The organism is Buchnera aphidicola (Kaburagia rhusicola ensigallis), assembly GCA_039830025.1.
GTDB classification, from domain to species: Bacteria; Pseudomonadota; Gammaproteobacteria; order Enterobacterales; family Enterobacteriaceae; genus Buchnera_B; species Buchnera_B aphidicola_AW.
This window is the reverse complement of record CP140040.1, coordinates 461371-519041: the sequence shown is the minus strand read 5'-3', so window position 1 is coordinate 519041 and position 57671 is coordinate 461371. Positions and strand designations below refer to the sequence as shown.

The following is a 57671-nucleotide window of genomic DNA, read 5'->3' as shown; positions in this document are numbered from 1 at the left end:
CAAAAAATGTAGAATTATCCAAGAAAATAAAATAATGCATGTTTCATATGATATCTTATATTGGAACAAGGATTATTTATTTTTTAATAACAGACGGCGTGGTATGCCGTTTGTGTTTTTAAATAAATAAAATACATAATTAGTTGTTTATAAATATTAATAAGATATTATAGTGTACGTGTTCAAATATCTATATATTTTTATATTATAAATAATAATATTGCATAATTTTGTGCTTAAAATATATTAACAGTATAATACATTCATATTATATGTTAATATATTTTGCTCTGATAAATTTGTATAAAAAACTCTCTAATTTTAGTTAAAATTAGAGAGTTTTTTATACAAATTTTAATAAAAAATTTATATTAATTACTAATTTTTTTAAATTTTAATAAATAGTGTAATTATATTAGCAATATATTTTAGCAATATTATTATATTTTCGCTATGTTACATATTAATTATGAAACTATAATTTACAGTTATAGTACATAATTAGTTAGAAGTAATAGTTTTTTATTTATTTTAATATAATTATATTTGGTTTTTATATTTAAATTAATCGTATATTAGGGGCAAACCAATGATTTTTAGAATTATTTAGGTCATATGCATTTATCACTTTTTTTCCAGGAAGTTGAATGTGCGTAATGTTAAGTATATTTTTTTTAGTTTGTATTTGTAATCCATTCTTATTAATCAATATAATTTCTCCTGCGCAATATAGATTTATATTTTTTTGTATAATAACATTAGCTTTCCATACTTTAATATGTTCTTTTTTTATTTTAAAGAAACTTATTGGCCATGGATTAAAAGCTCTTATACATTGCTCCAATGTTTTTGCGTCTTTCAGCCAATTTAATTGCGCGTCTTGTTTTTTTATTTTATGAGAATAAGTTGTTAATTTACTTTGAACAATAGCATTATATTGTCCTAATTCTAACTTTGTTAGTATAAATAATATTGCTTGACATCCTATTTTGCTTAATTTATTTTGTAAGCTTTGACTTGTGTCAAATTTTTCTATTTTGCAAGACATTGAATATAATATTTTCCCAGTATCAATCCCTTCATCCATTTGTATAATAGTTATTCCAGTCATCAAATCTCCATTTAAAATTGCTGATTGTACTGGTGCTGCGCCTCTCCATCTAGGAAGTAATGAAGCATGGATGTTAATACATCCTAGTGAGAATATGTTTAATATGTTTTTTGGAATAATTAAACCGTATGAAACAACTATCATTAAATTAGCATGAAGTTTATATAATTGATTATACAGTATGGAATTGTTTAAATTTTCTGGCTGAAAAACTGGAATGTTATATTTTTTAGCTGTTTTTTTTACTGGAGATTCAATTATTTTTTTGCCGCGCCCAGAAGGTCGATCTGGTTGTGTGATAACTCCAACAATTTTATATTTGTAATATATTAATTGTTTTAGGTGTTGTTCAGAAAAGTTCGAGGTTCCTGAAAAAACAATTTTTAATTTTTTTTTTTAGAAAATAAAGTATTATTAACAATCATAATTTTTATTATTTTTTAGAATTTGTGTTTGAATTTTAATTTTTTCAATATCAGATAAGTAGTCTATAAGCAATTTTCCGACTAAATGATCTATTTCGTGTTGAATACAAATGGCTAGGAGTGAAGTTGCTTCTATTGTAATTTTTTTCCCGAAGTAATTTAAAGCCGTTACAACAATAGCTGATGATCTAGGTATTAGGGCTTGATAACTTGGAATGGATAAGCATTTCTCTTCTATACTGGTATTACCACTTTTTTTAACTATTTTAGGATTTATTAGTGCTAGTGGTTTTTTTGATTTTGTAATATTACTAATTACTATAATTTGCAATGGAATGTTTACCTGAGTCGCAGCAAGTCCAATTCCATTTTTAAAATACATAGTTTCAAACATGTCGTTAATAGTTTTTTGAATTGATTGATTAATTTTTATGATTGGTTTTGCAATTGTTCGAAGTCGATTATTTGGATATGTTAAAATTTTAAGAATAGACATAGTTATTTTAAATATTTGTATTTTTAATTTAATATTAATTTGTATTATAAACATTTTTTTTTGAATTAAAAGTTAAAGATAGTTTTTTTTATTGTGTTGTTAGTTGGATAAAGTATTACAAAAGAACTATACTAACTAAGTAGTACGGTATATTGCAAAAGCAATAATTCCAAAATAGTAGGAATCGTTTAAATGCATTTTTATTAACATTTTGAGCAATAGGTTTATTAATTTTGAAACAAAATATAATGGTAAATAGTTCATCATTATTGGAATGTATAAAAAGATTAAAAAATAGCGATGTTATAGCTTATCCGACAGAATCAGTCTTCGGATTAGGATGTGATCCAAATAATAAGAATGCAGTAGAAAAGTTACTTCAATTAAAAAATAGAAAGTGGAGTAAAGGATTTATATTAGTCGCGTCTTGTTATAGTCAAATTAAGTCATATATTTCTGAGTACAAATTGTCTTTTTATCATAAAAATATCATGTCAAATAGTTGGCCTGGACCTATTACTTTTTTAGTACCAGCGAAGTCTTCAGTGCCATATTGGTTAACTGGAAAATCTAAATTTTTAGCAGTTCGTATTAGTTCACATATTTCTATTCGAAAGTTGTGCGATACGTTTGGAAGAGCCATAATATCTACTAGTGCTAATCGTTCTGGTTTAGCCCCGTGTAGAACACATGAAGAAGTTATAGAACAATTTGGAAAACATTTTCCAATTTTTTACGGAATGTTAGGTAATAACATTCGTCCTTCTAAAATTATAAATCTTATGAATGGGAAATTGATACGTCGTGCTTAAAAAACATTCAAGTGAATTTTCAGTTTTTGGAAATCCTATTAATCACACAAAATCACCTTATATCCATTGGTTATTTTCTAAACAAACCGGAGTGTTTCACAGTTATGATTATACATTAGTTCCATTGGACAAATTTAGAAAATTTATAGTTCATTTTTTCTTGTTTCAAGGTATTGGAGCTAATGTAACTGTTCCATTTAAAGAAGAAGCATTTTTGATATCAGACGAATTAACTGATCATGCTAAATCTTCGAAATCAGTTAATACTTTAAAAAAACTTTCAAACGGTAGAATTTTAGGGGATAATACTGATGGAAAAGGTATTTTATATGATTTGCAACGTTTAAAATTTATCAACAAGACTGATAATGTTTTAGTAATAGGTGCTGGAGGTGCTGCCCGCGGAGTAATTTTTTCGCTATTATCTTATGGTTGCAATGTTTTTGTTGTGAATAGAACTATAAATCGCGCAATAAAATTAGTAAATGATTTTAAAAAATTTGGATCTATTTTTATCGTTTCACGTAAAAATATAAAATACAGTTCATTTCATTTGATAATTAATGCTACTTCAAATACGCAAATGAATAGTTATTGGAATTCTATTATTCATTTAATAGATAGAAAAGCTTACTTTTATGATATTAATTATTCCGACAATACGCATACTCACTTTTTATCTTGGTGTATAAATTTTGGTGCGCTTATGTTTTCTGATGGGTTAGGGATGTTAGTAAGTCAAGCTGCATATTCTTTTTATTTGTGGCATGGTATTTTCCCAGAAATTGATTCAGTTATTTTTCAATTGCGAAAACGTTAGTTCTAAATGCTTTTTTATTAACAAATCATTTTATCAAAGTTAAAAATTTGTAAAAAACTCTTGACTCTTTTTTTTCGTTATGTAACATAGATATATAGAACGTAAAATTTAAATTATTATATTAATTTAATATTTTATTTTTTTAATTGAAGTCCCCTTCGTCTAGAGGATTAGGACATCGCCCTTTCACGGCGGTAACAGGGGTTCGAATCCCCTAGGGGACAGTTTTTAAAATATTAAAATTATTTGTATACTATATAATTGTAATATGTTATCCTTAATTTTATTTGTACAATATTCGTAAATATTTTATATTAAATAGTAAGTTAAGCTCTTTAAAAATTCGGACGCAAGAAAATTTATATTAAATGATAAAAGTAGACATCTGTGGGTTGTAAGGTTAAGCATAAAAGCGTATATGGTGGATGCCTTGGCAGTCAGAGGCGAAGAAGGACGTGCTAATCTGCGAAAAGTATCGGTAAGTTGATATGACACGTTATAAGCCGGTAATGTCCGAATGGGGAAACCCGACACTATTAAAACAGTGTCATTGTTAATTAAATTCATAGATTAACAAAGCAAACCGAGGGAACTGAAACATCTAAGTACCTCGAGGAAAAGAAATCAAATGAGATTCCCTAAGTAGTGGCGAGCGAAAAGGGAAAAGCCTAGAACATAATTATATATTATCTCTTAGTAGAATTATTTGGAAAAATATACAATATAAGGTGATAGTCCTGTATACGAAAATTGCTATTATATAAGTTCGAGAAGTAGGGCGGGACACGAGAAATCCTGTCTGAATATAGGGGGACCATCCTCTAAGGCTAAATACTCCTGACTGACCGATAGTGAACTAGTACCGTGAGGGAAAGGCGAAAAGAACCCCGGTTAGGGGAGTGAAATAGAACCTGAAACCGTATACGTACAAGCAGTAGGAGCCTTGTTTTTAAGAGGTGACTGCGTACCTTTTGTATAATGGGTCAGCGACTTGTATTCTGTAGCAAGGTTAACCGATTTTAAAATAGGGGAGCCGTAGGGAAACCGAGTCCTAAATAGGCGATTTTAGTTTCAGGATACAGACCCGAAACCCGGTGATCTAGCCATGAGCAGGTTGAAGGTTAGGTAAAACTAACTGGAGGACCGAACCGACTGATGTTGAAAAATCAGCGGATGACTTATGGTTAGGGGTGAAAGGCCAATCAAACCGGGAGATAGCTGGTTCTCCCCGAAAGCTATTTAGGTAGCGCCTCGTGAATTCATCTTCGGGGGTAGAGCACTGTTTCGGTTAGGGGGCCATCCTGGCTTACCAATCCGATGCAAACTCCGAATACCGTAGAATGTTATCACGGGAGACACACAGCGGGTGCTAACGTTCGTTGTGGAAAGGGAAACAACCCAGACCGCCAGCTAAGGTCCCAAAATCATAGTTAAGTGGGAAACGATGTGGGAAGGCATAAACAGCCAGGATGTTGGCTTAGAAGCAGCCATCATTTAAAGAAAGCGTAATAGCTCACTGGTCGAGTCAGCCTGCGCGGAAGATGTAACGGGGCTAAATTATGTACCGAAGCTGCGGCAATAAAGTTATATATTTATTGGGTAGGGGAGCGTTCTGTAAGCCGATGAAGATATATTGTAAAGTATGTTGGAGGTATCAGAAGTGCGAATGCTGACATGAGTAACGATAAAATGGGTGAAAAACCTATTCGCCGAAATACCAAGGTTTCCTGTCCAACGGTAATCGAGGCAGGGTAAGCCGATACCTAAGGTGAGGCCGAAAGGCGTAATCGATGGATAACAGGTTAATATTCCTGTGCTTAGTATTATTGTGAAGGGGGGACGAAGGAGGTTAAGTTAACCAGGCGACGGTTGTCCTGGCTTAAGCGTGTAGGTATGAAAATTAGGCAAATCCGGTTTTCTTTAATCTGAGGCGTAATGACGAACTACTATATTGTAGTGAAGTAACTGATACCATGCTTCCAAGAAAAGCCTCTAAACTATAAAATAATATTAAATCGTACCCAAAACCGACACAGGTGGTTAAGTAGAGCATACTAAGGCGCTTGAGAGAACTCGGGTGAAGGAACTAGGCAAAATAGTGCCGTAACTTCGGGAGAAGGCACACTGATATTAGGTGCATAAAATTTACTTTTATAAGCTGAAATCAGTCTAAGATAACGGCTGGCTGCAACTGTTTATTAAAAACACAGCACTGTGCAAACACGAAAGTGGAAGTATACGGTGTGACGCCTGCCCGGTGCCGGAAGGTTAATCGAAGGAGTTAAGGGAAACCTAAAGCTCTAGACTGAAGCCCCGGTAAACGGCGGCCGTAACTATAACGGTCCTAAGGTAGCGAAATTCCTTGTCGGGTAAGTTCCGACCTGCACGAATGGCGTAATGATGGCCAGGCTGTCTCCACCCGAGACTCAGTGAAATTGAAATTGCTGTGAAGATGCAGTGTACCCGCGGCAAGACGGAAAGACCCCGTGAACCTTTACTATAGCTTGATACTGAATATTAATTTTTAATGTGTAGGATAGGTGGGAGACTGTGAATTTTAGACGCTAGTTTAAGTGGAGTCGACCTTGAAATACCACCCTTTAATAGTTAATCTTCTAATCTAATTCCGTAATCCGGTATAGAGACAGTGTCTGGTGGGTAGTTTGACTGGGGCGGTCTCCTCCTAAAGAGTAACGGAGGAGTACAAAGATTGGCTAATTACGGTTGGACATCGTAAGGTTAGTGCAAAGGCATAAGCCAGTTTAACTGTGAGCGTGATAACGCAAGCAGATGCGAAAGCAGGTCTTAGTGATCCGGTGGTTTCTGTATGGAAAGGCCATCGCTCAACAAATAAAAGGTACTCCGGGGATAACAGGCTGATACCGCCCAAGAGTTCATATCGACGGCGGTGTTTGGCACCTCGATGTCGGCTCATCACATCCTGGGGCTGAAGCAGGTCCCAAGGGTATGGCTGTTCGCCATTTAAAGTGGTACGCGAGCTGGGTTTAGAACGTCGTGAGACAGTTCGGTCCCTATCTGCCGTGGGCGTAGGAAGATTGAGGAGATCTACTTCTAGTACGAGAGGACCGAAGTGGACGCATCTCTGGTGTTCGGGTTGTCATGCCAATGGCATTGCCCGGTAGCTAAATGCGGAAAAGATAAGTGCTGAAAGCATATAAGTACGAAACTTGCTCCAAGATTAGTCTTCCCTGAAACATGTTAATGTTGACTGAAGGGACGTTGAAGATTACGACGTTGATAGGCTGGGTGTGTAAGCATAGTAATATGTTGAGCTAACCAGTACTAATGACCCGAGAGGCTTAATCTTACAACACCAGAGATGTTTAAATAATCTTTTAAATATTTATTTCTTGTAATCCGATTTTGATTATTTAAATATCAATATATTCAATATTCAAATATTTTAAACAACCTGGTAAAAATAGTGTTATGGTACCACCTGAAACCATGTCGAACTCAGAAGTGAAACATTTCAACGCCGATGGTAGTACAGGGATTCCCTGTGTGAGAGTAGGAAATTGCCAGGTTGTAAAAATCCGAATTATTTCGGATTTTTTTTTATATATAATTTTGAAATCAATATAAAATAGTATTATATTGTGTAACATAACACATTAAAAAATAGATTAGTATTTATCTGAAATAGATAATGCTTTGTCTATTTGCTTGAGTTTAATATTTTTATTTTTTTGTATCAATAATGTTTTATTAAAGTTAAAAATAAAATAATCAATCATCGTTGTACTAGCTTGTTACTTAAGTTTAGTGTATATTTTCATTTGAAGGTAATATAGATGTCTAAGATTAAAGGTAATGTGAAGTGGTTTAATGAATCTAAAGGGTTTGGTTTCATTACTCCTGAAGATGGAAGCAAAGATGTTTTCGTTCATTTTTCAGCTATCCAAAGCAACGGATTTAAAACTTTATCAGAAGGTCAAAGTGTTGAATTCGAAATTACCGAAGGAGCAAAAGGGCCATCAGCGGCTAATGTTATTAGTTTATAATATTTGTTAAGATCGTTATAAATATTTTAAATTTTGTAATGCAGCTTATTGCTGCATTACATATTTTAAATATTTATAAAAAATACAGGATGTTTTATTTTTGATATAAACATTTTATTTTATGGAAATATATTGTTTTAAAATTGTATTTATAGTACCATTCGAACTATGTTAATGTTGCTTAGTTCGTGATATAAGTTTTCTATTTGTTCGAAATTACTAGCAAAAATTGTGATAGAAACAGATAGATAATTTCCTTTATTGCTAGATTTTATTTGTGGAGTATAATCACCTGGCAATTTACATTGAATTACTTTTACTATTTGATCGATCAGTTCAGGTTGAGCTAATCCAATCACTTTATAAGTAAATAAACAAGGAAATTGTAACATTTTTTCAAGTTTATTTTTCATATCCGTTCCTATGTTTAGATTTTGTAATATTTTATTTTACTAATAGACAGTAGACAATTTCTATTTTTAGAAACAGTTATATTTATAGCTTTATTACTTTATTAGCATTTTACTATTGTGAAGATAAAATTAATGTATAGATTAGTGTAAAAACTAGTTTATAAACATTTTAGTTATTCTTATAACTACAAAATGTTACATTAATTTAATATTAAATGATAAATTTTTTATATTAAACAACAAAGATGAATAGGTTTTTTGTATACAATAATTTTTAAAAAATGCATAATATCTTATTTTTTTAATAATGTTATTTTAGTTACTTTAATTGTTTTATTATATTACTTTAAAATCCGTAATATTATAGCATGGATGTTTTAATATAAACATGAATTATATATATATAATGTAATTTTTCTCGTTTTAAAAGATAATTATCATGTTGAATATATTTAACTCTTTTACTCAAAAATATGAAACGTTAAAATTGGGTTTAGATAAAAAAATTAAAATGTACGTATGCGGTGTGACTGCATATGATTTTTGTCATGTTGGTCATGGTCGAACTTTTGTTTTTTTTGATGTAGTATCACGTTATTTGCGTTATTGTGGTTATGATTTACAATATGTGCGTAATATTACAGATATTGATGACAAAATTATTTTTCAATCTATGAAAAATAATGAGACTATTTTAGATTTATCTAATCGTATGATCGATCAAATGAATAAGGATTTTTTAGATTTAAATATTATTAGTCCAGACTATGAACCTCGTGCTACAGAGAACATAGATATTATTATTCAGTTTATTATAAAATTATTAAAGAATGACTATGCATATATATCAAATAATGGCGATGTAATATTTTCTATTGATAGATATCCAAGTTATGGGTTACTTTCTCGTCAATGTATAAATAGATTAAAAGTTGGAGTACGTATATCTAAAAATATGAATAAGCGTAATCCACTAGATTTTGTTTTATGGAAAGTCGCGAAAACAAATGACGCATGTTTTTGGAATTCTCCATGGGGTAAAGGACGTCCTGGGTGGCATATTGAATGTTCGTCTATGAGTACATCTATTTTTAAAGATAGAATTGATATTCATGGTGGAGGAAAGGATTTATTGTTTCCTCATCATGAAAATGAATTTGCACAATCAAGTTGTATTAATAGAGAATTTTCTGTGGGTCACTGGATACATACTGAACTGGTTATTACTAAAAATCAAAAAATGTCTAAATCTTTAGGAAATGCTTTTCTTTTAAAAGATCTTTTAGCTCAATATGACTCGGAGAGTATTCGTTTTTTTTTACTGTCAACGCATTATCGTCATCCTTTACATTTTTGCGAAAAAAATTTAAATAAATCTAATCAATTACTGCAAAAGTTATATTTATCTTTAAGAAATATTGATTTTTCTATACCATGTGATATAGATTATTATTTGTTTAAAGTAGAATTTCATGCGGCGTTAGATAATGATTTTAATACTCCTAGCGCTTTATCTATATTATCTAAAATATCTCATAAAATAAATGTTTTAAAGTTAAGATATGATAAAAATGATAATAAAATTTTAATGTTAGCTAATGAATTGAGGGAGTTAGGTAGTATTTTGGGTATTTTGTTAAAAGATCCTGAGGATTTTTTAAAAAAAACTAATCAATTGTGTTCTGATGAAATAAGCAATATTAATTTTTTAATAAAAGAGCGAGAAGAAGCGCGCAAAAGAAAAAACTGGATCAAATCGGATAAAATAAGAAGACATTTATTAAATTTAGGTATTGTTTTAGAAGATTCAAAATGTAACACTTTTTGGAGAAAAGTGAAATAATTTTGATAACGGTACAATTTTGTAGATTTTATTTAATGTTTTAAATGAAATTATATTCTATACAAGCTTTTAAAGTATTTTGTAGTAATGTTGCTACAGTCATAGGTCCAACTCCTCCTGGAACAGGGGTTATGTATGATGCATTTAAAATAGCTGATTCGAAATCTACATCCCCTACTATTGTCCCGTTTCTAAGTCTATTAATTCCTACATCAATTATTATCGCTCCTGGTTTAATCCATTTTCCTTTTAAAAATTTTTCTTGTCCTATTGCAATGACTATTAAGTCCGCTTGTTTAATAAAGTTTTTAAGATTTGTTGTAAATCTATGAGTAATCGTAGTGGTACAACCAGATAACAATAGCTCTAAATTCATTGGTCGACCAACTGTATTAGAAGCTCCTATTATAACAGCATGTAAACCTTTTATATTAATTTTATAATATTTTAACATTGTAATTATCCCTAATGGAGTACAAGGACGTAATCTGGGAATTTTTTGGCATAAACAACCTATATTGTAAGGATGAAATCCATCTACGTCTTTATTTGGATTAATTTTGTTAAATACATTTTTAATATTAATATGCTTAGGGATAGGTAATTGTATTAAAATTCCATCAATATTAGAGTCTTGATTTAAAATGTTTATCAGATTAATTATTTTGTTTTCTTGAACATTTTCAGAAAAGTGCCATATTTTTGAAAAAAATCCTGCTTTTTTACAGGCTATATTTTTTTTATCAACATAAATTTCTGATGCTATATGGTTTCCTATTAATATTACTGCTAGTCCTGGTGGTCTTTTTCCTTCTTTTATTCTTTGATTTACCTGTTTTTTTATTTTTGTTTGTATTTTATTGGAGATTTTTTGTCCGTTTAGAATTTTTTTAAACATTAAATGAACTCGATTTAATTTTTTTATTTATTTTTTTTAGAAATAAAAAAAAGTGTTCTGTTAATAAAATTAATGGTATATAATATTATTATAAGGTATATATTGGAATATGAATATATTTTATTTTTTTAATAATTAATTTTTTATAAAATGAGTAATTGCATTTTTTATAATTTTTAGTGAAAATTGCGCTCTTAGCTCAGTTGGATAGAGCAACGGCCTTCTAAGCCGTAGGTCATAGGTTCAAATCCTATAGAGCGCAAGAAAATATTAAATAAGATATATGTATAAATTATTTTTATAAAAATATTATTAATCTAAGATATTTTTAATTTCTTCATTAATTTCTGATATAGTTTTAGTCCCATCTATAGTATAAAATTTAATTTTTCTTATAATTGAGCTTTTATTAAAGTAATTTATAAGGGGTATTGTAAATTTTTTATACTCTTCTAATCTTGTATTAATAATTAATTCATTGTCGTCATATCTATGAGCAATATTTTTATAATTTGTGCTTTTGAGAGATTGATTTTTGTCTTCTATATTACCATTTATTGTTTCTAATATTGAGTTCATTCTTCTTTTTTGAACGCGTTTTAAAATCATTTCATTTGGTATTTTTAATTCAAAAATATAATTAATAAGTATTTTTTCTTTTTTAATTATTTGTGCTTGAGATATAGTTCGTGGAAATCCGTCGAGCACGAATCCTGAATCACAATTTATTTTAGAAATACTGTTTTTTACTAGTGTTGTGACTATATTGTCTGAAATTAATTTTCCATTATGAATGGTATATTTAATTTTTTTGCTTATTAAAGTGTCATTTTGTATTAATTTTCTTAATATTTCTCCAGTGGATATGATTGGAATACGATATCGTTTTGCAATGAATTTAGCTTGCGTTCCTTTTCCTGATCCTGGCGCTCCAAGTAAAACAATACGCATTTTTATACCTTTAGAGTTTAAAAAATTTGTTTTAATTGTTAATAATTAATATAAATGAATATTATAAGTGTACATTTTGTATTTGGTTGTTAATTGCAATTTATTAAAAAATTATTTATTCTAGTTATAAATTTACTAGGATTTTCTAAAGTGTTTTTTTCTGCAAGAAGCGATTGATCAAATAATATTTTTATCCAGTTTTTCATTTTTTCTTCGTTTTGTTCTTTATTGATTTTTTGAATTAATTCATGTTTTGGGTTGATTTCGAAAATATATTTTATTTTAGGGACAGATTGCCCTGCAGCAGAAAAAAGCTTTGCCATTTGAGTAGTCATATCATGAGAATCTGTAATAACCATGGCAGGAGTATGTGTTAACTTATAAGTAAATCTTACATCTTTTATTTTGTTTTTTAGTATATTTCTTATTTTATCTAATAGAGATTCCATATTGGAATGTAAATTTTTTTGTAGCTCATTAGAATTTTCGTTTAATTTTTCAATAGATTCATCGTGTTTACTAATCGATTGGAATAATTTTCCATCAAATTCAGTTAAATAATTCATCATCCATTCATCAATTTTGTCAACAAGCAATAATACGTCGATGTTTTTTCGTTTAAAAAATTCTAGATGAGGACTATTTATGGCTGAAGAGTAGCTATCTGCTGTAATAAAATAAATTTTTTCTTGCTTTTCACTCATGTTATCAATGTACTTTCTTAAGGAAATCATATTTTCCGAAGAATTTTGTTTCATGGAATAAAATCGTAAAATATTAGCAATTAGATCGCGATTTTTAGGGTCTTCAGCAGGACCTTCTTTTAATATTAGACCAAATTGAGACCAAAATAATTTGTAAGAATCAATATTTTTAGAAAGGTCATGTAGCAGTTTTAGCACTCTTTTTGTTAGTATTGTTTTTAATTTTGAAATAATTTCATGATTTTGTAATATTTCTCGAGAAACATTTAATGGTAAATTGTCTGAATCAATGATACCTTTTACAAATCGTAAATAGTTGGGTAAAAATTGTTCTGCATTATCCATGATGTATATGCGTTTTACATATAGTTTTAAACCATGTTTATTGTCTTTATTCCAGATATCCCAAGCTGATTTTGAAGGAATGAATAGTAAAATTGTATATTCTTGAATACCTTCTACTTTGTTATGAGTCCATATGATTGGGTCATTAGAATCGTTAGTAAGTTGTTTATAAAAATTTTTGTATTCCTCATCTGTTATTTCAGATTTTTTTAAAGTCCATAATGCTTTTGCTTGATTTATTTGTTCCCATTCACTCATTTTTGTCTTTTCGTTGTACACATTAATTTCTATTGGAACAGAAATATGATTGGAATATTTATTAATAATATTTTTTATATTCCATAGTTCTAAAAAACAAGTGTCTTGTGATTTTAAATATAAAGTTATTTTTGTCCCCCTGTGTTTTTTATTGATTTTGCTAACTTCGTATTTTCCTTTTCCTTCAGATTCCCATAACACACCTTCACTTTCATTTAAACCACCAAATCTGCTTTTTACTGTTATTTTTTTAGACACAATGAATGCTGAATAGAATCCTACTCCAAATTGTCCAATAAAATTATTTTTTTCTTGAATAGATTTTTCGCAAGATTTTAAAAATAACTTTGTTCCAGATTTTGCTATCGTGCCTAGATTATCAATTATTTCTTGGTATGTCATTCCTATCCCATTGTCACTAATTGTTAGACTATTGTTTTTTTTATCTATATATAGTCTAATATGTAATTTTGTATCTTTTTCGTATAGTTCTGGTGAAGATATAGATTTAAATTTTAATTTATCAATAGCATCTGATGCATTAGAAATTAGTTCTCTTAAAAATATTTCTTTATTAGAATATAGAGAATGAATCATTAAATGCAGTATTTTATTAGTTTCTGATTGAAATTCATGTATTTCTTTTTTATTTGAATTCATAAAAAATCTCTTGATAAGTATGAATAATGTTTTTTTAATGTAACTTATATTAAGTGTAAATATTGTGATAGATGTGTGTTATAGAAGTTAATAGAAAGTTATTTTTATTATTAATATAAGAATTTTAACTTTGGTTTAATCTTATAAGTTGGGTGTTTTATAGCCTACTTTGCAATTTTATGTTGTAATTTATGATATAAAAATTATTTATTGATATAATTTATATTTTAAAAAGTAACATTTAGTTCGTTGGAAAATGGTATATCTGACGAAATAGAGGACATTTTTTGTTTTTGCAATTCTGATATACGTCTTACTGCGTCATTAAAAGCTGCTACTATTAAATCTTCTAATATATCTTTTTCATGTTGTACTATTAGTGTTGAGTCTATTTCTATTTTTTTACAATTATTTGCGCCAATTAATGTTACTTTTACAACTCCCGCTCCAGACTCTCCAGTGACTTCTATAGTAGATACTTCTTTTTGTATCTGTGCTACTTTTTTTTGCATTTCTTTTGCTTGTTGCATTAAACCATTTAGTCCGTTTTTAGAAAACATTTTTAATTTCCTATTATGATTATAACTATTAAGAATATTTAATGTTAATAACTAATATCATTATATGTCATATATGCTGTGTATTTAATAATTTTATAAAATAAAATTAATATTTGTATAAAATTTTGTAATAGAAAAATAATTATTACATTAATTAATATGCTAAAGCCTTTTAATTTTTTTAAACTACATCAATGTTTATTGGAGTAGTGTTAAGATTCAATACACGTAATAAAATCATTTCTGCTCCAATATTTAAATTAGGAGCCATATTTAGTTCTTTTCTACCTTTTAATATAGTTTGATAATATAATTGGATATCAACGTATTTAGATTTTTTTGAAATATAATATATTTTTTTGTTTTCTATTTCGTCTTCGCAAAATAAATAATTTTTACTTATTTTTGGAAATACTTTAAATATAGCTATTTGATACAATAATTTAAGAATTTCTATTAATATGCATTCCCAGTTTACGTCAATTGTATGAATATACTCTAATGATGACAATATTTTTTTAGAATCTTTTTTTAGTAATGCTAAAGTTATATTTAATATTTGATTGCTGTCTAATCTTCCTAACATATTTTTTACAATTTGAGTTGAGACTTTTTCATTTCCCATAGAAATTGCTTGCTCTGTTAAATTTAATGCATCTCTCAAACTACCCCTAGATTCTATAGATAGTAGTTTTATTGCTTCATATTCAAAAAATATATTTTCTTTAGATAGTATGTATTTAATTTGTTTGATAATGGCAATTGTACTAATAGACTTTAGTTGAAAATGCAAACAACGCGATAAAATAGTTTTTGGTACTTTTTCTAAATTAGTTGTTGCTAGAATAAATTTTATATGTTTTGGTGGTTCTTCAATTATTTTTAAGAGGGAATTAAAACTATGTTTTGATAACATATGAATTTCATCTATCAAATAAATTTTAAATCTTCCTTTTGTTGGTAGGTAATTAACATTATTTAATAGTTCTTTCATATCTTCTATTTTAGTTCGTGATGCTGCATCTACTTCAAATAAGTCAATGAATTTTCCTGTTTCAATTTCTTTACAATTTGAACATGTTCTGCATGGAACGTGTGTAACTCCTGTTTCGCAACTTAAACTTTTAGCTAGTAACCTAGAAATTGTAGTTTTTCCAGTTCCGCGAGTGCCGTAAAATAACCATGTATGATGTATGCGTCCTAATTTTAATCCATTGCATATAGCAGTAATGATATATTTTTGTTCGATAACATCATTAAATTCTTGAGGTCTCCATTTATTAGCTAGAATTTGATAATTCATTATTACAATTTTAATCTAAATAGAATGAATAATATTAACATATATTATATTTATAAAAAAGATTTTAAAAAAGAATAGTTTCAGTTAGTTGTTATAAAATATTTATTTTTTTTATGAAAAATATTTGTTATTAATAAAAAATTCATATATAATTAGTTTAGAGAATTCTCTGTTGGTATCTAGTACTGTAGTCTTAAAAAACTGGTCAGGACTGGAAAGTAGCAGCCATATTAAGTAATGCAGGTACTATGTTATTGCTAACAGAGATTCTAGTTAAGTTCAATGTTACAATTTTTATTTTTTAATTTTGATGTCTGTACATTTTCCAGTAATATTTTTTTTTATTTATTAAATAATCGTGTGATCCTTTTTCAACAATTTTACCTTGATTAAAAACTATTATTTTATCTGCGTTTTTTATTGTTGATAATCTATGTGCAATTACTATCAATGTAGTGTAATGTTTTATAGAAGCCAGTATGGTTTGTATTTTTTTTTCGGTTTCTAGATCTATATTAGCAGTAGCTTCATCTAATATTAATATTTTTGGAATGGATACTAGAATTCTAGCAATAGATAATAGTTGTTTTTGTCCTATAGATATTTTATTTCCATTTTCTCCTAGACATGAGTGTATTCCTTTTGGCATAGATTTTACTAATTTAGTGAGATGTACTTGTTCTAAAATATTCCAAACTTTTGATTCAGAAATATTCTTTCCAAAAGCAATGTTTTTCAAAATTGAATCATCTAATATAATTGGATCTTGTTGAACAATAGATATTCCATTACGTAGAACATTGTTACTTAATGAGTTTATATTTCGTTTATCTAAATAAATGTTTCCATGATGGATAGGATAATATCCCATTAAAAGTTGTGCAAGAGTGCTTTTTCCACTTCCTGTGCGTCCTACCAGTGCTATAAATTGCTTTGAAAAAATATGTAAATTAATATTATTTAATGTATTTTTATTATTACTTTCATATTGAAAATTTAAATCTTTAATATGTATTTCCCCTGTTTTTAAGTTTACAAAATCTGTTCCGTATTTTTGTTTGGGAAAATCAAGTAAGTGAAATATTCTTTTTCCTGCTATAATAGATTGCTGTAAAATAGATTGTTGAGAAGCAATAGTAATCAATGGTTCATTAAGACGTCCTAAGTAGGTAATAAAAGCATATAAAGTTCCAATTTCAAAAAATCCTCTGGGGTATGAACTGAATAGCAAAATTAATCCGCATAATATTATAGCTGAAAACAAATTAAGTAAGGGTCTTAGCAGAAAACCATCTAATTTTAATATTTTCATACGATTTAGGTAATGTAGATTACTAGTGTCTTCTATAGATTTTCTAAATTTTTTTTCTAACCCAAATTGCTGTATTACGTTAATTCCATTAATTACTTCATGAAAAGTGTTATAAACTTTTGTAATATACGTTCTAGTCTTTTTTAGAATTGGTTTGCTATAATATTGATATAACAATGTTATTATTGATACTAATGGAAAAATAATTATTGCTATACTAGCCATTCTCCATTCTAAACTAAACATAGTTATTAGTGTAACACTAATTAATATAATACTACGAAACAATGTGGTAACAAAAGTTTCATATAGTTCTTTAATCACTTCTGTATCGCTTGTTACACATGAAATAAACTGCCCGATGGGTTCTTTTCTAAATTGATTAATGGGTAATGTTAATATTGATTGCATCAAGTGAAATCGTAATGTTTCAATAATTTTTATTGATATATTATTAAAAATAATGTCTTGAAAGTAATTAAATAGGACTGATATGATTTGTAAAAATAGGTAAGCTATTATTGTTTTAAATAATATAGAATAACATATATAATGCATAGTTAAACTAGTTTTTATGAAGTTACTAATTAATACAGGACCCAATACTTCAGATATAGAAGATAATAATAAAAAAGAAAATCCTAATGCCATTTTTTTTTTGTAATTTATTCCATAACGTATTAAACGTTTTAATATAGGCCAAAAGTGTACTAAATTTTTAACTACATAAAATTTTATTTTTATTATCATAATTTTTTAAATTCCTAAGTTTTTCTGATATGAATACATGGTGTTATACCATTTTTTTTGTTCTTGAATTAGTTCATTATGTTTTCCTTTTTGTATTATAGTTCCATTTTTTAGAACTATAATATTATTAGCATTGATTAGAGACGATAATCGATGTGTACAAATAATTATTGTACGTTTTTGTTTTATAAAACTATTAAAATTTTTTAATATTTTTGATTCTGTATCACCATCTATTGCTGATAAAGCATTATCTAATATTAATATTTCTGATTTTGCTAATAAAGCACGGGCAATTGAAATTCGTTGTTTTTGTCCACCAGATAACATCATTCCACGTTCTCCTACTTGAGTATTATAACCACAGGGAAAGTTAATGATATCATTATGCAAATGCGCAAGATGAATGACTTGTTCTATTTCTTGTTGAGATGCGTGCATTTTTCCTATCAAAATATTATTATAAATAGTATCTGAAAATAAAAAGGTAGTTTGATCTATTACTGATATTTTTTTTCTCCATTTTCGTATGTTAAAACGAGAAATTGGAATAGAATTATATGATATTTTTCCATTAGATATTGGAAATTGCTGTTGAATTAGTTTTAATAAAGTACTTTTTCCAGATCCAGTTGGTCCACAAATTCCAATTGTTTGACCTGGATAAAGTGAGAAATTAATATTTTTTAAGATCTTTGTTGTACATTTGTAATAGTAAAAACTTTTTATGTTAATGTTTAGTTTTTCCAAGTATGCTGGAATTTTTGCATATTTTTTTTCTTTTAATTTATTTTGATTGAGAATAGATTGTATTCGTTTCCATGCTACACTTCCTCTTTCTACTATATTAAACATCCATGCTAAAGCAAGCATTGGCCAAATCATTAGTCCGAGATATATTATGAAACTAGTTAATTGTCCTATACTAATTATTTTTTTCCAAAACAACCATCCTCCTATAACGATGGCTAGTAAGTTAGATAATGAAATAGATAGATGTATAATTGGATCGAACATAGCGTCAATTTTTGCAACTTTAGTATTTCTTTTTCTTAAATGTTTTAGAATTTTAAAAAATTTTTTTATTCGATATTCTTCTAGACCGAATGATTTAATTAAATCAATACTGCTTAAACTTTCTTGCGTATGGTTAGTTAAGTATGAAAATGCTGTTTGAGCTTCTTGAAAACTATAGTGTATTTTTGTACCTATTTTATTTATTGCTATAACCATAATAGGCATTGGAAGTAGGGAACAAATAGTCAGTTTCCAATTAATGTATATTATCATGGTGGTTAAAATAGATAATCCCATTACTAAAGAATCAATAAGTGTTAAAACCCCTTCTCCTGCTGCGAATACTACTTTATCTACATCGCTAGTAATTCGCGTTATTAAGTCTCCAGTTTTATATTTTAAATAAAATGTTTGATTTTCTTTACTGATGCAATCATAAATTTTTATCCTTAGTTCAGTGGCAAGTCTATAAGCTGCTCCGAATAAAAATATTCTCCACATATATCGAAGCATATAAACTACTATTGCAATAAATAAAATTATTGCAGTCCAAGATAACGTTTGTGTACTATTAATTTCTTTTTTTGTAATAGAATCTATTAGTAATCCTACTAGTTTTGGTGGGAATAATTGTAAAATAGAGATACAAATTAGTAAAAATAGAGCTATTAAATATTGTTTCCATTCTCTTAAAAAATACCAACCTAATTGTTTGAATAAATCCACAAAGAATTCCTAATATTTGAATTAAAATGTTAATCATACATAATGATAAAGCATTTATATTTTATGCATTTTTATTTTTTTTAGTTGATGATTTACAAGATTAATTTTTATGAAATGTGTTTAATACGCATTGATTTTTCATACAATATAAAACGTTTACGTCAAATACAATTTATTTAGTTATATGTAAACTTTTAAATCTTACAGATATTTTTTAAAGGTAGTTAATTTGTCGTATGAAATATTGGCGTTAGTATATAAATTATTGAGAATAGAGTTTAGTGTCATTTTTAAGCGATGTTTAAGTATTTGAGATACAATAATGTTTTTTTGTTTTTTTGAGAAAATTGTATGTTGCGTTTTATAAAATTGAATTAATAATAAATTTCCATTATTTTTAAAAATGCTAAAATATACATTATTATTTTTTTTAGGGAGTGGAAGGTTAAATATTAGTTTTTCTAATTTGCTCATTCCGAATTTAGACAATTTTTGTGGATTGTTAAACTTTAATTTTATTTTTTTTAATAATTCATTAGATCCTGTATTCAGTTCATTAATTATTTTTTTAGCAACTAGAAAATAATTGATGGTATTGTTTTTGTAAAGACAATTTTTAAAGTATTTTTGGTTAATGTATAAACGTTTAAAAGTTTTGGGAATATTTATAGTAGCTTGTTTTATAACTCTGATTTGTGATAATAGTTCAATGAAATTATTAATTTCATGTTTCAAAATAAATTCTGAGTTAGAAATCAAAGAAATAAATTTATTTATTTTTAAATCGATTTTAATCTTTTTTTTATATTCATAAGAATTAATATTGGCTGAATTAAGAAAAGAGTAATATTTCTGAATATTAAAAATATTGTGTATTTTAAAAATAGATTGGTTATGTATATAATTTTTTACGTCAGAATCATTTATGGATATATTTAGCTTTTTTACATATTGTTGTAATAAAGTTTTATAAATGATATTTGATAGTACTTGTTGAAATATATTTTTTGTATAATTTTTGTTATATAATGAATTTAAATCATTTTTATGTGATGTTTTTTTGTTTTTTAATAATGCAAAGGTATATAGTTTTGTAAATTCTTCTAAACTAATTTTGTCATTGTTAATTGTTATAACATAATTTTTTTTATTTATTATCGGATCATAGTTTATTTTTGTAATAATTAATGAAAAACAAATTATTATTACAAATATTAACATAATTATGTTAGACAATATTAATTGTATTTTTTTTTTAATCATTATGGGTGATTTCGTATGATGTTTATTTTAATATTTTTTAAAATATAGTTTTTGGTGTAAACTGGCAATAACATTTTTAATGTTTTGCCAGTCATTTATATATTATGTAGTGTTTTTATAAGTGAAATATTTTATCTTATTGGTTCGCATGGTGCACGTTCTAATGATAAGTTTAATACTTCTTCAATGTATTTTACTGGATGAATGCAAAGACCTAAAATGATATTTTTTGGAATTTCTTCTAAATCGCGTTTGTTTTCATAAGGAATTAATACCTTTTTAATTCCACCTCTATGAGCAGCTAGTAATTTTTCTTTTAGCCCTCCTATAGTTAAAATTTGGCCTCTTAAGGTAATTTCTCCGGTCATTGCAACATCCGATCGAACTGGATTATTGGTTAAGCAAGAAACTATTGCTGTGCACATAGCAATTCCAGCACTAGGTCCGTCTTTGGGCGTAGCTCCTTCTGGAACATGGACATGAATATCATGTTTTTCGTGAAAATTTTGTTTTATTCCTAATTTATGCGCACGAGATCTTACTACTGTGAGTGCAGCTTGAATAGATTCTTGCATAACTTCTCCTAAAGACCCTGTATAAATTAATTTACCTTTTCCTGATATGCAAGCAGTTTCAATTGTTAGTAATTCACCTCCAACTTCAGTCCAAGCTAAACCAATGACTTGTCCAATTTGGTTTTTGTTAATTATTTTCCCATAATCAAATCGTTTAACTCCAAGATAATAGTGTAAATTTTTATCATTAATATGTATCTTTTTTAAAGATCGATTTAAAATTAAAGTTTTAACACATTTTCTGCATATTTTTGATAGTTCTCGCTCAAGATTTCTTACCCCGGCTTCGCGTGTATAATATCGGATGATATTGATAATAGCAGAATCTTCTAATGTTAACTCATGTTTTTTTAAAGCATTTCTTTGAATTTGTTTTGGTTTTAAATAGGATTTAGCTATATTTAATTTTTCATTTTCAGTATAACCAGAAATTCTTATGATTTCCATTCGGTCAAGTAATGGTGCAGGAATATTAGTAGAATTAGAAGTAGCAATGAACATAACTTCAGAAAGATCATAATCTACTTCTAAATAATGATCGTTAAAAGTTGTATTTTGTTCTGGATCTAATACTTCTAATAAAGCAGATGCGGGATCTATTCGAACATCATAAGACATTTTGTCTATTTCATCTAATAAAAAAAGCGGATTTTTTACTCCTGACTTTGTAATTTTTTGAATCAATTTTCCAGGCATAGATCCTATATACGTTCTTCTATGACCTCGAATTTCTGCTTCATCTCTAATACCACCTAAAGCCATTCTAATATATTTTCTTCCTGTTGCTCTTGCTATAGATTGTCCTAATGATGTTTTTCCTACTCCAGGTGGTCCTACCAAGCATAATATAGGTCCTTTTATCTTACTGATTCTACTTTGAACAGCTAGGTATTCTAAAATTCGTTCTTTTACTTTTTCTAAACCAAAATGATCTAAATCGAGAATAGTTTGTGCTTCTTGAAGATCTTTTTTTATTTTACTTTTTTTGTTCCAAGGGATTTGTATCATCCAGTCTATATAACTTCTCACTACTGTAGCTTCGGCAGACATGGATGACATCATTTTTAATTTTTTAAGTTCAGATTCTGTTTTTATTTTCGCTTCTTTTGGCATTTTAGCGGAATAGATTTTTCTTTTTAAAAGTTCATTATCATCCAGAGTATCATCCATTTCGCCTAACTCTTTTTGAATAGCTTTCATTTGTTCATTTAAATAATATTCTCTTTGACTCTTTTCCATTTGTTTCTTAACTCGATTTCGAATGCGTTTTTCTACGTTTAGTAAATCGATTTCAGATTCCATTATTGCCATTAAACGTTCTAGTCGATCATTAACACGATGTGTTTCTAGGATAGATTGTTTTTCATATAATTTTAATGGCATATGTGTTGCAATTGTATCTGATAATTTTTCTGCATTATCTATGTTTGACAAAGAATTAAATATTTCAGGTGGAATTTTTTTATTTAATTCGATATATGTCTTAAACTGGTTTAATACGGTTCTAATTAATGCAGTTTGTTCTTTGTCTGAAATTTTAGGAGTAATAATTGGTTCTATTTGCGCAATAAAATAATTTCCATTATTTTTTAATACTTTTATATTTGCGCGTTGTAATCCCTCTACTAATACTTTAACTGTTCCATCAGGTAATTTTAGCATTTGTAATATAGAAGCTGTTGTTCCAATAGTAAATAAATCGTCGTTAGTAGGATCATCTATTTCTGCTTCTTTTTGTGCGACTAGCATAATTTTTTTGTTATTTATCATCGAAGCTTCAATGCATTTTATAGATTTTTTTCTTCCTATAAATAATGGAATAACCATATATGGATAAACAACTACGTCTCGCAGTGGTAAAACAGGAATTTCAACGTATTCAGAACGTTTTAGATTCATAAAAAATCTCTCTTAGTTTCAACAATATTTTAATGTTTTAAAAATTATGTTGAATGACCAATATTTAGTTTAAAGCTATAACAAGCTTAAGTATTTGGAAATAACAATTCAATATTCAATACTAATAAGTCAAGATCATAAAAAAATGTTATTTTCATAGAAATCAGATAGTTTTTTAAATTATTTGGGTGTTTCTTTAGGATAACACTTGTTATAAATTATTTTTGGAATCGACTTACCATTAACTACTGATTTGTTAATTAATATTTGTTTAACATTTATCATAGAAGGTAAGTTATACATCGTATCTAAAAGAATAGCTTCTATGATTGCACGTAGTCCGCGTGCACCAGATTTTCTAGTTATCGCTTTTTCTGCTATACATGCAATTGCTTCGTTATAAAATTTTAGCTCTACTCCTTCAAGATCAAATAATTTTTGATATTGTTTAATTAATGCATTTTTGGGTTTACATAGAATTTCCATTAATGCTGTTTTGTTTAGTTCGCATAATGTAGTGAGTATAGGTAATCTTCCAATAAATTCTGGAATTAATCCAAATTTGATTAAATCTTTGGGTTCAACTTTTTCTAGTATTTTATTTTTTGCATGTTTTTTTTGGTTTTTTTTAATTTTAGCGTTAAATCCTATTCCCATGCCTATTTCAATTCTTTTAGAAATTATTTTTTCTAATCCAGAAAATGTTCCTCCACATATAAATAAAATTTTAGAAGTATTTATTTTAAGACATTCTTGTTGTGGGTGTTTTCTTCCACCTTGCATAGGAACTGAAGCTACAGTTCCTTCTATTAATTTTAATAAAGCTTGTTGAACCCCTTCTCCAGATACGTCTCGAGTTATAGATGGATTATCTGATTTACGAGAAAGTTTGTCTATTTCATCTATATAAATAATTCCTTCTTCTACTTTTTTTATATTATATTCGCAAGTGGTTAGTAATTTTTGAATGATATTTTCTACGTCCTCTCCTACGTATCCTGCTTCTGTTAAAGTAGTAGCATCGGTTATAGCAAATGGAACATCAAGAAACTTTGCTAATGTTTCTGCTAGTAATGTTTTTCCGCTTCCTGTAGGACCGATAAGTAAAATGTTACTTTTTCCTAATTCAATATCACAACTGGAGTTTTGAATACGTTTATAATGATTATATACTGCTACTGAAAGAATTTTTTTTGTATGATTGTGTCCTATAACGTAGTTATCAAGATGTTTTTTGATTTTATTGGGAGTTGGTATTTCATATTTATCTTTTTTTAATGTTTTTGAATTTTTATTTTCTGTGTAAATAATGTTATTACATAATTTTATACATTCATCACAAATATAAACTGATGGTCCTGCTATAAGTTTTTTGATTTCTTTTTGGTTTTTTCCACAAAAAGAACAATATAATGGTTTTTTATTATTATTTTGAATATTATCTGTCATTATTTTTCCTTACATGATTGTAATGACATACAATAAAGATATTGTAAGTTATGTTTTTATTTCGTATTTTTAATTTTTTTAGAATCAAATATTATTTTTTTGATACTTTTAAATATTACTTTCGATGATATAAAATGGAATCTATTAATCCATATTCGATTGCTTCTGTAGCAGAAAGAAAATAATCTCGTTCAGTGTCTTTTTTGACATCGCTTATATTTTTTCCGGTATGCATAGACATTATTTTGTTAATTGTTTCTTTTATTATCATAATTTCTCGAGCATGAATTTCTATGTCTGAAGCTTGCCCATTACATCCTCCTAATGGTTGATGAATCATAACACGTGAATTTGGTAAACAAAATCGCTTTCCTTTTTCTCCTGAAGTAAGGATTAAGGCTGCCATAGAACATGCTTGTCCTATACAAATTGTATTAATTTGAGGTGTTACAAACTGCATAGTGTCATAAATAGACATACCTGCTGAAATTGTTCCTCCTGGTGAATTAATATATATAAAAATGTCTTGAGTAGGGTTTTCAGATTCTAAGAACAAAATTTGAGCTACTATAGAATTAGCTATAACGTCCTCGATAGTTCCAGTTAGAAAAATAATTCTTTCTTTTAATAATTTAGAATATATGTCATATGATCTTTCTCCATGAGATGTTTTTTCTATTACCATAGGAATTAGCAAGGTATTGTTATCCTTTTGTTTACTTGTTTTTCTATATAGCATTATTATTTCCAATATGTATAAGATGAAAAGTATTGTTTTGTTAATTTTAGAATAGTATAATTCAGGGTATTTTAAAGTATTAGTTATATTAGTTAATAAACGTACATTTATTTTTTATAGGTAATTTTTAAACAGTTGTTTTAATAAACGTATAAGATTGTAGGACTCAGTATAAATTGAATGTAATTTTATTACTTATAGTTAACTTTTGAGTTATATCAGTTTACATAATTAAATTTTGCATTGCTTCGTGAAAATCATATTTTTTTACATATTTAATAGATTTTTCTAAAATTTTAGTAATAGCTTGTTGTTCTAGGTCCACATTATTAAAGTATTGTTTAATGTTTGCATTGTTTTTGTATAATAGAATTAGTTTTTTAGCATGATGGTGTGATGTGGCATACTTTTGTATCAAATTTTGTATATTATTAATATTAGGTTCTAATAAGTAGTCTTGTATAAGTTTATTCAAAAGAATTGTAGTTGTAACTTGGTTACGTGCTTCTATGGTCAAGTCTTTTGTATTTATAGTTGAGAATATATTATTTACATTTTTTTTATATACATTTATTTGTTTTTCTCTTAATTCAACAAAAGTACTTTTTATTAAAGTAGATGGAATATCTATAGGGTTAGATTCGATCAAATGATGTATTATTTTTGATTTTATATAATGTTCAATTATTACTTGTGATTGATTTTTAAGTATATTTTTAATATTTTTATGTTGTTTTTGACTTAAGTTGAATTTATTTTTTTCTTTTTTTTCTAATATTTTTTCTTTGAGTTCTTCTACTTTTTTAATAATTATTTCTATTTCGCATATTTTGTTGGCTATTTGTTTTTCGCAATGATATTTTGAAAATTTTATGTTAATAAAGAAAGATTCATTAGTTTTATGAACGAGTAATTGTTCTTCAATTTCGGGTAATATTTCATTGTTTCCAATAATAAATTGAAAATTGTATAAATTATATTTTTTAAATTCTTTATTTGAACTGTGATTTATGCAAGTGATAGTAATTTTATCATGCAGTGTAATAGTACGATCTACTTCTATCCAAATGTTGTTTTTAAAAGATTTTTCAGCTATTTTTTGAATGTCTTGTTCGGTGATATTAATTACTGGTGTTTGTATAGTAAATTGGTCTATTTTAAGTTTAAATTTCGGATATATTTCAAATTCTATTAAACAATTAAGATCTTGATTATTTGTGTATTTTTGCAGGATAAAGTTAGGAGTTCCAGCTATTTGAAATGTTTCCTTTTTAATTTTATCTAAGAAGTATTGTTTTATTAGTTCTTTTAATACTTGTTTGTGTACTGTTTCTCCATAATTTTTTTTTAATGTATGTAATGGTGTTTTTCCTTTTCTAAATCCGTTGGTGTGTATGGTATTATTTAGTTTTAAAAATTCTACATATATAGATTTTTTTATAATGTTATTTGGAATAGTAATATGAATATTGCGTAATAAATTTTTGTTTTTTTTAATTTCAAGTTCCATTTTTTTTCCTTAAAGTTATTTTTCAAAATAAGTTTTATGAAATATTTAATTATTTTTAAATTTTATTGATCTTTTCGTATTAAAAGTGTTAATTTTTTTGTTTTTTCGTATCTTTGATGATTTGATATGCGATTTTACGCATATAGGGGAAATTAAGTTTGTATCAAATTTTTTGTTCCATTCATCAATAGTATATGCATGTAATGCTAGTCCATGAATTTTGTATTGAGATATGCATTTCGATAGTAAATAGTATATTTTTTGATGTCTTTTTATTAAACTATATTTTATGAAATCATTGCTAACTATGATGATTTTAAAATGTGAATGATGATTGTTCATAAACGTTTTATGTTTTTTACTTTCATTAATAATCTCAATGATTGTTGTATTTAATACTGATGTTAATATATTTTTTATTATTTTTATAATCATTTTTTTCTTTAATTAATTTTTTCTATTTTAATATATTTTAAACATATATTAAGTTGAAAATAAACATAAGATAATTTTATTTATGTTATACATGTCTATAGTTTTATATTATACGAATTATGTTATTTTTCGGTATATTTTATTAAATTATAAAAATAAATATTTATTGATAGACATTACGTAACATTTTTCAGTAGGAACTATTTTATTAAAGATTTATATGATTTTTAACATCATAAATTGTTTCATACATTTATATTTAGAGATTGGAATTGAAATTATAGAATTAATGTATTTTTTTAAAAAATGATTGTTTTTTATAATAAAAAATCATTCGATAAGTATCATTTTGCAATATAAAATGGATGTTGAGGTGATTAAATGCAATTTTTAAAATTTCGTACATTTATTTTAAATTTTTTTTTAATGAGTTGCATTCTATTTTTAAATGGATGTAATAGTGGGGTTTTATGTCCTAAAGGTGATATTGCTATAAAGCAGAGATCTTTAATATTAGTTGCATTTACGGTAATGCTATTTATCATAGTTCCAGTTTTTTTTATGACATGGTTTTTTTCAACGAAATATAGAGAAAATAATATTCAGTCTGATTATAGACCTCATTGGTCTCATTCTAATGTTATCGAGTCATTAGTGTGGGGATTTCCTATTTTGATAATTGTTTTCCTTTCTATATTGTCATGGAAGTCTGTTCATGACTTAGATCCGTACAAAAAAATTGTTTCTAATGTTAAGCCTATAAAAATTAATGTTGTTTCTTTAGATTGGAAGTGGTTATTTATCTACCCTAAGGAGAACATTGCTACTGTTAATGAGTTGGTTTTTCCTGTTAATACTCCAATAACGTTTGAATTAACATCTAATTCTGTAATGAACTCTTTTTTTATTCCTTCTTTAGGTAGTCAAATATATACTATGGCAGGTATGCGAACTCAATTAAATTTGATAGCTAATAGATCTGGAGTTTATAAAGGAATATCTGCTAACTATAGTGGAAAAGGATTTTCTGATATGAAATTTACAACAAAAGTAACTTCTAATGTTGCATTATTTGAAAAATGGATAAAAAAAGTACGATGTTCTCCATATAAATTAGATTCTATATCTAGTTTTGAAAAAGTAGCATATCCTAGTGAAAATAATATAATTGAATATTATTCTAGTATAAAAAATAATTTATTTAACATTATTATCAAAAAAATCAAATATAACAGAAGGTAATTTTATTACTACAATTGTACTCAATGAAGGTTTAAGGAATTTTATAATATGTTTGGTAAATTAGATTGGAATGCTATTCCTTATAATGATCCTATTATAATGACAACGTATTCTATAATTATTTTATGTGCTATGTCTATATTTATGACAGTTACTTATTTGAAGAAATGGAATTATATATGGAATGAATGGTGTTGTTCGGTAGATCATAAAAAAATTGCAATTATGTATATTTGTCTTGCTGCTATTATGTTATTTCGTGGTTTTGTTGATGCTATCATGATGCGTATTCAGCAAGTTTTAGCTTCTTCTAAGGAAGGAATAGGATTTTTGTCGTCTCATCATTATGATCAAGTGTTCACTGCGCATGGCGTTATTATGATTTTTTTTGTAGCAATGCCTTTAGTTATTGGATTAATGAATTTGGTGGTTCCTTTACAAATTGGCGCTCGTGATATGGCATTTCCGTTTTTGAACAATTTAAGTTTGTGGTTAACTGTTGGTGGAGCAGTATTAATAAATCTTTCTCTTGGAATTGGTGAGTTTGCGCAAACAGGTTGGCTAGGTTATCCTCCTTTATCAGAAATGGAATTTAGTCCTGGAGTAGGGGTTGATTATTGGATCTGGAGTCTGCAATTATCTGGTATAGGAACTACCCTAACAGCTATTAATTTTTTAGTAACTATTTTGAAAATGAGAGCGCCTGGAATGTCTTTATTTAAAATTCCAGTGTTTACATGGACAGCAGTTTGTACAAATGTTTTGATATTAGCCTCTTTTCCTGTTTTAACAGTGAGTTTATTGTTACTGACTTTGGATAGATATCTTGGATTTCATTTTTTTACTAATGATTCCGGCGGTAACGCAATGATGTATGTTAATTTAATTTGGATTTGGGGACATCCAGAAGTATATATTTTAATTCTTCCTGTTTTTGGAGTATTTTCTGAAGTGGTAGCTACTTTTTCTAGAAAAGAATTATTTGGATATGTATCTTTAGTATGGGCTACAATTGCGATTACTATTTTATCTTTTGTAGTATGGTTACATCATTTTTTTACTATGGGTGCTGGAGCTGATGTAAATGCATTTTTTGGTATAGCTACAATGGTTATAGCAGTTCCAACAGGAGTAAAAATTTTTAATTGGTTATTTACTATGTATCATGGACGTGTTCGTATGCATTCTTCTATGTTATGGACTATGGGATTTTTAATAACTTTTTCTATAGGTGGTATGTCTGGCGTTTTATTATCTTTACCTGCTGCAGATTTCGTATTACATAATAGTTTGTTTTTAGTAGCACATTTTCATAACGTCATTATTGGTGGTGTAGTATTTGGGTGTTTTTCTGGAATTACTTATTGGTTTCCTAAAATGTTTGGATTTACTTTATCTGAAAAATGGGGAAAACGTGCATTTTGGTTTTGGATTTTAGGTTTTTTTTGCGCTTTTATGCCTTTATATTTTTTGGGATTAATGGGTATGACTCGTCGTTTAAGTCAACATATAGATCCTCAATTTCATTCTATGTTGGTATTTGCTTCTTTTGGTACATTTTTAATTGCAGTAGGAATTATATGTCAAATTATTCAAATTTTAGTGTCTATTCGAGATCGTAATATTCATCGAGATTTTACAGGTGATCCGTGGAATGGAAGAACATTAGAATGGTCAACTTCGTCTCCACCTCCATCATATAATTTTGCTGTTATACCTACGGTTTGTTCTCGTGATTGTTTTTGGAAATCAAAAGAAAAAATAAACAAGAAAAATGTAGCGCGCGTCATATATTCTGATATTCATATGCCTAATAAAACTAGTTCTGGTATTATGATTAGTTTATTTTCTGTTATTTTTAGTTTTTCTTTGATCTGGTATATATTTTGGTTATGTTTTGTATCTATTTTTGTAATTTTGTGTTTGTTAATTAGAAAGAGTTTTTTTATTGATCATGGTTATGTAATTTCTAAAGATAATATTAATAAGATTGAAAATAAGTATATTAATGATCTCAAAAAAGTAGGATTAAAATGACAGTGAGTAATATAACAGATAAAAAAAAAGATATAAGAAAGTTCAGTATTAGTATTTTGCGGTCTAATAAATTATTTGGTTTTTGGTTGTATTTGATGAACGATTGTATTATTTTTGCTACATTGTTTGCTGTTTATATAGTTATGAAAAATAATATAGCTGATGGTCCATCTGGAAAAGATATTTTTTATCTTCCCTTAGTAATTATAGAGAGCTTTTTGTTGTTACTTAGTTCCTTTTCTTATAGTTTTATTTTTATAGAAATAGAAAAATATAATAAAAATAAAGTTATATTTTGGTTTAGCGTAACTTTTCTGTTGGGTTTAACATTTTTAGTTTTAGAAATATTGGAATTTTATAATTTAGTACATCAAGGATATGGCCCATCTTGCAGTGGTTTTTTATCTGCTTTTTTTGCTTTGTTATCCACTCATGGCATTCATGTTTTTTCAGCTTTATTGTGGATTGTAGTAATGATCCGACAAGTAATAAAATTTGGAATTACGTATGAAGTATACATGAGAATTTTTTGTTTAAGTTTATTTTGGCATTTTTTGGATATAATATGGGTATTTGTTTTTTCTATAGTTTATTTAATTGGGGTAATGTCATGAGTTGTTCTTATTTAAAGAATATTTTAATTTTTAGAAGTAAATATTTTTTTTATATTTTAAATTTTATCATGTTAACTATATTAACTATACTTCCATTTTTAGTAGTTATAAAAGGAACATACTCTAAGATAATAACCAGTTTTATAGTGATATTATGTTTAATTGTTCAAGTTTTAGTTCATATTAAGTCTTTTTTTTATTTGGATTTTTCTCATGAATATAGGTGGAATATGATATCAATCATATTTGCTTTTTTGATTATTATAATTATTTTGTTCGGATCACATTGGATCATGACAAATTTAAATCATCATGTACATAATTAAATAATATGATAATACGTTTTTTAGGGCTTTTAAAACCGAGAATAATAGTAGGTAATTTAATATCTTCTTTAGGTGGTTTTTTTTTGGCTTCAAAGGGTAATATTAACTATTATTTGTTGTTATTGAATTTAATGAGTGTATCTTTTGTTGTTGGGTCTTCTTGCGTTTTTAATAATATTATTGACTATAAATTAGATAAACTCATGAGTAGGACTAAAAATAGAATTTTAGTTACTAATACTCATATTTATAATTTTGCAATATTTTTCGCGATATTCTTAGGAATATTGGGATTATTGGTTTTTGGATGGTTTATTAATATATTATGTATGGTACTTGCTTTTTTAGGATTAACCATTTATGTAGTTTTTTATAGTTTTTTTTTAAAAAAACGGTCAATATATTCAACTATTATTGGCAGTATATCTGGCGCTATTCCTCCTGTTTTAGGTTATTGTTCTGTTACAAATCATATAGATTGGTGTGCTATGAATTTGTTTTTTGTTTTGTTTTTGTGGCAGATACCTCATTCTTATGCAATTTTTATCATGCATTTAGATGATTATAAAAATGCTAATATACCAATATTCCCTGTCGTACAATCATTGTCCATTACTCGTGTTCACATGAATATATTTATATTATTTTTTTTAGTATTTTCGTGTCTTTTAACAGTGACGCATTGTACAGGATACAAGTTTTTTTTCGTTTTATTGATTTGTTCTACAGTATGGTTTTATATTGCTACAAAGAAACTTTATCATGATAATTATATTACTTTTTCCAAAAGTGTTTTTTATTGTTCTATTATTATTATGTTAGTAATGAACATTATGATGTCAATTGATTTTGTTCGTTAGAATTAGGTTCAATTATTATGTTTTTGTATTTAATGCAATTTCAAAGACAGCTAGATGGTTTTGGAATTCCTGCTATTTTGCTTGCTTGTTTAACTGGACCTACAGGAAATAATTTAAATAAGTAACAGGTATTTATTTTTTTTAACCCTCTTTTTTTTAGAAATTTTATTAACATTATTATAGATGGAGTTAAATTGAACTTAAAATAAAAATCTCTCATAGCGTATATTACTTCCCAATGATCTTTAGTCATGTCAATAGATTCATTTTTAGCGATATTTTTGGCTATTGTTTCATTCCAATATGTGTATTTTTTAAATTTTTTTTTCATATTATTTGTTTTAAGTTATGTATTACAAAAATATTATCTATAGATGAAAATACAGAAATGTTATTTTGTATGATGATTGGCTTATTATAATAAGTATTATTAACATTACAATAAGAAATTTAATGTATATGAATAAATCTTATAATGAAATAAGAGAATGGAAAGTGGTTTTAGGAATATGTATCATTTTTTCTTTGCGTATATTCGGAATGTTTATAATTTTACCTGTTTTTGGTATATATGGAATGTATTTTCAAGGTAGCACTACATTTCTTATAGGTGTTGCATTGGGAGTATATAGTTTTTTTCAAGCTTTATTTCAAATTCCTTATGGTTGGTTATCTGATAAATTTGGACGGAAACATGTTATTATTTTAGGATTACTATTTTTTTTGATAGGAAGTTTTATATGTTTGAATAGTAGTTCTATTTGGGGAATTATATTAGGTCGTAGTTTACAGGGATCAGGAGCGATTTCTTCGGTATGCATGGCATTATTATCTGAAACAATTTCAAAAAGAAATAGATCTCAAGCAATGGGATTTTTAGGAATTAGTTTTGGAATAAGTTTTGTTTTTGCTATGGTAATGAGTCCTATTTTAGTTCATTCTTTTGGGATTCATAGTTTATTTTTTATTAGTGTTATATTTTCAATAATATGTATTTTTATAATTTTTTTTGCTATTCCAACTCCAATAAGTAGTAAAAATGGAATTTTTTTAGACAAAGAATATAAAAATATATTAAATGTATTTAACAATTTTATTCTATTACGATTTAATCTAAATATTTTTTTTCTTCATTTATTATTAATGTTGCATTTTATTGCAATTCCCGCGCAGTTATATTCGCATAAAAATTTTGTTGTTCCATATTGGATGATATATTTTACTACTATTTTGATTTCTTTTTTTATTGTACTTCCAATTAGTTCGTATATTGAGAGGAAAAAATATGAAAAGTTCGCAATTATATTATCTATAACTTTATTAATTTTTTCTAATGTTTTGTGTCTGATTTTTATAAAAAATTATTTCTTTTTAATTTTTTGGTTGCAAATATTTTTTTTAGTGTTTAGTTTATTCGAAATTATGCTTCCTATTTTGGTAAGTAAAAATGCTCCTGTAAATTATAAAGGTACTGCTATGGCTATATATTCCATTAGCCAATTTTTAGGTTCTTTTATAGGGAGTGTGTTAGGAGGATTTATTTTAAATTATCATAGCAATATTGTTGTTTTTTCTTTTGAGTTAATGGTTTTTTTTATTTGGTTGTTAATAAATATTCGATGTCATAAGTTTGGATGAATATTGTGACAGACATTAAATTTTTTGAGTTTTAGTTCAGTATTTATATTATTAAACATTAAATTTTTTGAATGTAACAATCTACGGTTATCTATAAAGTTTTTATTGAAACAATTTTTATGTTTATGATGTGTGATATATAAACAATATTAGTGTATGTTATAATAAAACAATTTAAAATTATTATTTTATAAAATTTGAGGAAATATATTTATATGTAGTGTTTTTAGAATTAATGTTATTTTAGTAGTATTATAAATAATTAATTTCATTACTAAGATGTTGTTGTCTTAATTGAATGTAATAGGGACTGAACATGGATTTAGTTGAATTTTTTCATGTAAAACGAAAACGAATTAATAATTTTATGTCTGAATTTTTAGAAACGTTGCCATTTCAAGATTCTGATTTATTACATGCTATGAAGTATGGGGTACTTTTAGGTGGTAAAAGAATTCGCCCTATATTAATGTATATTATGGGGAGCATGTTTCAAGTAAATTTTCATGTTATAGATATATTAGCTTCTTCTATAGAATTTATGCACGCATATTCTTTAATTCATGATGATTTACCATCATTAGATAATGATAAATTAAGAAGAGGACAAGATTCTTGTTATATAAAATTTGGAGAATCTACTGCTATATTAGCTGGTAATGCATTACAATGTTTATCTTTCAACGTTTTATCTAATTGGAATGAAAATAAAATATCTAATGCTAAGAAAATCAAAATAATTTTAGAATTGTCCAATGCTTCTGGTTTATTAGGTATGTGTATTGGTCAATTTTTTGATTTAGCATCGAAGAAAAAACGTATTGAATTGAATCAATTAGAGGAAATATACTGGTATAAAACTGGGTCTTTAATTAGCACTGCAATTCGTTTAGTTTTGATTTCTAGAAATATACGCGAAAAAAAAATTGTTTTAGCGTTAGAACAATATTCTAGAAATGTTAGTCTTGCTTTTCAGATTCAGGATGATATTCTTGATTTTATAAATGATTCACATGATCCAACCATTCTAACAAATTCTAATAAAAATTTTAAAGGAAATACATTTCCATTAATAATTGGTTTACAAGAATCTAAGAAAAAATTAGAACAATTGTATAAAAAATCATTAGAATGTTTAGAAATTTTGTCTAATAAGTTGGTAGATGTAGCATTATTACAAAAATTGGCATATTACATAATTACACGCGATACATAGTTTTTATGATGAGTTTATAATGAATTTTAATTTTAAAAAATACCCTATATTGTATTTAGCAAATTCAGTTAAACAATTAAAGTTATTATCTATTGAAAAATTGCCTCAGTTGTGTTTTGAATTACGTCAATATTTATTGGAAACTATTAGTAAATCTAGCGGTCATTTGTCTTCTAGTTTAGGAGTTATTGAAGTCACAGTAGCGTTGCATTATGTACTTGATACCCCTTTTGACAATTTAATATGGGATGTAGGCCATCAAGCTTATCCTCATAAAATTTTAACTGGAAGAAGAAATAGTATATTTAGTATTCGTACACGACATGGGATACGTTCGTTTCCTAGTAGACAAGAAAGTAAATATGATGTTTTAGGTGTTGGTCATGCTTCCACTTCAATTAGTGCTGGAGTTGGAATGGCCATTGCTTCTAAAAAAGAAAAAAAAGGTAGAAAAACTATATGTGTTATTGGTGATGGTGCAATGACTTCAGGTATGGCATTTGAAGCAATTAATCATGCTGGATATAATAGTATACATTTACTAGTAATATTAAATCATAATGATATGTCTATTTCAAAAAATGTAGGCGCTTTACACTCATCTTTTTCTAAAGCTAAATTAAATTTTAAATTGATAAAAAAATATAAGAAAAAAAGTAATTTTTGTGTTAAATCTGATTTTTTAAAAGATGACTCGTTATATCAAAAAAAATATTTAGAGGATATAAGATCATCTAATACTTTTTTTGAAAATTTGGGATTTCAATATTTTGGCCCTGTGGATGGACATGATGTGTTTTTATTAGTGGATATAATTAGTAGATTAAGTACTCAAAAGTATACTAATATTTTACATATAATAACTAAAAAAGGAAAAGGATATTTTCCTGCTGAATTAAATCCTACAGAATGGCATTCTGTTCCTAGATTCAATGTTCTAACTGGAAAGATGCGTGCAGAAATTAAAAATACTCTTACTTATTCTGAGGTTTTTGGACATTGGTTGTGTACTATAGCAAAAACTGATAAAAAATTAATAGGAATTACACCTGCTATGACAGAAGGTTCAGGTATGGTGAATTTTTCTAAATACTTTCCTGATCAGTATTTTGATGTTGCAATAGCTGAACAACATGCTGTCACTTTTTCTGCAGGATTAGCTATTAGTGGTTATAAACCTGTCCTTGCAATTTATTCTACTTTTCTTCAAAGAGCTTATGATCAAGTGATACATGATGTAGCACTTCAAAAATTACCCGTATTATTTGCAATTGATAGAGGAGGAATAGTTGGTCAAGATGGCGAAACTCATCAAGGAGTATTTGATTTAACTTATTTGAGATGTATTCCAAATATTATTATTATGACTCCTAGTAATGAAAATGAATGTTTTCAAATGCTTTATACTGGATATTGTTATCGCAAAGGTCCTAGTGTAGTGAGATATCCAAGAGGTAGTGGAACTGGAATAGCTTTACAATCTATGAGATCAATTCCAGTTGGAAAAGGTATTTTAAAAAGATTAGGAAAAAGGATTGCTATTTTAAATTTTGGACCGCTATGTATTTTTGCTGAACAAGTAGCACAGAAATTAAATTTCACTTTAGTAGATATGCGCTTTGTAAAACCATTAGATATTGATTTGATTTTGAACTTGACAAAACATCATGATTTTTTTGTTACTCTTGAAGAAGGCATCATTGCAGGCGGAGCTGGTAGTAGTATTAATGAACTATTTATGCGAAAAAAAATTACTATTCCTATTTTAAACATTGGGATTCCAGATAAATTTGTTCCTCAAGGTAATCAAACTGAAATCCGAAGTGAATACAAGTTAGATGCAGATGGTATTTTAGAAAAGATTTTATCATGGTTAAATGAGTGATATAATTATGTTTTATTTTTTTATATGGTACCTCATTTTTATAGCAGCTTTATCTAAAACTCCATTGATAAATTTGTGACTTTCTTCTGCTCCAAACAATTTCGCTAATTCAATTCCTTCGTTAATGGTTACTTTATAAGGAATATCATGTCGTCTTTCTAATTCATAAAACGAAATTCTAAGAATAGCTTTTTCAATTTGTCCTAGTTCACTAATAGATCTAGAAAGATAAGGTTGCATTAATGTATCTAAATGTTTTTGATTATTTGTTATTTCTATGATCAATTCATGGAAATAAATTTTATCGATATTTTGCATATTATTCTTTTCATAGAATTGATTTTCTATTTCATAAATATTATTATGTGATAACTGCCATGAATACAATGCTTGTACAGCACATTCTCGTGCTTTTCTTCTAGGTAAAGGTTTCATAAGTAGATAAACAGTTCCTTTTCGTTTTTAAAAAAGTAGTTATTAAATTTTTTTTGTTAATGTTAATTTAATGTCGCTTCCTATTTTAGCAATATTTTTAAAATTAAATTGAGGAACCCAAGATAGTTCTTCATATTTATCGAGTATAAATAATGGTTTTGCATAGTGGCCTAACAGTTTTGGAGCCATATAAATAATAATTTCGTTAATGATATTTAATTTTAAAAAAGATCCAGATAATGATGCTCCTGATTCTATCCATATTTTATTGATTTGACGTTTTCCTAATAATTTTATAAGGTTCATTAGATTAATTTTGTTGTTTTCATTTTTTAATATTACTTGTTCTACATGGCTTGGCCAACACTTGTTATCGTGTGTTAATCTTATGAGTAGTATTTTTCCAGGTTCTTTTATACATTTATGTAATGGAGTTATACGGTTTTTGCTATCAATAATAACACGTAAGGGTTGTCGAATTTTATTTTTATTACTCCAATTTATATTTTTTTCTTTTTTTATTGATGTGTTTCTTACGGTTAACAATGCGTTGTCTGCAATAACAGAATTACTGCTACTAATGATAGCGTCAGATAGTTGTCTATGTATGTGAACGTCTTGACGAGATGTATACGATGTAATCCATTTACTTAATCCATTGTATAGCGCAGTACGTCCATCAATTGAGCTAGCAAGTTTTAATTGAATCCAAGGAATTCCAGTTCGCATTCTTTGAAAAAATCCTTTGTTTATATTTTCAGATTTATGAGGTATTACTCCTACTTTTACTATAATTCCTTTTTTTTTAAGCCATTTTATTCCATTTCCAGATACTTTTGGATTTGGATCTATTGTGGATACTACTACTCTAGAAATACCTGATTTTATTAATTCTATGCAGCAAGGAGGAGTATTTCCAAAATGACTGCATGGTTCTAAAGTAATATATGCTGTAGCTCCTTTTGCTTTTATTCCTGCTTGCTTTAAAGCATATATTTCTGCATGTGGTTGTCCAACTTTTTTATGCCATCCTGTTCCTAAAATAATATTATCTTTTACTATGATACACCCAACATTGGGATTTGGTGATGTAGTTAATATTCCTTTCTTGGCTATTTGTATTGCTTTATTCATATAAAATATGTCTGTTTTAGTGATTTTTTTCATAACTTTCTTAGAACAATAGTTCTTATTATTAGATAATGGTAGTAGTTATATTTAAAATATAAAATACGTTAGAAATATTGTAATTGAAATATTTTAGTATTTTTAACAAAAATGATCATATCCCTTGCATGAGAAGTTTATTTTTTTTTTATTATAGAAAATGTTATATCCTTTTTTAATATGATGAATTTCTCCAATGCAGGTGTAAGGTATTCCTAGATGATGAATTTTATTATTTAAAATTGATATATTTTTTTTTGGTATTGTAAAACAAATTTCATAGTCTTCTCCTGAATTTGTAGCAAAAGTTAACCATTGTTTTTTTGTAAAATGTTTTTTGAGTGTTTTAGAAATTGGTAATTTTTCTAAATTGATGTTTGCTCCGTGTTTACTGGATTCTAACATTTTTTTTACATCAGTCAATAATCCGTCTGATATATCAATGGCAGAATTAGCAATATTCCTTAATAATTGTCCATGTGTGATTCTTGGAATGGGATGTAAATGTTTTTTAATTAGATAATCAAAATCCTTTTGTATATTATATTTTTTATTTTTTAATAAAAATAAACCTGCTGCGCTATCTCCCAAAGTTCCAGTAACATATATTAAATCTCCAATTTTTGCTCCATTTCTTAATAAAGCTTGTTTTTTGGGAATAATTCCATAAATACTGGCTGTTATACTCAGCGGTCCACTAGTAGTGTTTCCTCCAATTAATTTCATATTGTAAGTATTTAGTGTGTGAAAAAAACTTTGACTAAAATGTTTTATCCAATATATATCAACTTTTGGAATAGTAAGTGATAATGTGATCCATTTAGGCTTTGATCCCATTGCTGCAAGGTCACTGAGATTTATTGCAATTATTTTATATCCTAAGTCAGTAGGGTGAGTATTTTTAAAAAAATGAGTTCCTTCTATTAATGAATCGGTACTGATGGCAAGAGTATTATTTTTTGGTATTGTTATTATTGCGCAATCATCTCCAATATCTTGGATAATATGTTTGTCATTTTTTTTTAATGTATTTCCAAAGTAATTTTTAATGATTTCGAATTCATTTAAGTTCATATAGATTTTTATTTTAAGATATATTTGTTTTTATTTAAAACACGTATCTTATATTTTATAGAAACATTGGTTAATTAAAGATTATATTTAATTTCTATTAATGGTATCAATAATATTTATCATTTCTAATGCAACTAAAGCAGATTCTGATCCTTTATTTCCTATTTTTGTTCCTGCGCGTTCTATGGCTTGTTGAACATTATTAGCTGTAATAATTCCAAAAGAGATAGGGATTGTATATTGATTACTAATTTTAGAAACTTGTTTTATAACTTCATTTGATAGCAGAGAGAAATGAACAGTACTGCCTTTAATAATTGTTCCTAATACAATAATAGCGTTGTGTTTTTTTTTATTAGCTATGATATGTGAGATAATAGGAATTTCAAAGGTTCCTGGAACGTATATGATAGTTATATTTTCATCTTTTATTTGTCCTATTCGTTTAAGAGTATTTAGTGCTCCATCTAATAAATGTTTATTGATGAAATAGTTAAATCTGCTAATAATTATAGCAATTTTTGCTGTTTGTGCTAAGACAGTTGCTTCAATAATTTTCATATTTATTATATACATTAGTTAGTATGATCTTAATAGTTTTAATTGTAGCGTAGCGCAAGTTAAAGTTTATATGATACTTATAGTGTTTATGGAACGTAAAATAATATCATTTTTTTAATTTTTCGGTAAAGGTTTAATTTTGTTTCATAATGAATTTACTAATATCTAGTTTTTGTAAAGGTTTAGTATTTATATAAATTAATAGGTATTGTATTTTATAGAATATAAGAACTATTTTAAAATAACATTTTTAGTTAATTTTTTAATTTATATTGCTTCTAATAATTTTTTCTATTTTAATATTTGTTGTAAAACAATTTATCAGTTGATTTCTATATATTAAAATATATTTTTATTTCTATTACAAATATTTTTTATTTTTTTTAAACATTAATATTTTACATTAATGACTCAATTAAAGTTATTATGAGTTTGTTATTTTCTGTATATTCTACAATAAATTTTTTAGGATAATTTTTATAAAGAGATTTAATATTTTAATGAATTTATATTTTATATTTTTATTTGCATTAAAATTTAAAAAAAGATTGCATATTTATTATAATAGAGTATAGTTTTAAGTATAAGCCGCGGGGTGGAGCAGTCTGGTAGCTCGTCGGGCTCATAACCCGAAGGTCGTCGGTTCAAATCCGTCCCCCGCAACCAATTTTTATTATTATACTGTAAATTATTTATAACGGTTTTGATTCATTATTAGAATATTATTTTGAGACGTTTTAATTATTTCTAAATCAATAAGAACATTCATTTATAGATAAACCGCTGTATCTGATTGTTTTGTTTTTTATTGATTTTTTAAATATTGTTTTATTACTATATATAGTTAATTGATTTTTTGCTCGAGTAATAGCTGTATAGACCAGTTCTTGAGTTAAAATTTCAGAATAAATGTTAGGTAATACTAGATCTACGTTATAAAATTCTGATCCTTGCGATTTATGCACTGTCGTTGCCCAGTTTGTTTGAAATTTAGGTAATAAATTGATAGGTATAAATTTTATTTTTTTATTATTTATAAAAAAACAAGCTTGTAACTTTTTTTTATCATCATATATGATAATACCTGAATCTCCATTATACAGTTTTAGATTATAGTCGTTTTTTAAAATTAAGATTGGTTGTCCAAAATATATTATATTTTTATTAAATATAACAGTTTTAATTAGTCCTCTATTTTTCATTTCATTCTCTAATTCTGAATTGAGTCGTTTTACTCCAAATGGTCCTTCTTGTAAAGCACATATTAGTCTATAATTATTAAAATTTGATATGATCTCAATAGGAGTCTTTTTTTTATTCAAGTAGTTCCAATAATTCATGTTATTCTCAGTTAAATTTAAAATCATTTTTCTATAATCTTGATTGGTATCGATACAATGGAAATTAACGTCTTTATATATATTGCAAAATAATTTTTTAAAATTATTAAATTTATTTTGTTTAATTTTAGTAGATATTTTAGCAATATTGGATTGAATATGAAAACGATAGTTTTTTTTCAAAATGCATATTTTATCGCTGATATTAGAAAATTTATGTTTTTCAGTTTTTTTAACATCAGTAATATCAAAAAAATTAATTGTTTTTATTATAGATTGACTATATCCATTGCAGTAGTAACTATGAATATCTTTTAAAATATGGCCACAATTTATTGAAGGTAATTGATTATGATCACCTAAAAATATAATTTTGGTTTTTTTTGATATATTATCAATTAATGTTTCCATAGTAAAAATATCAATCATAGACGATTCGTCTACTATTAATACATCTATGTCTGAAATATGGTCTAATGTTTTTATATTTAAAGTATTGTCTATGTTGATACCTAAAAGACGATGTAAGGTGATAGCAGGTTTGATTAATAAACTATTTTGATATAAATGTGAAAACATTGACATGGATTTTTTTATGGATTCAGTTAAACGATTGGCAGCTTTTCCTGTAGGAGCTGTTAACTGAATATTTAATTTTTTATTAGATATTGTAATAATAGCTATTAATATTTTAAATGCTATCGTAGTTTTTCCTGTTCCAGGACCTCCCATGATAAATGTTACTTTGTTAATGATGGATAAAACGATTGCAATTTTTTGTAAAGTTTCAGTATTGTTACATAGCAGAAATGTTATTTTTTTTTTAATTGCAATTAGATTTTTTATTTTATTATTATTATTTTTTGATATAAAATTAAATATTTTTTTTTCTGCTATCCACATTTTATGTAAGTATATTTTTTTATTAAAAATAATGAGAGGAGTAGACAAAGATCCATTACTAATGACTTTATTTTTTAACAATTCTAATTGAAAATTATGTGATAATTCTGTTTTTTTCCAAATTTTATTAATTAACTTAGTATGATGTTTTGTATTAAATACTTGTTTATTTTCTAGAACTGAAATTGGGAGACACGTATGTCCTATTCTAGTGAAGTAACTAATGCAAATAGTTGATAATATTATTTTTGGTGATTGGTTCTGTGCAATAGAGATAGAGAAATAGAAGTCGGATAGAGTGATAATATTTTTTTTAATAGCTTTTTTTAATAAAAACATTATTTTCATTTATTTTTTCCTGTTGCTCTTTTTAAAAAAGATTATCAAGTTGTTTAATACTTGTTGACGTGGGTAACGTAAAAAATAATCCTTTATCTGGGTCTGTTATATTTCTAGCTCTTAAAAATAAGAGATAAACCCCGCCGAAATGTTTATGAAAAGAATAATTGTTAATGCGTTTTTTTAAATATCTATGTAAAGCAATACTATATAATTGATATTGTAAGTCATAATGATGTGTATATATTACGTTTTGCATTGCTGGAATAGAGTAATCTAACTTTGAGTAACCTAGCCAGTTAGATTTATAATCTACTAAATAATATTTTTTTTCCCATTTAAAAACTAAATCTATTGATCCTACTAATATTCCTTTTATGGAATCAAAAAAAATTTTAGAAGATGATTCCGCAGATGAGTTAAAATTACGAATCACTCTGTTTAGTTTTGTATCTGTGAGTTTATTTTTTATAGGTAAAAAAAATTCTAGTTCTTTAACATAATTATTAGGATTTAATTGAGATAGACAAAGATTATAGTTATTTAATGGCGTATTTAAAATTTTATAGATCCAATCTTGTAACATGTTTCCCCAGTGTTTTTTGAAGTTATTTTTTTCAAGTTGTTGAGATATCCAAGTGATATTTATGTCTTTATGAAAATGAATGTGTTTTAATATTTTGTGAATAAATACTCCAATGTTTTTACCTCTTGGGAAAGTATGCGGCGTGAGTTCAATTTCATTTTTGTTATGTATCTTAATATCGGTATTAATACAATTGTGGTAGTTTTTCCCCGTTAATATTAAAGAAGTATCGTTATTCTTTAATTGGGAATAACTAGTGATTTTATAATTGTATTCTAATGTTCTCTTTAATTTGCGATTTTTGAGTTGTATACATTTTTTGTATTGTTTTGTATTGGTAATATTAATTTCAGGTGATTTCAAGGAAATTTTTATATTTTTATTATGGCTCATTTTTAAGAGAATATTATATAGTTGTTGATAATTGCATTTTTTTCCTGATTGTATTATATAACCTAAAGCATTGTTATGAATGTCTGAATAGTTTTTTATGTCTTTCTTTTTTTTGTTATTTATAGATGCAATTCCTATACAACAGTGAACAATGGTTCTTGTTAATGCTACATACAAAAGTCGCATATCTTCTGATAATGTTTTTTTTAATTCTATGGTATTTGATGTGGAGTTTGTGACGTTACTGATATTAGGATTTGTGCTATATAAAGTTATAAAAAAAGGCATCCATATTATTGGATATTCAAGACCTTTGGATTTATGAATAGTGACAATTTCTATACAGTTTTTATCATTGTTTTCTCGTATGTAATCTGTGTGAGGGACGTCATGTTTTTCTTCTATTTTTTTTTCTAACCATAAAATTAAAAAATGTTTCTTTTTAATTTTTTCAAATTTTTTTTCTAATAATTCTCCAATATGTAAAATATTTGAAATGTTAGGAGAATAGGTACAAGAATTATCTGTTGCATTTATTTTATGATTTATGATTATTTTATGAATCATATTTGTGATGCCGAAATTTTTCCAAATAACTAAATATTCATAAAATGTATCTATTATAATTGACCAAAGGGAGTATTTTGTTGTAAGGAGATCGATATCTTTACTTGTTTTATCTATAATTGTGGTAGACATAGCGCGTTTTAATAAGAATTTATTTTTGGGATTTAAAATAGCTTTAAAAATCCATAATAATTCTATTGCTTCAGTACTATGAAATACGCTTTCTCTTTTTGAGAGATATGTGGTTTTAATATTTGCCTTGCATAAAGCTGTTTGTATAATAGCTGCTTCTTGTTTGTTATTTACTAATATACAAATATCTTTTGGAGTAAGGTATCGAGTTTGTTTATGATGTATGATAACAGCATTTCCGTTTCTTCCTTCATTTAACCAGAATGAAATATAATTTATACATATTTCTGTAATCCATGTTTTATAGTCAGTAATTCCTATAGTAGGTGTTTTTTTTAATACAAAGTGTAAAGCTGGTTGAGGTATTCCGTTTATTTGAAATTCTATTTGTTTATTTTTATAAGTAGATTTTGCTGGAATAAAATTGATTTCAGGAAGTAAAAAAATATTTTTTTTTCTTAAAAACAGTAAATTTAAACTTTCTACTATTTCTTTAGAAGATCTCCAGTTAATTTTGAGTTGGTAGCAGTTGTTTATATTTTTTTTTGCAGTTATATATGATTTAATATTAGCTCCTCTAAAGCTATAAATAGCTTGTTTAGGATCACCTATGAAAATACATAAATCTTCTTTTAAATGATAAATTTTTTTAAATATTTGGTATTGTTGATAATCTGTGTCCTGAAATTCATCGATTAATAATATTGGGTATTGTTTTTTAATTATTTTTGTAATTGTCTCGTTTTTTTTATTTAAAATAGTATAAAGAAATTGAATTAAATCATTAAAATCAAAAAGTCCTTTTGTTTCTTTTTTCTTATTAAATCGTTTTTCGATTTGTACAATAGCTTCTAAAACAAATATTTTTTTTAACGAAAAATTAATTTCTAAGAAGTTTTCAATTATTTCAAATATGTTGTTTTTTGGTATTTCCCCGTTGGAGGTTTTTTTTATTAAATAACTTTTTTTAAAATATTGCAACTCTTTAGGAATATCAAAATTTTCTGTTTTATGAAGAGCCCATATGTTAATAATTTTTGTCCATCGGGATAAATTAGATTTATTATAGCTACGCTTGTTTATATTAGATTTATTTATTGATATCAGCATTATTGAACAATTTTTTAGCCATTTTTTTTTGAAGATTTTTATTTCTTGAATGAGCATGTTATAAAATTGAATGAGGTTGATTTTCTTCTTGATAGATGTATTTTTTTTTGCATGATTTTTTGATAGCAATGGTAATATATAATTCAGAAGGGTATTTGGATTTTTAAAGTACTTGACTATAATTTTAGCAATATTTTTTGGTAAAGAAATTAAATATTCATTCCAAAAGTCACTACTAGATTGAAGGTATAAATGATATTTATTTTTTATTATTTTGTTTTGGAATAATATATTAGAGCAAAATTTATTGATGTTTAGTGATTGATAACAAAATTCATGTATAGTATAAACAGCTAATTCATTTATTGATTTTTCTGCTCGATGTAATAAATGAATAGCTTCATCTAAATTTTTAATTTTATTTAACAAGTGTTGTAATACAATGTCGTTACTTTTTTTTTTTACATATTTTTTTAAATTCAAAAATATATTTTTTTATTCTATTTTTTATTTCTTCTTTTGAATGTTCTGTAAACGTGACTACTAAAATTTCTTTAATTAAAAATGTTCGATGAATGTTAGATATTTTTCCAATGCCTAGAATTAATCTTAGATATATAATAATTAAAGAAAATGTTTTTCCTGTTCCTGCTGATGCTTCAATTAATATTTTTCCTGATAAAGGTAAATTTACCACATCGTTAGTAGATATTGATTTTATTTTTTTCATATTTTATTATTTTTAAGTTATTGTTTATATATGAATTATTTTTATTTTTTATTGAATGTATTTTAATATAGGAAGAATCCATTTTTTAGCTGTAGTACATATTTTAGATATATTTTTTTCGTCTAAAGTTGTAATTATTTTTTTTAAATATAAATCATCTTTTTCTCCTATTTTCCAATTATTTCCCTCCCACGCTGCGATCATATTTTTTTTTGATTTTTGTAATTGAGTAGCTTTTGTAGAAATTATTTTATATTTTTTATCATATATAGTACTTAACCAGTTAATTCCTGAATTTGTAAGTAATATAGGTTTATGCATTCCTTTTACATATCCAATTATATATTGATTTAATAAATCTTTGGCTTTTTTCTTTTCTAATTTTATAAAAGTACAATTATTATTTTTTAATCCTAATATAGTACTATTACTAGGTTCATATATGGAACAATATACTAAATGTTCTAACCATAGAGAAATAATATCTTTGTTATTGATAGTAGTAGGTTTCCAGCGTAATAAACCTGTTTTGTTGTTATTTTTTAGTATTCCAAATAATGTATATTGATTAATTTTTATACGAAATTTTGTATTTCTTAAGTTTTTATTTTTTAAATAACTTTTTTTATATAAAGATGTCATTAGAATTATTTGGTTTTCCCAATATATTTCTCCTAAATTACCAATTGGTATAATTCCTTTACATTGGTAGTATAGAAGTAATTTTTTAGTATTTTTTTTCTTTAGTAAGAAATCAATTATGTTCATGTTAATTATGTAATGATTAAGTTTTGTAATTGAAAAGTTTTCTTTATTTAAATCTATATTTTTAACATTGTTAAGTATGATATGAAGTCGTTTATTGAAAAAATATTGAACGGGATGTTTCCAAAATGTAATTAATTCGGATAACATGATATCTTTAAATGTTATTGTTTGAAGAGTTGTTTCAAAGTTTTTTTTATTTTTTTGTTTTAATTTAGAAATTTTTAGCCAGGTTTCATTAAAACTTTGATATTTAGATCCTGTAATGAAATTTTTAATATTGTATGGTTTATCGGTGTGAAAATAGCATAAGTGAAAAATTAATTTTTTTTTGTTATCTTTTCTTTCTTTTCTACATTTTTTGTTAAAAATGTAGAAATTTTTGGAAATATATGACAATAATTGATCAATTAGTATGGATCTTTGATTAGTTTTATTATTTTTTTCGGATTCTTTGGGATAGCTAATTAATAATATTTTTTGCGTTGCTAGTATTGTTTCTAAAAATAAATATTCGTATTTGTTCTTTCTATATGGATCACATATTCTTGGGTATTTATGTATTAAATTAAGATGTTTAGTAGGAATTTTTTGAATAATAAATTTATCGTTCATTCCGATAATACAAATGACTTTAAATGGTATACTTCTTAATATAAATCCGTTACAAAAAGTCACTCTTCCAGCAAAGCAATTGTATATATTTTTTTTTTGAGAAATGTTTTTTAGTAGTTCATTTTTTAATAATTTTGCAGGAAGTTTTTTTGTATAACCTTCTTGAATTCCAGGTTCAACTATTTTATTCCAATTTTTTTTAATAGATATTATTTCTTCTTTTTGAATTTCATTTCGTGTAAAGAAATCATTTAAAAGCTGTTCGAAGATAATTTTCCAAGATGTTAATGGTTTTGAAATAGATAGTTTTTTTTTCCATTTGTGTAACAATAATTTAAATGTTATTAATTTACTGAATATTGTATAATGTTTTTCGTTTAAATAATTGAAAGGTACAATTGTGTTCCATATTGTATAACTGACATCATTAATTGCTTTTCCAAGAAATATTCTTTTCTCCTCATTACTAAAAGTATATTCTTGATTAATTTTTGGTGGTTTATGTTTTTTTAAAGTATTATTAGTTTCTGATTTAATTTGAAATTTTTTTATTATTTTTAATAAAATGATTATTTCTTTTTCTTTTATATTAAATTTTTTTAGTATAAAAGAACTTTTTAAAAAATTAAAAATATTTTTTTCATCAAGTGGATTATTAGGTAAATCTAGTATTTTTAAAATAATATTTGAAATTGTGTTTTTGTTTTCATTAGAAGTAGACGTAATGTAGAAAGGAATTCGATGTTTAGGGTTGATTGAATTAAATATAGAATGAATAAATGGAACATATTTATTTATATTTTTACTAATAATAAGAATATCATGAAATAGTATATCATCATGATTGTTAAGTACATCAAGTAAATTATCATGTAAGACTTCTATTTCTCTTTTTAATGTAGTGCATATGTGTATAGAAATAGATTTGTCGTTATTATATATTACTCTCTTATTTATACTATAATCGATGTTTTTTTTGTTTTTTTTTGCATTTAAGTTCAAATTAGTTTGTATTATATTTTTTTGTATTTTTTGTAGTAAACTAATAGGTTGTGGTATATTAAATACATTTATTTCTTTTTTGCTTATTAAGCTTAATAATAAAGTGTAATCATATCCATATTTTCCCCATAATGAAATGTTTGTGATATCATGATGTGTATTTAAGGTTGTATCGATATATTTTTTACAACATATTGTTGCTTTAAAAAAATGTGATGTACATTCTTTCATGAAATTACATTGATGTGTTTTAGGTTTTATTGCCTTTAGCAGTATTTTTTCTTTTTTATATGGAGTGATATAAAGGAAATAAATTGAACATAAATTACTTATTTTTTTTAACATTATTATGTTATATGGTGTTAAAATGTCGTTTCCAAAAACAAATATTCTTGATGGAAATGTATTCATATTGATGTTTTTTTGTTGTATTTTTTTTTCTAGAAGAAAAAGTAAGTTTGCATAGTTCCATGTTGGTTGATTTCTATGTTGCATATATTTTATAAGAGTTGTCCATAATAATTTGTTTTGATCCATGCATGATAAATTTATATTAAGTGGATTTTTGGAAATTTGTTCCCATTTCTGTATTAAGTCTGGTCGATAAAACAAATATTCTTTGAATTGTTGTGATACAAAAGATATTATTTCGAATAATTTTGTTTTGGAATGGCTATTACTAATAAATTTAGTTAGATGGTTAATATTTTTTATATTCATCATCTTCCATATTAGATGATATTTTTCAAACTCTGATTTAGCATATTTTTTAGGATTTATATGTTGAAAAACTGTCCACGCGAATTCGTTAAATTTAAAAAATTTAATATTTGATGCTATTGAGCATTGTTGAGCTATAAATATTTTTATCCAGTGATTTATGGTTTCATTTGGTGTAATGAATATTTCATTAGCTAATGGATTGCATAATGGAGTTGTAGTTATAATAGAACATGCTTTTTTCATAAGACAATGAAAATTATAGGATTTATATAATATAAACATAGCTTTTGTTAGGTAAGTGTAAAAATTTGTTTGAATTATTTTTTTTTATGATAATATACTTCAAGATGAGGATAAGGGATATCAATATTATTGGAATCTAAAGCTTTTTTAAATTGTGCCATTAAGTCCCAATATACTATGTTGAGTTCATCCGTATGACTCCAACAGCGTACAATAAAGTTAAGAGAAGATGGAGCTAATTCACTCAATCCGACAATAATATCTTTATCTTTTAATACTCTTTCTTCATTTTCTAAAACGTTTTTTAATACTTTTATTACTACATCAATATCAGAATTATATGATACACTAATGATGAACTCGTTTCTTCTAGTTTTTTCTCTAGAATAATTAATTATGTTTCCTGATATAATTTTCCCGTTAGGTATAACAACCATTTTTCCATCTAATGTTCTAAGAGTAGTATAGAATATATGGATGTTTAAAACTGTACCAGATATATTTCCTAAATTTACATATTCTCCAGTACGAAGTGGTCGTAATATTACTAATAAAACACCTGCTGCAAAATTGGATAATGAACCTTGTAAAGCTAATCCCACAGCCATTCCAGCTGCTCCTAATATAGCGATAACAGAAGTAGTTTGAACTCCAATACATCCTAATGAAGTTATTAATGTCAATGTAATGATTATATATCTTGCTAACGCAGCTAAAAATCCAGAAATGGTAGAATCAATATTCCTAGTAATCAAAACTTTATTGATGATATTTGAAACTATTTTAGCTATAAAAAAACCTACTATTAATATTATAATAGCAGACACGAAATTCATGACGTATCCTAGTAGTAATTCTTGATTTCTTATTAACCAATTTCCTGCATGATGAATATCGTTTACTACATTTAATTTTTCCATTTTATCTATATTCTTTAGAGTTCTTTTTACGTGACATTGATATTGGAACTATATAACGATAAATATTGTCAGTATAAATATTAAAATTAGGGAGAATAACATTTATCCTCCTCTAACTTTTTAGGAGGTATGTATGTATTGTAATATTTTTATAAGGTATTGTTAGAATTTAATATTTTAAATATTTTTTTTAGATAGTTTGATACTGATGATTGAGAAGAACGTATCCAAACTCTAGGATCGTAATATTTTTTGTTGGGTTTATCTGATCCATATGGATTACCTAATTGAGTTTGTAAATACATATGATTTTTTTTATAAAATTTTAATATTCCTTTCCAGGCTGCCCATTGGACATCAGTATCAATATTCATTTTTATTACTCCATATTTGATTGATGTCTTGATGTCCTTTAGTGAAGATCCAGATCCTCCGTGAAATACAAAGTTCAATGGATCATAAGATAGGTTATGTTTCTTTCTAACATAATTTTGTGATTCTTTTAAAATGGTAGGTCGTAAATTAACATTGCCTGATTTATATACACCATGCACGTTTCCAAATGATGCTGCGATAGTAAAGCAAGGACTTATAGAAGATAAGTATTCATATGCAGCATTGACATCGGTTGGTTTAGTATATAATAAAGAATTATCTATATCAGTATTATCTATTCCATCTTCTTCTCCTCCTGTGCAACCAAGTTCCATCTCTAACATCATATTGATGTTATTCATTTTTTTTAAATATTGTTTGCATTGACTTAAATTAAATTCTAATGGTTCATTAGATAAATCTATCATATGAGAAGTAAAAAGAGGTTTTTTATTAATTTTGAAATATTTTTCTCCTTTTTTAATTAATTCGTCAATCCATGGTAACATGGTTTTATTACAATGATCAGTATGCAAAATTACAGGAATTTCATAGTATTTAGCCATTAGATGTACATGCTGAGCTCCTGATATAGCACCTAATATTGCTTGTTTGTGTCGAGAACTTGTTTTTAATCCTTTTCCTGAAATAAAATTTGACCCTCCATATGAAAATTGTATTATTACTGGACTATTAACTTTTTTTGCCGTTTCTAAAACGATATTTATAGAATCAGTTCCTATACAATTTATTGCAGGTATTGCAAAACAATTTTTTTTAGCTATTTCAAATATTTTTAATGCATCGCACCCATTTATTACACCTGGATTTATTAAACTCAAAATATTACACATTTTAATATCCTATGAAAGAGAAATTTTAATATAAGTAAAATTATTTTATTTTTTTAAACGCAATTTTTTAATAATTTTATTATAGGAAATTCCCCTTGTTCTAGAAATTTTAGAAAAGATCCTCCTCCAGTAGATATATAAGAAATTTTGTTTTTTATGTTTAGTTTTTCTATTACGGATAAAGTATCTCCTCCTCCTGCTATAGAAAAAGCATTGCTATTAGCAATAGTGTTGGCTAATATTTCTGTTCCTTTCCTAAAATTTTTGAATTCAAATACACCTATTGGTCCATTCCAGAAAATGGTTTTTGCTTTTTTTAGTATTGGTACCATTTTTTCTATTGTTTTGTCTCCGAAATCCATAATTTCTTCGTTTATGTTTATGTCAGAAATATTTTTAGAAATTCCTATACTGTCTTTATTAAATGTTGTGCTTACTCGAGAATCTATTGGTACAAAAATATTATAATTATCGCGTAATAATTTAGCTTGATCGACGAAATTAGGCTCATGAAGAGATTTTCCCACATTGTGGTCAATAGATATGAATGTGTTAGCAATACCTCCTCCAACTATCAAGGTGTCTGATATCTTTGACAATGATTTTAATAAATTGAATTTTGTTGATACTTTTGCACCTCCAACAATAGTTACTAGAGGTCGAATTGGATTTTTTAAAAATTTTTTTAATGTTGTTAGTTCATGTTGTAACAGCAATCCAGCACATGCTATTTTCGAATATTTTGTCAGTCCATAAGTGGATGCTTCGTTTCTATGCAATGTTCCAAAAGCATCCATAACAAATATATCGCATAAATTTGCATATGCTTTAGATAAAGAAATGCTATTATTTTTTTCTCCTTTGTTGAATCTTACGTTTTCTAATACAGCAAGTTCTCCTGATTGGATATCTATTCCATGTAAATAGTCTTTACAAAAATTTACTTTAGTATCTTTAAACATTTTTTTAAAATATTTAAAAATGGGAAATAATGACAGTGATGAATTATATTTTTCTTCCTCTGGTCTTCCTAAATGAGAAGCAACAATTACTTTTGCATGTTTTTTTAATGCTAATTGAATAGTTGGTAATGATGCGTGAATTCTAGCATAAGATACGATTTTTTGGTTTTGAATTGGTACATTTAAATCTGATCTTATAAGTACTGTTTTATTTGCAAGACTTAAATCTTTTATTGTAATTATTGGCATATTTTTTCCATTAATAAAATGTTTGATAAAATAAAATTCTAAAAAATTTAAATGAATTTAAACATTATTTTTTAGAATTTTGTTGGTTTTATAAAAATGAAAGCTTTTATTACAAATATATATTTTGATATTTTAAATGTAAACAAAAAAATAAATTAAAATATATTTTTATTGCACTGTTAAGATTTTTTAAATATATAATAGTATTTTGCGCATGTAACTAATCGATAAAATATCAATATTATTCAACGTTAAAAATATTTTTATTTTTTAACAATGTTAGTTATTTTTTGAAATGTTACGATTTTTAGGCATGTTGATTTCCTTTTTAATCAATAAAAGCATAATGTATATTTTTGTATTTGAGTTTTTTAACATGATTATTTAGATGTGAAACCAAGATTTAACACCGTCTAAAAACATTTGAGTAGATAGCATGATTAATATTAATCCCATTAGTCTCTCTAAAGCATCTACTCCTTTAGCACCAAATAAACGTAAAAACATATTTGATAATAATAAAATAATTACTGTGCAAGTCCAGGCTATTAAAAGTGATCCAGTTAGGTATATTATTTTATTTAAGTATTCATGTGATAGTACTATCAATGTAGCTAAAAGAGATGGACCTGCTACTAAAGGAATAGCTAAAGGAACTAAGAATGGTTCTTCGCTGATGTATGGTTTTTCTTTTTCGTAGTGGTGGGAAGGAAATATCATTTTGATAGCAATTAAAAATAAAATTATTCCACCTGATATTGAGACTGTTTCGGTTTTTAAATTTAGTAAAGTAAGAATTTTTTCTCCTGCAAATAAAAATAATAACATTATTATTAATGCTACTGTCATTTCTCGTAGTAATACTATTCTGCGGCGTTTAGGCTCTAAATTTTTTAATATAGACATAAATATAGGAAGATTTCCTAATGGATCCATAATTAAAATTAATAAAATAGTTGAAGAAATCATTTCGTTCATAATTTACTCATATTAAAAAATTTGTAATACGTTAAAATAATATAAAAAATTATATCTATTAAGATATTAATTTTTAATTTATTTGAATAATTTTAAAAGATATAATTCAATGATTTAAACTTTGTAGTAATTAATCAATGTACAACTAAATATTTTGATTTATTATCCGATTAATATTTTGTAGTACAATTGAATAAGTTTTACTATTGTTTAGTAAGTATCTGTGGGTAATATTTTAGTGATTCTAATTATAAATTTTAACAAATTTTTAACTTTAGTTAAAGTCATATAATAGTTTTTGTTATATATAGGTCAGGAGTTATGCGATATTTAAAATTACTTGCAATAATATACTTTGCGTTAAATATATTGTAATATCATGTTAAATTTTTTAATTTGCATTTTACATTATTGGATAACATAAATTATGAAAAAATCTGTAGGTTTTGTTGGATGGAGGGGAATGGTGGGATCAGTTTTAATGCAACGTATAGAAGAAGAAAACGATTTTTGTTTTTTTGATCCAGTTTTTTTTTCTACGTCTCAAATTAATAAAAAAGGTCCTATTTTTAATAGTCAATATTATGGACATTTACGTAATGCTTACAATTTAGATATATTACAAGAATTAGATATTATTGTTACATGTCAAGGAAGTGAATATACAAAAAATGTATATTATAAATTGAGACAAAGAGGTTGGAAAGGATATTGGATAGATGCTGCCTCTCATCTTAGAATGAAAGATGAATCAGCTATTGTGTTAGATCCAATTAATTTATCAGTAATTAATGAATCACTTAATAATAATATTAAAACTTTTGTGGGTGGAAATTGTACTGTGAGCTTAATGCTAATGTCGTTAGGGGGGCTTTTTTCTAATAATTTAATTGATTGGGTAATGGTTTCTACTTATCAAGCAGCATCAGGGAGTGGAGCATCACATATGATTGAATTATTAATGCAGATGAATATGTTATGCAAAGAAGTAATTGATGATATAGATAACCCGTCTCAGTCTATTTTAAGTATTGAAAAAAAGATTAGTAAAATAAGTTTATCTAAAGATTTCCCAGTTAACAATTTTCGTGTTCCATTAGTGGGTAGTTTGATTCCTTGGATTGATATTAAAATAAAGAACGGACAAAGCAAAGAAGAATGGAAGATTCAGGCTGAAACAAATAAAATATTATCATCCAAACAAGATATTATTATTGATGGTTTGTGTGTTCGAATTGGATCTTTAAGATGCCATAGTCAGTCGTTCATGATTAAGTTAAAGCAAGATATTTCTATAACAGACATTGAACATATTTTGTCTAATCATAATGATTGGGTAAAGGTAATTCCAAATGAAATTGATGAAACTATAAAATATTTAACTCCATGCGCAGTGACAGGGACTTTAATGACTCCTGTAGGAAGATTAAGAAAATTAAACCTTGGAAATAAATATATATCTGCATTTACTGTTGGAGATCAATTATTATGGGGTGCTGCAGAACCTTTGCGACGAATGTTGAAATTGCTTGTAGATTAATTTGAGTATTTTTTATTATGATATTCATGTAGTTTAGTACTATAGAATATTATCCTAACAATTATTAAAAATAAGTTAATAATTGTTAGTTTTTTTGAAAACTGAAATATGAATATGTATTAATTTTTTATTTTTTTAGAAATTTTATAGATTTTATAAAAGTATTAAATAGTATTTTAGGAGTTTGTAGAAAAAGTATTTCCTTTTTGAACTAAATATTGATAAGGTAATTTGTTGATTACAAATTTTAATAGTATATGGTTCATAAAATGACAAAAGTTTGGAATGTCTCTTATAGTTGATGGATCATCTGCTAATATTAATAATATTGTACCAGAATTAATTTCTCTTATGGTTTTTCTCAATAGCATTAAAGGTTCAGGACATCGCAAAGTTCTTAAATCTAGTAATTTATATTTCGCATTTTTTTTAATGTTCATATTACTACAAATAGTATATTTAATATAATTATTCAAAATAATTACATTAAATGTATAACTTATGTGTTTTTATGTAATTAATTACAGATATAGGTAATAAATGTAAGCAGGAAAAATTGTTTTTTAAAGAAATTCGAATATAAGTAGAAGAAATGTTAATGTATGGCGTGTTAGAAAAAAAAATGCATCCAAAAGGACGTTCTTGTAATAAAATATAATTTTTAATTATATGAGTTTTAATCCATTTTTTTAAAATGTTACTAATAATTTCTGGTTGATGTAAATATCGCGTTAATATTATTAAATGACACCATTTTAACAATTCTTTCCATTTATACCATTTATCTAGAGTTATTAAATTATCTGATCCTATAATTAATCCGAGTGGTTTTATAAATCCTATTTCTTGTCTGATTTCTTTTAGTGTATCTATAGTATATAATATTTTTTTTTTATTTCGAGGTAATTAATTTTAAATAATGGTTTGTTTTTTACAGCTAATTTTATCATTTGAATTCTATGTTCTGTTGCGATATTTAATTTAGACTGGTGTAAGCTAGTATAATTAGGTAACAAGGTAATTGTATTTAAACGAATTTTTTTTGCTAATATTTCTGCTGTAACGATGTGACCATAATGAATAGGGTTAAAGGTTCCACCTAAAATTGCATATAATGATGTCATTATTTTTCCGTTCGATTATAAAATTGTTTTAATTGTCTGTGCTCATCATATAAGATAAAATTTTTAATTTATTCCATATAGACTTTTCATATTTTTTTTTAATTGTAATTTCTATTTGTGTTAATAATTTAATTGATTGATTAATTATTTTAAAACTTTTGAAGTTTGCAACATGAGTTAGTAAAAAATGTCTTTTTTTTGAAATGTTTCTTTTTTTTAAAATATGATTGGCAGTAACTGATGTTTTACGCTGTATCATCAATATTGTGAGTAAATCATGTTGTAAACATCGGATTAGTTTTATTTGATTATAATTTTTGATATAAAAATTGTTTAGTATTTTCATAGATTTATTTAAATTACCAGTTAGTATTGCATCGATCCATTCTTCTGGAGTAAAAATAGCTACGTTACTAATAATTTTTTGGATTTTTTGAGTTGTTATTAAGGAATTTGGCCAAATTAATTTTAAAATATTTAGTATATTGCATAAATAAACTACATTTTTTTTATAACATTGAAGTAATAAATTGTTTGCATTACTACTAATTATTATTTGTAATTCACGTTTCTTATGTTTCATCCAAGTTTCTAATTCTTCTTGTACAATAGTTTGGCAATATATAATTGTTCCGTTTAATTTAAATATATTCATCCAAATTTTTTCTTCCATATATTCTCTCACATTTTTATGGATAATAAGAAGTAAATTAGAATTTATGAAATGAGATAGAAAAGATAGTTGTTGTTGAACTTTAGTAGTAAGTTTATGTTCAAAGAGATTCAATATAATAATTGTTTTTTTTAAAAACATGTTTTTAATTTTAAAAGCAAAAGACAAGTGATTAATATCAACATGGTACTCGA

General features: G+C 26.0%; 46 protein-coding genes, 3 tRNA genes, 2 rRNA genes and 1 other RNA gene (2 of these 52 only partly in view). 19 read left to right on the top strand and 33 right to left on the bottom strand.

The window, feature by feature from the left end:
- Positions 1 to 35 carry the 3' portion of a 50S ribosomal protein L17 gene (gene rplQ, locus U0T55_02275; GenBank protein ID XBC42730.1) on the top strand. 355 nt of this gene lie to the left of the window's left edge, so 35 of the gene's 390 nt are visible here — the last part of the coding sequence; its start codon lies off the left edge, out of view; it ends in the stop codon at positions 33 to 35.
- A 524-nt stretch (positions 36 to 559) separates the two neighbouring features.
- On the opposite strand, the gene fmt is transcribed toward rplQ, so the two are convergent.
- Both fmt and def read right to left on the bottom strand, forming a co-directional pair.
- Positions 560 to 1492 carry a methionyl-tRNA formyltransferase gene (fmt, locus tag U0T55_02270; protein XBC43077.1) on the bottom strand — a complete coding sequence of 311 codons (933 nt, stop codon included), beginning with the start codon at positions 1490 to 1492 and terminating at the stop codon, positions 560 to 562.
- 33 nt (positions 1493 to 1525) lie between these two features.
- Positions 1526 to 2032 (bottom strand): peptide deformylase, encoded by a 507-nt coding sequence (def, locus tag U0T55_02265; protein XBC42729.1) that lies wholly within the window; start codon positions 2030 to 2032, stop codon positions 1526 to 1528.
- 248 nt (positions 2033 to 2280) lie between these two features.
- Between def and U0T55_02260 the strand changes: the two genes are divergently transcribed.
- From U0T55_02260 to cspE, 6 genes are all read left to right on the top strand, one after another.
- Positions 2281 to 2844 (top strand): Sua5/YciO/YrdC/YwlC family protein, encoded by a 564-nt coding sequence (locus tag U0T55_02260; GenBank protein XBC43076.1) that lies wholly within the window; start codon positions 2281 to 2283, stop codon positions 2842 to 2844.
- Positions 2837 to 3664 (top strand): shikimate dehydrogenase, encoded by an 828-nt coding sequence (aroE, locus tag U0T55_02255; protein XBC42728.1) that lies wholly within the window; start codon positions 2837 to 2839, stop codon positions 3662 to 3664. Before U0T55_02260 ends, aroE begins: the two co-directional genes overlap by 8 nt.
- Before the next feature lie 151 nt (positions 3665 to 3815).
- Positions 3816 to 3888 (top strand) — tRNA-Glu (locus tag U0T55_02250).
- Positions 3889 to 4062: 174 nt separating this feature from the next.
- Positions 4063 to 6992, top strand: a 23S ribosomal RNA gene (locus U0T55_02245).
- A gap of 104 nt (positions 6993 to 7096) precedes the next feature.
- Positions 7097 to 7212 (top strand): 5S ribosomal RNA (rrf, locus tag U0T55_02240).
- Positions 7213 to 7479: 267 nt separating this feature from the next.
- Positions 7480 to 7689: a transcription antiterminator/RNA stability regulator CspE gene (gene cspE, locus U0T55_02235; protein XBC42727.1), complete on the top strand. Its 210-nt coding sequence runs from the start codon at positions 7480 to 7482 to the stop codon at positions 7687 to 7689.
- Positions 7690 to 7838: 149 nt separating this feature from the next.
- Here the strand turns inward: cspE and ybeD are convergent, their stop codons facing one another.
- Entirely contained in the window at positions 7839 to 8102 is a 264-nt protein-coding gene (gene ybeD, locus U0T55_02230; GenBank protein ID XBC42726.1) for a DUF493 family protein YbeD, read from the bottom strand.
- A 439-nt stretch (positions 8103 to 8541) separates the two neighbouring features.
- On the opposite strand from ybeD, the gene cysS reads away from it, so the two are divergent.
- Positions 8542 to 9945 carry a cysteine--tRNA ligase gene (cysS, locus tag U0T55_02225; GenBank protein ID XBC42725.1) on the top strand — a complete coding sequence of 468 codons (1404 nt, stop codon included), beginning with the start codon at positions 8542 to 8544 and terminating at the stop codon, positions 9943 to 9945.
- A 40-nt stretch (positions 9946 to 9985) separates the two neighbouring features.
- Here the strand turns inward: cysS and folD are convergent, their stop codons facing one another.
- Positions 9986 to 10843, bottom strand: coding sequence for a bifunctional methylenetetrahydrofolate dehydrogenase/methenyltetrahydrofolate cyclohydrolase FolD (gene folD, locus U0T55_02220; protein ID XBC42724.1), 858 nt, complete (start codon positions 10841 to 10843; stop codon positions 9986 to 9988).
- 188 nt (positions 10844 to 11031) lie between these two features.
- Here folD and U0T55_02215 point away from each other — a divergent pair.
- A tRNA-Arg gene (locus tag U0T55_02215) sits at positions 11032 to 11105 on the top strand.
- A 50-nt stretch (positions 11106 to 11155) separates the two neighbouring features.
- On the opposite strand, the gene U0T55_02210 is transcribed toward U0T55_02215, so the two are convergent.
- The 4 genes from U0T55_02210 to dnaX all read right to left on the bottom strand — a co-directional run bounded on the left by U0T55_02210 (position 11156) and on the right by dnaX (position 15624).
- The gene (locus U0T55_02210; protein XBC42723.1) at positions 11156 to 11794 is read right to left on the bottom strand and encodes a nucleoside monophosphate kinase; all 639 of its coding nucleotides are present in this window, start codon (positions 11792 to 11794) and stop codon (positions 11156 to 11158) included.
- Positions 11795 to 11883: 89 nt separating this feature from the next.
- Positions 11884 to 13761: a molecular chaperone HtpG gene (htpG, locus tag U0T55_02205; protein ID XBC42722.1), complete on the bottom strand. Its 1878-nt coding sequence runs from the start codon at positions 13759 to 13761 to the stop codon at positions 11884 to 11886.
- A 227-nt stretch (positions 13762 to 13988) separates the two neighbouring features.
- Positions 13989 to 14321: a YbaB/EbfC family nucleoid-associated protein gene (locus U0T55_02200; GenBank protein ID XBC42721.1), complete on the bottom strand. Its 333-nt coding sequence runs from the start codon at positions 14319 to 14321 to the stop codon at positions 13989 to 13991.
- 181 nt (positions 14322 to 14502) lie between these two features.
- Positions 14503 to 15624, bottom strand: a complete 1122-nt coding sequence (gene dnaX, locus U0T55_02195; protein ID XBC42720.1) for a DNA polymerase III subunit gamma/tau — start codon at positions 15622 to 15624, stop codon at positions 14503 to 14505.
- Between the two features lie 170 nt (positions 15625 to 15794).
- On the opposite strand from dnaX, the gene ffs reads away from it, so the two are divergent.
- Positions 15795 to 15890: signal recognition particle sRNA small type (gene ffs, locus U0T55_02190), an RNA gene on the top strand.
- A 35-nt stretch (positions 15891 to 15925) separates the two neighbouring features.
- Here ffs and U0T55_02185 read toward each other — a convergent pair.
- The 8 genes from U0T55_02185 to U0T55_02150 all read right to left on the bottom strand — a co-directional run bounded on the left by U0T55_02185 (position 15926) and on the right by U0T55_02150 (position 27299).
- On the bottom strand, positions 15926 to 17686 hold the full coding sequence (locus U0T55_02185) for a SmdB family multidrug efflux ABC transporter permease/ATP-binding protein (GenBank protein ID XBC42719.1): 1761 nt from the start codon (positions 17684 to 17686) through the stop codon (positions 15926 to 15928).
- A gap of 6 nt (positions 17687 to 17692) precedes the next feature.
- A complete protein-coding gene (locus U0T55_02180) occupies positions 17693 to 19429 on the bottom strand; it encodes an ABC transporter transmembrane domain-containing protein (protein ID XBC42718.1) in 1737 nt (578 codons plus the stop codon).
- A gap of 201 nt (positions 19430 to 19630) precedes the next feature.
- Complete coding sequence (locus U0T55_02175; GenBank protein XBC42717.1) at positions 19631 to 20692, bottom strand: SurA N-terminal domain-containing protein; 1062 nt, start codon at positions 20690 to 20692, stop codon at positions 19631 to 19633.
- A gap of 131 nt (positions 20693 to 20823) precedes the next feature.
- Positions 20824 to 23166 carry an endopeptidase La gene (lon, locus tag U0T55_02170; GenBank protein ID XBC42716.1) on the bottom strand — a complete coding sequence of 781 codons (2343 nt, stop codon included), beginning with the start codon at positions 23164 to 23166 and terminating at the stop codon, positions 20824 to 20826.
- 180 nt (positions 23167 to 23346) lie between these two features.
- Positions 23347 to 24615: an ATP-dependent Clp protease ATP-binding subunit ClpX gene (gene clpX, locus U0T55_02165; protein ID XBC42715.1), complete on the bottom strand. Its 1269-nt coding sequence runs from the start codon at positions 24613 to 24615 to the stop codon at positions 23347 to 23349.
- A 115-nt stretch (positions 24616 to 24730) separates the two neighbouring features.
- The gene (clpP, locus tag U0T55_02160) at positions 24731 to 25354 is read right to left on the bottom strand and encodes an ATP-dependent Clp endopeptidase proteolytic subunit ClpP (GenBank protein XBC42714.1); all 624 of its coding nucleotides are present in this window, start codon (positions 25352 to 25354) and stop codon (positions 24731 to 24733) included.
- A gap of 223 nt (positions 25355 to 25577) precedes the next feature.
- Positions 25578 to 26864, bottom strand: coding sequence for a trigger factor (tig, locus tag U0T55_02155; GenBank protein XBC42713.1), 1287 nt, complete (start codon positions 26862 to 26864; stop codon positions 25578 to 25580).
- Between the two features lie 45 nt (positions 26865 to 26909).
- The gene (locus U0T55_02150) at positions 26910 to 27299 is read right to left on the bottom strand and encodes a BolA family protein (GenBank protein XBC42712.1); all 390 of its coding nucleotides are present in this window, start codon (positions 27297 to 27299) and stop codon (positions 26910 to 26912) included.
- Between the two features lie 381 nt (positions 27300 to 27680).
- On the opposite strand from U0T55_02150, the gene cyoA reads away from it, so the two are divergent.
- The 4 genes from cyoA to cyoE all read left to right on the top strand — a co-directional run bounded on the left by cyoA (position 27681) and on the right by cyoE (position 32378).
- Entirely contained in the window at positions 27681 to 28541 is an 861-nt protein-coding gene (gene cyoA / locus U0T55_02145; protein ID XBC42711.1) for a ubiquinol oxidase subunit II, read from the top strand.
- A 48-nt stretch (positions 28542 to 28589) separates the two neighbouring features.
- Entirely contained in the window at positions 28590 to 30578 is a 1989-nt protein-coding gene (gene cyoB / locus U0T55_02140; GenBank protein ID XBC42710.1) for a cytochrome o ubiquinol oxidase subunit I, read from the top strand.
- On the top strand, positions 30575 to 31192 hold the full coding sequence (gene cyoC / locus U0T55_02135; protein XBC42709.1) for a cytochrome o ubiquinol oxidase subunit III: 618 nt from the start codon (positions 30575 to 30577) through the stop codon (positions 31190 to 31192). The genes cyoB and cyoC overlap by 4 nt, the downstream gene beginning before the upstream one ends.
- A 331-nt stretch (positions 31193 to 31523) precedes the next feature.
- Positions 31524 to 32378 (top strand): heme o synthase, encoded by an 855-nt coding sequence (gene cyoE / locus U0T55_02130; protein XBC42708.1) that lies wholly within the window; start codon positions 31524 to 31526, stop codon positions 32376 to 32378.
- A 40-nt stretch (positions 32379 to 32418) separates the two neighbouring features.
- Here the strand turns inward: cyoE and U0T55_02125 are convergent, their stop codons facing one another.
- Positions 32419 to 32709 carry a TusE/DsrC/DsvC family sulfur relay protein gene (locus U0T55_02125; GenBank protein XBC42707.1) on the bottom strand — a complete coding sequence of 97 codons (291 nt, stop codon included), beginning with the start codon at positions 32707 to 32709 and terminating at the stop codon, positions 32419 to 32421.
- A 128-nt stretch (positions 32710 to 32837) separates the two neighbouring features.
- Here U0T55_02125 and U0T55_02120 point away from each other — a divergent pair, with 128 nt between their 5' ends.
- The 3 genes from U0T55_02120 (at position 32838) to dxs (ending at position 37117) form a co-directional block, all read left to right on the top strand.
- A complete protein-coding gene (locus U0T55_02120) occupies positions 32838 to 34016 on the top strand; it encodes an MFS transporter (protein XBC42706.1) in 1179 nt (392 codons plus the stop codon).
- 316 nt (positions 34017 to 34332) lie between these two features.
- The gene (locus tag U0T55_02115) at positions 34333 to 35232 is read left to right on the top strand and encodes a polyprenyl synthetase family protein (GenBank protein ID XBC42705.1); all 900 of its coding nucleotides are present in this window, start codon (positions 34333 to 34335) and stop codon (positions 35230 to 35232) included.
- Between the two features lie 19 nt (positions 35233 to 35251).
- Positions 35252 to 37117: a 1-deoxy-D-xylulose-5-phosphate synthase gene (gene dxs / locus U0T55_02110; protein XBC42704.1), complete on the top strand. Its 1866-nt coding sequence runs from the start codon at positions 35252 to 35254 to the stop codon at positions 37115 to 37117.
- Between the two features lie 12 nt (positions 37118 to 37129).
- Here the strand turns inward: dxs and nusB are convergent, their stop codons facing one another.
- From nusB to ribE, 4 genes are all read right to left on the bottom strand, one after another.
- Complete coding sequence (gene nusB / locus U0T55_02105) at positions 37130 to 37552, bottom strand: transcription antitermination factor NusB (GenBank protein ID XBC42703.1); 423 nt, start codon at positions 37550 to 37552, stop codon at positions 37130 to 37132.
- Between the two features lie 42 nt (positions 37553 to 37594).
- Positions 37595 to 38719 (bottom strand): bifunctional diaminohydroxyphosphoribosylaminopyrimidine deaminase/5-amino-6-(5-phosphoribosylamino)uracil reductase RibD, encoded by a 1125-nt coding sequence (gene ribD / locus U0T55_02100; GenBank protein ID XBC42702.1) that lies wholly within the window; start codon positions 38717 to 38719, stop codon positions 37595 to 37597.
- A 102-nt stretch (positions 38720 to 38821) separates the two neighbouring features.
- The gene (gene thiL, locus U0T55_02095) at positions 38822 to 39793 is read right to left on the bottom strand and encodes a thiamine-phosphate kinase (GenBank protein XBC42701.1); all 972 of its coding nucleotides are present in this window, start codon (positions 39791 to 39793) and stop codon (positions 38822 to 38824) included.
- Between the two features lie 87 nt (positions 39794 to 39880).
- A complete protein-coding gene (gene ribE, locus U0T55_02090; GenBank protein ID XBC42700.1) occupies positions 39881 to 40354 on the bottom strand; it encodes a 6,7-dimethyl-8-ribityllumazine synthase in 474 nt (157 codons plus the stop codon).
- Positions 40355 to 40943: 589 nt separating this feature from the next.
- On the opposite strand from ribE, the gene U0T55_02085 reads away from it, so the two are divergent.
- Positions 40944 to 41020: transfer RNA gene (locus U0T55_02085), tRNA-Met, on the top strand.
- A gap of 86 nt (positions 41021 to 41106) precedes the next feature.
- Here the strand turns inward: U0T55_02085 and recD are convergent.
- The 8 genes from recD to U0T55_02045 all read right to left on the bottom strand — a co-directional run bounded on the left by recD (position 41107) and on the right by U0T55_02045 (position 54140).
- A complete protein-coding gene (recD, locus tag U0T55_02080) occupies positions 41107 to 42945 on the bottom strand; it encodes an exodeoxyribonuclease V subunit alpha (GenBank protein XBC42699.1) in 1839 nt (612 codons plus the stop codon).
- A gap of 22 nt (positions 42946 to 42967) precedes the next feature.
- Complete coding sequence (gene recB / locus U0T55_02075) at positions 42968 to 46207, bottom strand: exodeoxyribonuclease V subunit beta (GenBank protein XBC42698.1); 3240 nt, start codon at positions 46205 to 46207, stop codon at positions 42968 to 42970.
- Positions 46173 to 46454: a UvrD-helicase domain-containing protein gene (locus U0T55_02070; protein XBC42697.1), complete on the bottom strand. Its 282-nt coding sequence runs from the start codon at positions 46452 to 46454 to the stop codon at positions 46173 to 46175. The genes recB and U0T55_02070 overlap by 35 nt, the downstream gene beginning before the upstream one ends.
- A gap of 48 nt (positions 46455 to 46502) precedes the next feature.
- Positions 46503 to 49802 carry an exodeoxyribonuclease V subunit gamma gene (locus tag U0T55_02065; GenBank protein XBC42696.1) on the bottom strand — a complete coding sequence of 1100 codons (3300 nt, stop codon included), beginning with the start codon at positions 49800 to 49802 and terminating at the stop codon, positions 46503 to 46505.
- A gap of 74 nt (positions 49803 to 49876) precedes the next feature.
- Positions 49877 to 50722 carry a small-conductance mechanosensitive channel MscS gene (gene mscS, locus U0T55_02060; GenBank protein ID XBC42695.1) on the bottom strand — a complete coding sequence of 282 codons (846 nt, stop codon included), beginning with the start codon at positions 50720 to 50722 and terminating at the stop codon, positions 49877 to 49879.
- A 149-nt stretch (positions 50723 to 50871) separates the two neighbouring features.
- Complete coding sequence (fbaA, locus tag U0T55_02055) at positions 50872 to 51951, bottom strand: class II fructose-bisphosphate aldolase (GenBank protein XBC42694.1); 1080 nt, start codon at positions 51949 to 51951, stop codon at positions 50872 to 50874.
- Positions 51952 to 52004: 53 nt separating this feature from the next.
- Positions 52005 to 53162, bottom strand: coding sequence for a phosphoglycerate kinase (locus U0T55_02050; protein XBC42693.1), 1158 nt, complete (start codon positions 53160 to 53162; stop codon positions 52005 to 52007).
- Positions 53163 to 53546: 384 nt separating this feature from the next.
- Complete coding sequence (locus tag U0T55_02045) at positions 53547 to 54140, bottom strand: YhgN family NAAT transporter (protein ID XBC42692.1); 594 nt, start codon at positions 54138 to 54140, stop codon at positions 53547 to 53549.
- Positions 54141 to 54567: 427 nt separating this feature from the next.
- Between U0T55_02045 and asd the strand changes: the two genes are divergently transcribed.
- Positions 54568 to 55680 carry an aspartate-semialdehyde dehydrogenase gene (gene asd / locus U0T55_02040; GenBank protein XBC42691.1) on the top strand — a complete coding sequence of 371 codons (1113 nt, stop codon included), beginning with the start codon at positions 54568 to 54570 and terminating at the stop codon, positions 55678 to 55680.
- Positions 55681 to 55856: 176 nt separating this feature from the next.
- On the opposite strand, the gene tusA is transcribed toward asd, so the two are convergent.
- The 4 genes in view from tusA to holA are tightly spaced (at most 56 nt apart) and all read right to left on the bottom strand, a layout consistent with a single transcriptional unit that may run on beyond the window.
- The gene (tusA, locus tag U0T55_02035; protein ID XBC42690.1) at positions 55857 to 56120 is read right to left on the bottom strand and encodes a sulfurtransferase TusA; all 264 of its coding nucleotides are present in this window, start codon (positions 56118 to 56120) and stop codon (positions 55857 to 55859) included.
- A 46-nt stretch (positions 56121 to 56166) separates the two neighbouring features.
- On the bottom strand, positions 56167 to 56493 hold the full coding sequence (locus U0T55_02030) for a hypothetical protein (GenBank protein XBC43075.1): 327 nt from the start codon (positions 56491 to 56493) through the stop codon (positions 56167 to 56169).
- Positions 56494 to 56549: 56 nt separating this feature from the next.
- Positions 56550 to 56804: an adenylyltransferase/cytidyltransferase family protein gene (locus tag U0T55_02025; GenBank protein ID XBC42689.1), complete on the bottom strand. Its 255-nt coding sequence runs from the start codon at positions 56802 to 56804 to the stop codon at positions 56550 to 56552.
- Positions 56805 to 56832: 28 nt separating this feature from the next.
- A protein-coding gene (gene holA / locus U0T55_02020) for a DNA polymerase III subunit delta (GenBank protein ID XBC42688.1) crosses the window boundary here: on the bottom strand, positions 56833 to 57671 show its 3' portion. It continues 163 nt past the right edge of the window; only the last 839 of its 1002 coding nucleotides appear in the window; its start codon lies beyond the right edge, outside the window; it ends in the stop codon at positions 56833 to 56835.

Excerpts from the sequence above, each read along its gene's own strand:
- def (XBC42729.1), bottom strand. The coding sequence starts at position 2,032 with ATGTCTATTCTTAAAATTTTAACATATCCAAATAATCGACTTCGAACA.
- U0T55_02260 (XBC43076.1), top strand. The coding sequence starts at position 2,281 with ATGGTAAATAGTTCATCATTATTGGAATGTATAAAAAGATTAAAAAAT.
- cspE (XBC42727.1), top strand. The coding sequence starts at position 7,480 with ATGTCTAAGATTAAAGGTAATGTGAAGTGGTTTAATGAATCTAAAGGG.
- ybeD (XBC42726.1), bottom strand. The coding sequence starts at position 8,102 with ATGAAAAATAAACTTGAAAAAATGTTACAATTTCCTTGTTTATTTACT.
- cysS (XBC42725.1), top strand. The coding sequence starts at position 8,542 with ATGTTGAATATATTTAACTCTTTTACTCAAAAATATGAAACGTTAAAA.
- folD (XBC42724.1), bottom strand. The coding sequence starts at position 10,843 with ATGTTTAAAAAAATTCTAAACGGACAAAAAATCTCCAATAAAATACAA.
- U0T55_02210 (XBC42723.1), bottom strand. The coding sequence starts at position 11,794 with ATGCGTATTGTTTTACTTGGAGCGCCAGGATCAGGAAAAGGAACGCAA.
- htpG (XBC42722.1), bottom strand. The coding sequence starts at position 13,761 with ATGAATTCAAATAAAAAAGAAATACATGAATTTCAATCAGAAACTAAT.
- U0T55_02200 (XBC42721.1), bottom strand. The coding sequence starts at position 14,321 with ATGTTTTCTAAAAACGGACTAAATGGTTTAATGCAACAAGCAAAAGAA.
- dnaX (XBC42720.1), bottom strand. The coding sequence starts at position 15,624 with ATGAATTATCAAATTCTAGCTAATAAATGGAGACCTCAAGAATTTAAT.
- U0T55_02185 (XBC42719.1), bottom strand. The coding sequence starts at position 17,686 with ATGATAATAAAAATAAAATTTTATGTAGTTAAAAATTTAGTACACTTT.
- U0T55_02175 (XBC42717.1), bottom strand. The coding sequence starts at position 20,692 with ATGATTAAAAAAAAAATACAATTAATATTGTCTAACATAATTATGTTA.
- lon (XBC42716.1), bottom strand. The coding sequence starts at position 23,166 with ATGAATCTAAAACGTTCTGAATACGTTGAAATTCCTGTTTTACCACTG.
- clpX (XBC42715.1), bottom strand. The coding sequence starts at position 24,615 with ATGACAGATAATATTCAAAATAATAATAAAAAACCATTATATTGTTCT.
- clpP (XBC42714.1), bottom strand. The coding sequence starts at position 25,354 with ATGCTATATAGAAAAACAAGTAAACAAAAGGATAACAATACCTTGCTA.
- tig (XBC42713.1), bottom strand. The coding sequence starts at position 26,864 with ATGGAACTTGAAATTAAAAAAAACAAAAATTTATTACGCAATATTCAT.
- U0T55_02150 (XBC42712.1), bottom strand. The coding sequence starts at position 27,299 with ATGATTATAAAAATAATAAAAAATATATTAACATCAGTATTAAATACA.
- cyoA (XBC42711.1), top strand. The coding sequence starts at position 27,681 with ATGCAATTTTTAAAATTTCGTACATTTATTTTAAATTTTTTTTTAATG.
- cyoB (XBC42710.1), top strand. The coding sequence starts at position 28,590 with ATGTTTGGTAAATTAGATTGGAATGCTATTCCTTATAATGATCCTATT.
- cyoC (XBC42709.1), top strand. The coding sequence starts at position 30,575 with ATGACAGTGAGTAATATAACAGATAAAAAAAAAGATATAAGAAAGTTC.
- cyoE (XBC42708.1), top strand. The coding sequence starts at position 31,524 with ATGATAATACGTTTTTTAGGGCTTTTAAAACCGAGAATAATAGTAGGT.
- U0T55_02125 (XBC42707.1), bottom strand. The coding sequence starts at position 32,709 with ATGAAAAAAAAATTTAAAAAATACACATATTGGAATGAAACAATAGCC.
- U0T55_02120 (XBC42706.1), top strand. The coding sequence starts at position 32,838 with ATGAATAAATCTTATAATGAAATAAGAGAATGGAAAGTGGTTTTAGGA.
- U0T55_02115 (XBC42705.1), top strand. The coding sequence starts at position 34,333 with ATGGATTTAGTTGAATTTTTTCATGTAAAACGAAAACGAATTAATAAT.
- dxs (XBC42704.1), top strand. The coding sequence starts at position 35,252 with ATGAATTTTAATTTTAAAAAATACCCTATATTGTATTTAGCAAATTCA.
- nusB (XBC42703.1), bottom strand. The coding sequence starts at position 37,552 with ATGAAACCTTTACCTAGAAGAAAAGCACGAGAATGTGCTGTACAAGCA.
- ribD (XBC42702.1), bottom strand. The coding sequence starts at position 38,719 with ATGAAAAAAATCACTAAAACAGACATATTTTATATGAATAAAGCAATA.
- thiL (XBC42701.1), bottom strand. The coding sequence starts at position 39,793 with ATGAACTTAAATGAATTCGAAATCATTAAAAATTACTTTGGAAATACA.
- ribE (XBC42700.1), bottom strand. The coding sequence starts at position 40,354 with ATGAAAATTATTGAAGCAACTGTCTTAGCACAAACAGCAAAAATTGCT.
- recD (XBC42699.1), bottom strand. The coding sequence starts at position 42,945 with ATGAAAATAATGTTTTTATTAAAAAAAGCTATTAAAAAAAATATTATC.
- U0T55_02070 (XBC42697.1), bottom strand. The coding sequence starts at position 46,454 with ATGAAAAAAATAAAATCAATATCTACTAACGATGTGGTAAATTTACCT.
- U0T55_02065 (XBC42696.1), bottom strand. The coding sequence starts at position 49,802 with ATGAAAAAAGCATGTTCTATTATAACTACAACTCCATTATGCAATCCA.
- mscS (XBC42695.1), bottom strand. The coding sequence starts at position 50,722 with ATGGAAAAATTAAATGTAGTAAACGATATTCATCATGCAGGAAATTGG.
- fbaA (XBC42694.1), bottom strand. The coding sequence starts at position 51,951 with ATGTGTAATATTTTGAGTTTAATAAATCCAGGTGTAATAAATGGGTGC.
- U0T55_02050 (XBC42693.1), bottom strand. The coding sequence starts at position 53,162 with ATGCCAATAATTACAATAAAAGATTTAAGTCTTGCAAATAAAACAGTA.
- U0T55_02045 (XBC42692.1), bottom strand. The coding sequence starts at position 54,140 with ATGAACGAAATGATTTCTTCAACTATTTTATTAATTTTAATTATGGAT.
- asd (XBC42691.1), top strand. The coding sequence starts at position 54,568 with ATGAAAAAATCTGTAGGTTTTGTTGGATGGAGGGGAATGGTGGGATCA.
- tusA (XBC42690.1), bottom strand. The coding sequence starts at position 56,120 with ATGAACATTAAAAAAAATGCGAAATATAAATTACTAGATTTAAGAACT.
- U0T55_02025 (XBC42689.1), bottom strand. The coding sequence starts at position 56,804 with ATGACATCATTATATGCAATTTTAGGTGGAACCTTTAACCCTATTCAT.